The sequence below is a fragment of the Streptomyces scopuliridis RB72 genome (genome assembly GCF_000718095.1).
GTDB lineage: Bacteria > Actinomycetota > Actinomycetes > Streptomycetales > Streptomycetaceae > Streptomyces > Streptomyces scopuliridis.
Genome location: NZ_JOEI01000005.1, coordinates 513,841 through 571,511, shown reverse-complemented (window position 1 = coordinate 571,511; position 57,671 = coordinate 513,841). Strand labels below are relative to the sequence as shown.

At 72.0% G+C, this 57,671-nt stretch carries 48 protein-coding genes and 1 pseudogene (2 of these 49 only partly in view); 22 read left to right on the top strand and 27 right to left on the bottom strand.

The features are described from left to right. Both IF11_RS0107950 and IF11_RS0107945 read left to right on the top strand, forming a co-directional pair. Nucleotides 1–1,329: the 3' portion of an amino acid permease gene (locus IF11_RS0107950; protein ID WP_051745631.1), read on the top strand. Its footprint begins 180 nt before the window's first position; the window shows 1,329 of its 1,509 coding nt (coding positions 181–1,509); the start codon falls outside the window, past its left edge; the stop codon is at nt 1,327–1,329. A gap of 93 nt (nt 1,330–1,422) precedes the next feature. Continuing rightward, entirely contained in the window at nt 1,423–3,060 is a 1,638-nt protein-coding gene (locus IF11_RS0107945) for a glycosyltransferase family 39 protein (protein ID WP_078490528.1), read from the top strand. 35 nt (nt 3,061–3,095) lie between these two features. Here IF11_RS0107945 and IF11_RS0107940 read toward each other — a convergent pair. Beyond that, nucleotides 3,096–3,467, bottom strand: a pseudogene (locus tag IF11_RS0107940) (PIN domain-containing protein); the annotation flags it as partial. A 219-nt stretch (nt 3,468–3,686) separates the two neighbouring features. Between IF11_RS0107940 and IF11_RS0107935 the strand changes: the two are divergent. Further along, nucleotides 3,687–4,745, top strand: coding sequence for a PLL family lectin (locus tag IF11_RS0107935; protein ID WP_030350747.1), 1,059 nt, complete (start codon nt 3,687–3,689; stop codon nt 4,743–4,745). Between the two features lie 108 nt (nt 4,746–4,853). Here IF11_RS0107935 and IF11_RS0107930 read toward each other — a convergent pair whose 3' ends face one another. The 5 genes from IF11_RS0107930 to IF11_RS0107910 form a co-directional block, all read right to left on the bottom strand. Further along, nucleotides 4,854–6,986, bottom strand: coding sequence for a 3-hydroxyacyl-CoA dehydrogenase NAD-binding domain-containing protein (locus IF11_RS0107930; RefSeq protein ID WP_030350746.1), 2,133 nt, complete (start codon nt 6,984–6,986; stop codon nt 4,854–4,856). Beyond that, nucleotides 6,983–8,203 carry a thiolase family protein gene (locus IF11_RS0107925; RefSeq protein WP_030350745.1) on the bottom strand — a complete coding sequence of 407 codons (1,221 nt, stop codon included), beginning with the start codon at nt 8,201–8,203 and terminating at the stop codon, nt 6,983–6,985. Before IF11_RS0107925 ends, IF11_RS0107930 begins: the two co-directional genes overlap by 4 nt. Before the next feature lie 443 nt (nt 8,204–8,646). Next, nucleotides 8,647–9,945: an HRDC domain-containing protein gene (locus IF11_RS0107920; RefSeq protein ID WP_030350744.1), complete on the bottom strand. Its 1,299-nt coding sequence runs from the start codon at nt 9,943–9,945 to the stop codon at nt 8,647–8,649. 76 nt (nt 9,946–10,021) lie between these two features. Beyond that, nucleotides 10,022–10,681: a helix-turn-helix transcriptional regulator gene (locus tag IF11_RS0107915; RefSeq protein ID WP_030350743.1), complete on the bottom strand. Its 660-nt coding sequence runs from the start codon at nt 10,679–10,681 to the stop codon at nt 10,022–10,024. A 299-nt stretch (nt 10,682–10,980) separates the two neighbouring features. Further along, entirely contained in the window at nt 10,981–11,670 is a 690-nt protein-coding gene (locus IF11_RS0107910; protein WP_030350742.1) for a DUF3000 domain-containing protein, read from the bottom strand. Nucleotides 11,671–11,761: 91 nt separating this feature from the next. Here IF11_RS0107910 and hemE point away from each other — a divergent pair, with 91 nt between their 5' ends. Beyond that, nucleotides 11,762–12,826, top strand: a complete 1,065-nt coding sequence (gene hemE, locus IF11_RS0107905; RefSeq protein ID WP_030350741.1) for a uroporphyrinogen decarboxylase — start codon at nt 11,762–11,764, stop codon at nt 12,824–12,826. An 11-nt stretch (nt 12,827–12,837) separates the two neighbouring features. Here hemE and IF11_RS0107900 read toward each other — a convergent pair whose 3' ends face one another. Together IF11_RS0107900 and IF11_RS0107895 are read right to left on the bottom strand one after the other, a co-directional pair. After that, entirely contained in the window at nt 12,838–14,217 is a 1,380-nt protein-coding gene (locus tag IF11_RS0107900) for an FAD-dependent oxidoreductase (protein WP_030350740.1), read from the bottom strand. Between the two features lie 54 nt (nt 14,218–14,271). After that, the gene (locus IF11_RS0107895; RefSeq protein WP_030350739.1) at nt 14,272–15,252 is read right to left on the bottom strand and encodes a DUF4349 domain-containing protein; all 981 of its coding nucleotides are present in this window, start codon (nt 15,250–15,252) and stop codon (nt 14,272–14,274) included. Between the two features lie 143 nt (nt 15,253–15,395). Here IF11_RS0107895 and hemG point away from each other — a divergent pair, with 143 nt between their 5' ends. The 5 genes from hemG to IF11_RS0107870 all read left to right on the top strand — a co-directional run bounded on the left by hemG (nt 15,396) and on the right by IF11_RS0107870 (nt 21,683). Next, complete coding sequence (gene hemG / locus IF11_RS0107890) at nt 15,396–16,850, top strand: protoporphyrinogen oxidase (RefSeq protein WP_030350738.1); 1,455 nt, start codon at nt 15,396–15,398, stop codon at nt 16,848–16,850. Nucleotides 16,851–16,854: 4 nt separating this feature from the next. After that, nucleotides 16,855–17,571, top strand: coding sequence for a hydrogen peroxide-dependent heme synthase (hemQ, locus tag IF11_RS0107885; protein WP_030350737.1), 717 nt, complete (start codon nt 16,855–16,857; stop codon nt 17,569–17,571). Between the two features lie 736 nt (nt 17,572–18,307). Next, nucleotides 18,308–19,609: an MFS transporter gene (locus IF11_RS0107880; RefSeq protein WP_051745629.1), complete on the top strand. Its 1,302-nt coding sequence runs from the start codon at nt 18,308–18,310 to the stop codon at nt 19,607–19,609. Continuing rightward, nucleotides 19,606–20,550 (top strand): dihydrodipicolinate synthase family protein, encoded by a 945-nt coding sequence (locus IF11_RS0107875; RefSeq protein ID WP_240628002.1) that lies wholly within the window; start codon nt 19,606–19,608, stop codon nt 20,548–20,550. Before IF11_RS0107880 ends, IF11_RS0107875 begins: the two co-directional genes overlap by 4 nt. Beyond that, entirely contained in the window at nt 20,547–21,683 is a 1,137-nt protein-coding gene (locus tag IF11_RS0107870) for a mandelate racemase/muconate lactonizing enzyme family protein (protein ID WP_030350734.1), read from the top strand. The genes IF11_RS0107875 and IF11_RS0107870 overlap by 4 nt, the downstream gene beginning before the upstream one ends. A gap of 111 nt (nt 21,684–21,794) precedes the next feature. On the opposite strand, the gene IF11_RS0107865 is transcribed toward IF11_RS0107870, so the two are convergent. From IF11_RS0107865 to IF11_RS0107845, 5 genes are all read right to left on the bottom strand, one after another. Beyond that, complete coding sequence (locus tag IF11_RS0107865) at nt 21,795–23,426, bottom strand: alpha/beta hydrolase (protein WP_051745672.1); 1,632 nt, start codon at nt 23,424–23,426, stop codon at nt 21,795–21,797. Between the two features lie 195 nt (nt 23,427–23,621). Beyond that, entirely contained in the window at nt 23,622–24,614 is a 993-nt protein-coding gene (locus IF11_RS0107860) for a TIGR04222 domain-containing membrane protein (protein ID WP_030350732.1), read from the bottom strand. A gap of 6 nt (nt 24,615–24,620) precedes the next feature. Continuing rightward, nucleotides 24,621–25,937, bottom strand: a complete 1,317-nt coding sequence (locus tag IF11_RS0107855) for an MbnB/TglH/ChrH family RiPP precursor modification enzyme (protein ID WP_030350731.1) — start codon at nt 25,935–25,937, stop codon at nt 24,621–24,623. Nucleotides 25,938–26,106: 169 nt separating this feature from the next. Then, nucleotides 26,107–26,886, bottom strand: coding sequence for a DUF4142 domain-containing protein (locus IF11_RS0107850; protein ID WP_206300759.1), 780 nt, complete (start codon nt 26,884–26,886; stop codon nt 26,107–26,109). Nucleotides 26,887–26,999: 113 nt separating this feature from the next. Next, a complete protein-coding gene (locus IF11_RS0107845) occupies nt 27,000–27,737 on the bottom strand; it encodes a peptidyl-tRNA hydrolase (protein ID WP_030350729.1) in 738 nt (245 codons plus the stop codon). 87 nt (nt 27,738–27,824) lie between these two features. Here IF11_RS0107845 and IF11_RS0107840 point away from each other — a divergent pair, with 87 nt between their 5' ends. Then, complete coding sequence (locus tag IF11_RS0107840; RefSeq protein ID WP_030350728.1) at nt 27,825–28,502, top strand: AIM24 family protein; 678 nt, start codon at nt 27,825–27,827, stop codon at nt 28,500–28,502. A gap of 23 nt (nt 28,503–28,525) precedes the next feature. Next, complete coding sequence (locus tag IF11_RS41235; RefSeq protein WP_165840709.1) at nt 28,526–28,696, top strand: hypothetical protein; 171 nt, start codon at nt 28,526–28,528, stop codon at nt 28,694–28,696. Nucleotides 28,697–28,729: 33 nt separating this feature from the next. Here IF11_RS41235 and IF11_RS0107830 read toward each other — a convergent pair whose 3' ends face one another. The 5 genes from IF11_RS0107830 to zapE form a co-directional block, all read right to left on the bottom strand. Continuing rightward, nucleotides 28,730–29,587 (bottom strand): polysaccharide deacetylase family protein, encoded by an 858-nt coding sequence (locus IF11_RS0107830; RefSeq protein WP_078490526.1) that lies wholly within the window; start codon nt 29,585–29,587, stop codon nt 28,730–28,732. Nucleotides 29,588–29,672: 85 nt separating this feature from the next. Next, nucleotides 29,673–30,557: a PPK2 family polyphosphate kinase gene (locus IF11_RS0107825; protein ID WP_030350726.1), complete on the bottom strand. Its 885-nt coding sequence runs from the start codon at nt 30,555–30,557 to the stop codon at nt 29,673–29,675. Nucleotides 30,558–30,632: 75 nt separating this feature from the next. Then, nucleotides 30,633–32,021, bottom strand: coding sequence for an alkaline phosphatase PhoX (locus IF11_RS0107820; protein WP_030350725.1), 1,389 nt, complete (start codon nt 32,019–32,021; stop codon nt 30,633–30,635). A gap of 279 nt (nt 32,022–32,300) precedes the next feature. Then, the gene (locus IF11_RS0107815) at nt 32,301–32,726 is read right to left on the bottom strand and encodes an OsmC family protein (RefSeq protein ID WP_030350724.1); all 426 of its coding nucleotides are present in this window, start codon (nt 32,724–32,726) and stop codon (nt 32,301–32,303) included. 121 nt (nt 32,727–32,847) lie between these two features. Next, the gene (zapE, locus tag IF11_RS0107810; protein WP_030350723.1) at nt 32,848–33,945 is read right to left on the bottom strand and encodes a cell division protein ZapE; all 1,098 of its coding nucleotides are present in this window, start codon (nt 33,943–33,945) and stop codon (nt 32,848–32,850) included. 37 nt (nt 33,946–33,982) lie between these two features. Here zapE and IF11_RS0107805 point away from each other — a divergent pair, with 37 nt between their 5' ends. From IF11_RS0107805 to msrB, 4 genes are all read left to right on the top strand, one after another. Further along, nucleotides 33,983–34,801: a pyrimidine reductase family protein gene (locus IF11_RS0107805; RefSeq protein ID WP_030350722.1), complete on the top strand. Its 819-nt coding sequence runs from the start codon at nt 33,983–33,985 to the stop codon at nt 34,799–34,801. A gap of 172 nt (nt 34,802–34,973) precedes the next feature. After that, nucleotides 34,974–35,426 (top strand): hypothetical protein, encoded by a 453-nt coding sequence (locus IF11_RS0107800; RefSeq protein WP_030350721.1) that lies wholly within the window; start codon nt 34,974–34,976, stop codon nt 35,424–35,426. Between the two features lie 58 nt (nt 35,427–35,484). Then, nucleotides 35,485–36,888, top strand: coding sequence for a UDP-N-acetylmuramate--L-alanine ligase (murC, locus tag IF11_RS0107795; RefSeq protein WP_030350720.1), 1,404 nt, complete (start codon nt 35,485–35,487; stop codon nt 36,886–36,888). A gap of 44 nt (nt 36,889–36,932) precedes the next feature. After that, nucleotides 36,933–37,340: a peptide-methionine (R)-S-oxide reductase MsrB gene (gene msrB / locus IF11_RS0107790; protein ID WP_030350719.1), complete on the top strand. Its 408-nt coding sequence runs from the start codon at nt 36,933–36,935 to the stop codon at nt 37,338–37,340. A gap of 30 nt (nt 37,341–37,370) precedes the next feature. On the opposite strand, the gene IF11_RS0107785 is transcribed toward msrB, so the two are convergent. Together IF11_RS0107785 and IF11_RS0107780 are read right to left on the bottom strand one after the other, a co-directional pair. Further along, nucleotides 37,371–39,746 carry a GTPase-associated protein 1-related protein gene (locus IF11_RS0107785; protein WP_030350718.1) on the bottom strand — a complete coding sequence of 792 codons (2,376 nt, stop codon included), beginning with the start codon at nt 39,744–39,746 and terminating at the stop codon, nt 37,371–37,373. A 500-nt stretch (nt 39,747–40,246) separates the two neighbouring features. Further along, nucleotides 40,247–40,657, bottom strand: a complete 411-nt coding sequence (locus IF11_RS0107780; RefSeq protein ID WP_030350717.1) for a VOC family protein — start codon at nt 40,655–40,657, stop codon at nt 40,247–40,249. Nucleotides 40,658–40,817: 160 nt separating this feature from the next. On the opposite strand from IF11_RS0107780, the gene IF11_RS0107775 reads away from it, so the two are divergent. The 3 genes from IF11_RS0107775 (at nt 40,818) to IF11_RS0107765 (ending at nt 43,976) form a co-directional block, all read left to right on the top strand. Next, on the top strand, nt 40,818–41,774 hold the full coding sequence (locus tag IF11_RS0107775) for a DUF1444 domain-containing protein (protein WP_030350716.1): 957 nt from the start codon (nt 40,818–40,820) through the stop codon (nt 41,772–41,774). Between the two features lie 47 nt (nt 41,775–41,821). After that, entirely contained in the window at nt 41,822–42,952 is a 1,131-nt protein-coding gene (locus IF11_RS0107770; protein WP_030350715.1) for an aminopeptidase P family protein, read from the top strand. Nucleotides 42,953–43,055: 103 nt separating this feature from the next. Next, complete coding sequence (locus IF11_RS0107765; protein ID WP_030350714.1) at nt 43,056–43,976, top strand: zinc-binding dehydrogenase; 921 nt, start codon at nt 43,056–43,058, stop codon at nt 43,974–43,976. 82 nt (nt 43,977–44,058) lie between these two features. Here the strand turns inward: IF11_RS0107765 and treZ are convergent, their stop codons facing one another. Further along, entirely contained in the window at nt 44,059–45,849 is a 1,791-nt protein-coding gene (treZ, locus tag IF11_RS0107760) for a malto-oligosyltrehalose trehalohydrolase (RefSeq protein WP_063759143.1), read from the bottom strand. A gap of 193 nt (nt 45,850–46,042) precedes the next feature. Here treZ and IF11_RS0107755 point away from each other — a divergent pair, with 193 nt between their 5' ends. Then, complete coding sequence (locus IF11_RS0107755; RefSeq protein ID WP_030350712.1) at nt 46,043–46,591, top strand: FHA domain-containing protein; 549 nt, start codon at nt 46,043–46,045, stop codon at nt 46,589–46,591. A gap of 121 nt (nt 46,592–46,712) precedes the next feature. Here IF11_RS0107755 and IF11_RS0107750 read toward each other — a convergent pair whose 3' ends face one another. From IF11_RS0107750 to glgX, 4 genes are all read right to left on the bottom strand, one after another. Beyond that, a complete protein-coding gene (locus IF11_RS0107750) occupies nt 46,713–47,786 on the bottom strand; it encodes a lytic polysaccharide monooxygenase (RefSeq protein ID WP_106979120.1) in 1,074 nt (357 codons plus the stop codon). 182 nt (nt 47,787–47,968) lie between these two features. Beyond that, the gene (gene treY, locus IF11_RS0107745) at nt 47,969–50,323 is read right to left on the bottom strand and encodes a malto-oligosyltrehalose synthase (RefSeq protein ID WP_030350710.1); all 2,355 of its coding nucleotides are present in this window, start codon (nt 50,321–50,323) and stop codon (nt 47,969–47,971) included. A gap of 71 nt (nt 50,324–50,394) precedes the next feature. Beyond that, nucleotides 50,395–51,219: a GNAT family N-acetyltransferase gene (locus IF11_RS0107740; protein WP_030350709.1), complete on the bottom strand. Its 825-nt coding sequence runs from the start codon at nt 51,217–51,219 to the stop codon at nt 50,395–50,397. 73 nt (nt 51,220–51,292) lie between these two features. After that, a complete protein-coding gene (glgX, locus tag IF11_RS0107735; RefSeq protein ID WP_030350708.1) occupies nt 51,293–53,413 on the bottom strand; it encodes a glycogen debranching protein GlgX in 2,121 nt (706 codons plus the stop codon). Between the two features lie 430 nt (nt 53,414–53,843). Between glgX and IF11_RS0107725 the strand changes: the two genes are divergently transcribed. Both IF11_RS0107725 and IF11_RS0107720 read left to right on the top strand, forming a co-directional pair. After that, on the top strand, nt 53,844–55,076 hold the full coding sequence (locus IF11_RS0107725) for an SAV2148 family HEPN domain-containing protein (RefSeq protein ID WP_030350707.1): 1,233 nt from the start codon (nt 53,844–53,846) through the stop codon (nt 55,074–55,076). 123 nt (nt 55,077–55,199) lie between these two features. After that, nucleotides 55,200–55,910 (top strand): 3'-5' exonuclease, encoded by a 711-nt coding sequence (locus IF11_RS0107720; RefSeq protein WP_030350706.1) that lies wholly within the window; start codon nt 55,200–55,202, stop codon nt 55,908–55,910. Nucleotides 55,911–55,947: 37 nt separating this feature from the next. Here IF11_RS0107720 and IF11_RS0107715 read toward each other — a convergent pair whose 3' ends face one another. Next, complete coding sequence (locus IF11_RS0107715; RefSeq protein ID WP_338119989.1) at nt 55,948–56,571, bottom strand: methyltransferase; 624 nt, start codon at nt 56,569–56,571, stop codon at nt 55,948–55,950. Between IF11_RS0107715 and IF11_RS0107710 the strand changes: the two genes are divergently transcribed. Beyond that, complete coding sequence (locus IF11_RS0107710; RefSeq protein ID WP_338119988.1) at nt 56,549–56,803, top strand: cupin domain-containing protein; 255 nt, start codon at nt 56,549–56,551, stop codon at nt 56,801–56,803. The genes IF11_RS0107715 and IF11_RS0107710 overlap by 23 nt on opposite strands. Nucleotides 56,804–56,836: 33 nt before the next feature. Here IF11_RS0107710 and IF11_RS0107705 read toward each other — a convergent pair whose 3' ends face one another. Then, nucleotides 56,837–57,671, bottom strand: the 3' portion of a protein-coding gene (locus IF11_RS0107705) for a phosphotransferase enzyme family protein (RefSeq protein ID WP_030350703.1). It continues 38 nt past the right edge of the window; the window shows 835 of its 873 coding nt (coding positions 39–873); its start codon lies off the right edge, out of view — the gene reads right to left on this strand; the stop codon is at nt 56,837–56,839.

Here is a 57,671-nt window from a genome sequence, read left to right as displayed (position 1 = left end):
GGCGTGGTGGCCAGGCAGACGGCCGGACCCGCCACCGCCATCGCCTTCGTCGTCTCCGGCATCGTCTGCGCGCTGGCCGCCCTCTGCTACGCCGAGTTCGCCTCGACCGTGCCGGTCGCCGGATCCGCGTACACCTTCTCGTACGCCTCGCTCGGTGAGCTGCCCGCCTGGATCATCGGCTGGGACCTCGTGCTGGAACTGGCGCTGGGCTGCGCGGTCGTCGCGGTCGGCTGGTCCGGTTATGTGCGCTCGCTGCTCGGCAACGCCGGGGCTAGTCTGCCGGACTTCCTCTCCGGCACGCAGAACGGGAAGTTCGGCTTCGATCTGCTCGCGTTCCTGCTCGTCCTCATCCTGACCTGCGTCCTCATCCTGGGCGTCAAGCTCTCCTCGCGCGTCACCAGCATCATCGTGGGCGTCAAGGTCACCGTCGTCCTGCTGGTGATCATCGTCGGGGCGTTCTTCATCAACGGCGCCAACTACCACCCGTTCATCCCGCCGTCCCAGGCGGCCGCCGGCGGCGGCGGGCTCAGGGCCCCGATCATCCAGCTGATGGCCGGCTACACCCCCACCAACTTCGGCGTCATGGGCATCTTCACGGCCGCGGCCGTCGTCTTCTTCGCCTACATCGGCTTCGACATCGTCGCGACCGCCGCCGAGGAGACCGTCCACCCGCAGCGCGACGTACCCCGCGGCATCCTCGGCTCCCTCTTCATCTGCACCGTGCTCTATGTCGCCGTCTCGCTCGTCGTCACCGGAATGCAGCATTACAGCCGGCTGACGGTGGACGCCCCGCTCGCCGACGCCTTCAAATCGGTCGGTCATCCCTTCTGGGCGGGGCTGATCAGCTTCGGCGCGGCCGTCGGACTCACCTCGGTGTGCATGATCCTGCTGCTCGGCCAGACCCGGGTGTTCTTCGCGATGAGCCGCGACGGACTGCTGCCGCGCACCTTCTCCCGGGTCCACCACCGGTTCGGCACGCCGTACCGCTCCACCGTCCTGCTGGGCGTGATCGTCGCGATCGTCGCCGGCTTCACCTCCATCAAGGAACTGGCCGAACTGGTCAACATCGGCACGCTGTTCGCCTTCGTCGTGGTCGCGCTCGGCGTCATCATCCTGCGCAAGAGGCGCCCCGACCTGCCGCGCTCGTTCCGTACCCCGCTGGTGCCGTATCTGCCGATCGCGTCCGTGCTCGCGTCCTTCTGGCTGATGCTCAACCTGCCCGCCGAGACCTGGCTCCGCTTCGGCATCTGGATGGCCATCGGCTTCGTCGTCTACTTCGTGTACGGCCGCGCGCACAGCCGCCTCGGCCTGTTCGGGGACACCCGCTGACGGTCCGTCATCCCGCACGGAAGTCCGCCACGCGGGCCCGGCCCCGTATGTCCTGCTCCGGCACGGACCGCGGGGCCGGTTACTGTGCCGCGCATGGTCGTCGAGCCGCCCGCCCTCCGGTACGTCACGCTCCCGCGACGTTCCGCCCCGTACACCGCACCGGCCCCCGTCCGGCCGGCCCGCCCCACCGCCGGCTACTGGCGGCGGCTGCTCCCCGTACTCGCGCTGCTGACGGTCGTCACCCGGCTGCCCTCCTTCCGCCCGCCGCTGTGGAGCCCCGACGAGGGCTATCTCGCCGTCCAGGCACGGATACTGGCGGCCGGGGGAGCGCTGTACGACACCGTTGTCGACCGCAAGCCGCCGCTGCTGCCCTGGCTCTATGAATCGGCCTTCGCGCTCTTCGGCGACGAATCCCTGTACGCGGTGAAGGCGCTCGCGGTCCTCGCCCAACTGACCACCGCCGCGCTGCTCGCCGCCGTCGCCCGGGAGCGCTGGGGCGACCGGGCGGGCCGTACCGCCGGGGTCCTCTACCCGCTGGTCTCCATCGGACTCAACCCCGAGGACACCCAGTCGGCCACCTTCGAGGTCTTCATACTGCCGTTCACGGTCGCCGCGGTGTGGTGCGCGGGCCGGGGCCGCTGGGGCGCCGCCGGGTTCGCGGTCGCCGGGGCGCTGCTGACCAAACAGACGGGCGGCGCCGTCCTCGCCCCGGTCCTGTGGCTGCTCTGGAACACCGCGCGCACCGCGCCCGCGCCCCTCATCCGCGTGGCACTCGGGCGGCTCTCCGCCGGGCTCGTGCTGCCCGTACTCGCCGTCGCCCTGCTCACCTCACCGTCCGGCTTCCTCTTCTGGGCGGTGACCGGATCGGGCGCGTACGCCACCCTCACCGGCTCCGAACTCCATGTGCTCTTACGGGCCTTGGCGAACACCGCCCTGCTCTGCCTCGCCTGCGCGGGACTGCTGCCCCCTGTCCTCCGCGCCCTGCGCACCCGCGGCGGCACCGGCGGACCGGGCGCCGACCTCTGGGTGTGGCTCGCGTCCTCGTCCGGCGCCGTCCTGCTCGGCTTCCACTTCTTCGGCCACTACTTCCTGCAACTCCTGCCGCCGCTGGTGCTCCTGGCGACCGCCGCGCTGCGCCCGCTGCCCCGCGACCGGCTCGCCTCCGCGCTGCTCACCTCGGCCTGCGCGTGCGCGCTGTTCCTCACCTGGGGCCTCCTCGCGCCCCGGCCGGAGCTCGCGCACGCCCAGCGCCTCGCGGACGCCGTACGGGCCCGTACAGCGCCCACGGACCGGGTCCTGGTCTGGGGGATACACCCGGAGGTCTACTGGCTCGCCGACCGCGCCCCGGCCAGTCGCTATCTGACGGCCGGTCTGCTGACCAACTACAGCGGCGGCCGGGACGGGCCCCGGGTCGGCGAGAAGTACGCGATGGCGGGCACCTGGCCGGTCCTCGTCGACGAACTGAGCGCGCGCCCGCCCGCCCTCGTCGTCGACGACTCGCGCGGCAAGCCCTTCGCCCCCGACCGGCTGCCCACGCTGCGCGGGCTGCTCGCCCGGCACTACGAACCGCTGCCGGGGACGGTCGACGGAGCCGTGCTCTACGTACCCTCGCCCGGCGAGCAGCCCGACGGCCCGTCCGAGAGCCCCTCGGGCGGCGCGCCCGGCGGCGCGTCCGTGCTCAGGTCCGCGGTCCGGCCCCCGGCCTGGTCCGGGGCCGCGACCGGTGGCTGATCCTCCGGTGGCCGGGGCTCCGATGACGGGCGCTCCGGTAACGGGCGTACGGTCCTGGGCCCGGCGCACTCCGCCCCGTGCGCCGCCACCCGCCGGCGCAGCTCGCGGTCGGCCGTGACGACGACACAGCCCGCGCCGTCCGCCGCCGCCCGCGCGGCCAGCTCCACGATCAGGTCGTCCCCGCCGCCGGCCGCCGCTTCCACCCGTACCCCCGGTACGGACTCCACGCCCCGCGCGGCGCCCTCCACGACGAGCACGACCTCGACGGGCCCCGGATGCCCGGCCGCGCCCCGCGCGGCGTACGGCACCAGCGAGTCGCGCAGCCGCTCGGTGGCACTGCGCCGGTCGCGCCACCACCCGTCGGGAACGGATCCGACCACATTCGCCGCGTCGACGATCAACCGCATCAGCACAGCCGCAGCCTCGCACAGCGCCGGTCCGTACGGCCTCCCGGAGCCCCCGCCCCTGCCCCTGAGTACTATCGAACTCTGGGTTTTCCGCGCTCGGGAAGGTGGCAGTGGGCCATGACACCGCGGTCCGGACGGACGTCGAAGCGGTCGGGGGACAGCGCGAGCCAGGCCCCTGACCGGGGCGCGAAGCCACGCCGTACGCCCCCCGCGCCCCCCATGGACGACACCGTCCCCGCGACCACCGGCTGGCTGCTGCGCGGCAAGGACGGCAGGCTCACGGCGTACGCGCCGACCGCCGACGGGGTGCTCCGCTGGACGGAGACCCGCCCCGGCGGCCCCGACTGGTCGGGGCCCGAGCCGCTGGCCGCCCGGGGCCTGCTGCCGTATCTGTCGGTCGCTCAGAGCGCCGAGGGCTTCGTCCATCTGGTGGGGGTACGGAAACGTCCGCGCGCCGACGGGCCCGCCGACACCGATCTCGTGCACGCCGTCCAGTTCCAGACGGGCCGTCCGCTGCGGGACTGGCAGTCGCTGGGGAACCCGCACGGGAAGGACCGCGAGAAGGCCGCGGACATCGGTCTGCCGTCCGCGGTCCTGGACGCCACCGGCTCGGTGCATCTGTTCCTCCGCAACGCGAACGGCGGACTGTCGGCCAAGCACCAGTCGCCCACCGGCCGCTGGCAGCCCTGGGGCGGCGCCAACGCCGAGGACACGGAGCTCACCGGCGAGACGGCCGCCGCCGTCACCGACCACGGACTGATCGACGTCCTCGTCCCTGCCGCCGGGACCGTGGTCCGCTGGCTGCGCCCGAAACCCGACGCGAAGCTGGAGCGCGCCGAGGACGAACCGGAGGCCAGGGTCGAGCCCGGCACGATCACCGCCTGGAACACCGGCGGCGGCCGGCTCACCCACTTCTGGCGCGACGCCGGCGACGGCACCGTCCGCGCCTGGCGCCCCGGGACGGAACCCGCCCGGCTGGGCGGTCCCGGCACCGGCCCGCTCGCCCTGCTGCGTACGCCCGTGGACGGCCACGACTGCACGATCCTGGCCCAGCGCGGCACCGACGGCCGCCCGCACATCGCCGCGTATCCGACGGAGAACGAGGCGGCGGGCCTCCACTGGACCCCGACCGGGGAGCGCTGCGCCGGCGCGCCCGCGCTGGCGCTGGACGGCCGGGGGCGGGTGATCCTGGCGGTGATCGGCGAGGACGGCGCTCTGCGGACGGCCCGTCAGAAGGCGGAACCGGGCCTGGCGCTGGAGGCGTGGTCCCGGGTCTGAGTGACGCCCCCAGGCCACGTCTCACCGGCACGCACGGCCGGCACAACGGACCGGGCCGGTACGGAAGTCCCCTTCCGCACCGGCCCGTTCGCCGTACGCCCGTGAACGCTACGCGGGGACGCTCGCCACGCCCGGCGCCAGGAACCGCCTGCCGTTCACCCGCTCCGAGACGCCTTCCCTGTCCAGATACGGGGTGATGCCGCCCAGGTGGAAGGGCCAGCCCGCGCCCGTGAGCAGACAGAGGTCGATGTCCTGGGCCTCGGCCACGACGCCCTCGTCCAGCATCAGACCGATCTCCTGGGCCACCGCGTCCAGCACCCGGGCGCGCGTCTGCTCCTCGGTGAGGACGACGTCCCCCTGCTGGAGGAGCGCGGCCACCTCCGGGTCCAGCTCAGGCTTTCCGGAGTCGTAGACGTAGAAGCCGCGCTTGCCCGCCTTGACGACCGCCGCGAGGTTCCCGGAGACCGTGAAGCGGTCCGGGAACGCGCCGTGCAGGGTCTCCGAGACATGCAGACCGATGGCAGGCCCGACCAGTTCGAGCAGCACCAGCGGGGACATCGGCAGCCCCAGCGGCTCGACGGCGCGCTCCGCCACCTCCACCGGAGTGCCCTCGTCGATGACGTTCTGGATCTCGCCCATGAAGCGGGTGAGGATACGGTTGACGACGAACGCCGGGGCGTCCTTCACCAGCACCGCGCTCTTCTTCAGCTTCTTCGCCACCCCGAACGCCGTGGCCAGCGACGCGTCGTCGGTCCGCTCACCGCGCACGATCTCCAGCAGCGGCAGGATCGCGACCGGGTTGAAGAAGTGGAAGCCGACGACCCGCTCGGGGTTCTTCAGCTTCGACGCCATCTCGGAGACCGACAGCGACGAGGTGTTGGTGGCGAGGATCGCGTGCGCCGGGGCGACCGCCTCGACCTCCGCGAACACCTTCTGCTTGACGCCCATCTCCTCGAAGACGGCCTCGATGATGAAGTCCGCGTCCGAGAAGCCCTCGGCCTTGTCCAGCACACCCGAGACCAGGCCCTTGAGCCGGTTGGCCTTGTCCTGGTTGATACGGGACTTCAGCAGCAGCTTGTCGATCTCGCCGTGGACGTAACCGACGCCCTTGTCGACCCGCTCCTGGTCGATGTCCGTGAGGACGACCGGAACTTCGAGGCGGCGCAGGAAGAGCAGCGCCAACTGCGAGGCCATCAGCCCCGCACCGACGACGCCGACCTTGGTGACCGGCCGCGCCAGCGCCTTGTCGGGAGCCCCGGCGGGCCGCTTGGCGCGCCGCTGCACGAGATTGAACGCGTAGATGCCGGAGCGCAGTTCGCCGCCCATGATCAGGTCCGCGAGGGCCTGGTCCTCGGCGTCGAAGCCCGCCTGGAGGTCGCCGTCCTTGGCGGCGGCGATGATGTCCAGCGCGCGGTACGCGGCCGGGGCCGCGCCGTGCACCTTGGAGTCGGCGATCTGCCGGCCGCGCTCCACCGCGCGGTCCCACGCCTCGCCGCGGTCCACCTCGGTCCGTACGACCGTCAGTTCGCCCTTCAGCACGGACGCGGTCCAGATCAGCGACCGCTCCAGGAAGTCGGCGCCCTCGAAGATCGCGTCGGCGATGCCCAGTTCATGTACCTGGGCGCCCTTGAGCTGCTTGTTCTGGTTGAGCGAGTTCTCGATGACGACCGAGACCGCGCGGTCCGCGCCGATCAGATTCGGCAGCAGCGTGCAGCCGCCCCAGCCGGGGACGAGACCGAGGAAGACCTCGGGCAGCGAGAACGCGGGCAGCGCGGCCGAGACCGTGCGGTACTGACAGTGCAGCCCGACCTCGACACCGCCGCCCATCGCCGCGCCGTTGTAGTACGCGAAGGTCGGCACGGCCAGCGCGGCGAACCGCTTGAAGACCTCGTGGCCGCCCTTGCCGATCGCGAGCGCGTCCTCGTGGCGCTTGAGGAGTTCCACGCCCTTGAGGTCGGCGCCGACCGCGAAGATGAACGGCTTGCCGGTGATCCCGACGCCCACGATCGTGCCGTCGGACGCCTCCTTCTCGACCTGGTCGATCGCGGCGTTGAGGTTCGCCAGCGACTGCGGTCCGAAGGTGGTCGGCTTGGTGTGGTCCAGGCCGTTGTCCAGCGTGATGAGCGCGAAGCGCCCGGCGCCCGCGGGAAGGTCGAGATGGCGTACGTGCGCCTGTGTGACGACCTCGCCGGGGAACAGTTCGGCCGCGCCCTTCAGGAGTTCGGCGGTGCTGGTGCTCACTTGGTGCCTCCGTCGAAGTGCGGGTTCTCCCAGATGACCGACGCGCCCATGCCGAAGCCGACGCACATGGTGGTCAGGCCGTAGCGGACGTGCGGGTGCGACTCGAACTGCCGCGCCAGCTGCGTCATCAGCCGGACACCGGAGGAGGCCAGCGGGTGGCCGAACGCGATGGCGCCGCCGTACTGGTTGACGCGCTCGTCGTCGTCCGCGATGCCGTAGTGGTCCAGGAAGGCCAGCACCTGTACGGCGAAGGCCTCGTTGATCTCGAACAGACCGATGTCGGAGATCGACAGCCCTGCCTTGGCGAGCGCCTTCTCCGTCGACGGGATCGGCCCGTACCCCATGACCTCCGGCTCGACGCCCGCGAACGCGTACGAGACCAGCCGCATCCTGACCGGAAGGCCCTGCTCGCGCGCGAAGTCCTCGGCGGCGATCAGCGAGGCGGTGGCGCCGTCGTTGAGCCCCGCGGCGTTGCCCGCGGTGACCCGGCCGTGCGGCCGGAACGGGGTCTTCAGCCCGGCCAGCATCTCCAGCGTCGTGCCCGGCCGCATCGGCTCGTCGGCGGTGGCGAGCCCCCAGCCGGTCTCCCCCGCCTCGGGGGAGGTGCGGCGGATGGAGATCGGCACCAGGTCCTGCTGGATCGTGCCGTCGGCGTACGCCTTGGCGGCCTTCTCCTGCGAGCGCACCGCGTACTCGTCGGCGCGCGCCTTGGTGAGCTGCGGGAAGCGGTCGTGCAGATTCTCGGCCGTCATGCCCATGAAGAGCGCGGAGTCGTCCACGAGCTTCTCGGAGACGAAGCGCGGGTTCGGGTCGACGCCCTCGCCCATGGGGTGGCGGCCCATGTGCTCGACACCGCCGGCCACGACGATGTCGTACGCGCCGAACGCGATGGAGCCCGCGGTGCTGGTCACCGCGGTCAGCGCGCCCGCGCACATACGGTCGATCGAGTAGCCCGGTACCGACTGCGGCAGCCCGGCGAGGATCCCCGCGGTACGGCCGAGCGTGAGGCCCTGGTCACCGATCTGGGTGGTGGCGGCGATGGCGACCTCGTCGATCCGGGCCGGGTCGAGGTCCGGGTTGCGGCGCAACAGCTCCCGGATCGCCTTCACGACGAGATCGTCGGCACGGGTCTCGTGGTACATGCCCTTCGGGCCCGCCTTGCCGAACGGGGTGCGGACGCCGTCGACGAAGACGACATCCCTGACGGTACGAGGCACGATGGCTCTCCTCCAGGGTGCGGGGTGGCACTGCGGGGCGCGCTTGAGGCGCGCTACCGCCTCTATGCTACTTGTGGGTAACCAAGCTGCCCAGCCCGGGCCGCTCTTTTTTGAGGGCTCGGTTCGCCTCCGGGGCGCTCGCTGTGTCCATCAGCGGCCTCCGGCCGCGGGCACCGTCGACGGTCGACCGTGCTCGGCCCCTCGTTCCTCGGGGCCTCTGTGCGCTCTCCCTTTCGACAGCGGCGCGCCCTTCGGCTCACTCGCCGGCGGACGTGGTCACCCGGGGCGTCCAGGCGTCGCTACCCACCGAGGCGGGTCCGCAGCGGGCGTGCGCGTCCCCAGGCGCCGCGAACCACCGAGGCGGGCCCCCGGCGGACCACCGGCCGGCCGCCCCCGCCCCCCCCGCCGGAAGGCGAGGCGCACCGTCAGTACGACACGGCCGGTCAGTCCGACACCGACAGCGCACGCGTCAGCAGTGGCGCCACCTGTTCCACCTGCCACGCCCGCGCCCCGTGCGCGCCCAGCGCCTCCGCCACCTTCTCGATCGTCCGCTCGTGCGGCGGCTCCCAGCAGACCCGGCGCACCGTGTCCGGCGTGATCAGGTTCTCCTGCGGCATGTTCAGCCGCTCGGCCAGCTCCGAGACCGCCGCGCGGGCGGCCGACAGCCGGGCCGCCGCCTCCGGGTCCTTGTCCGCCCAGGAGCGCGGCGGCGGCGGTCCCGCCATCTGCTGCCCCGGCTGGGGCAGCTCCGTGTCGGACAGCGCCCTGGCCCGGTCGACCGCCGCCTGCCACTGCTCCAGCTGCCGGCGTCCCATCCGGTGGCCGAAGCCGGGCAGCGCGGTCAGCGCGTGCACGTTCACCGGCAGCGCCAGCGCCGCCTCGATGATCGCGGCGTCGCTCAGCACCTTGCCGGGGGAGACATCACGCCGCTGCGCGACCCGGTCGCGGGTGGTCCACAGCTCCCGTACGACCGCCATCTGACGGCGGCGGCGCACCTTGTGCATCCCCGACGTACGGCGCCACGGGTCCTTGCGCGGAGGCGCCGGCGGGGCCGAGGCGATCGCGTCGAACTCCTGGTGCGCCCAGTCCAGCTTGCCCTGGCGGTCCAGCTCCTTCTCCAGCGCGTCCCGCAGATCGACGAGCAGCTCCACATCGAGCGCGGCGTAGCGCAGCCACGGCTCGGGGAGCGGACGGGTCGACCAGTCGACCGCGGAGTGGCCCTTCTCCAGGGCGTAGCCGAGGACGTTCTCGACCATCGCGCCGAGGCCGACCCGGGGAAAGCCCGCCAGCCGGCCTGCCAGTTCCGTGTCGAACAGCCGGGTGGGCATCATGCCTATTTCGCGCAGGCAGGGGAGATCCTGAGTCGCCGCGTGCAGGATCCACTCGGTCCCGGCGAGAGCCTCGCCGAGACCGGAGAGATCGGGGCAGCCGACGGGATCGATCAGCGCCGTGCCCGCGCCCTCGCGGCGCAGCTGGACGAGATAGGCGCGCTGGCCGTACCGGTAACCGGACGCCCGCTCGGCGTCGACGGCCACGGGGCCGGTGCCCGCGGCGAAGGCCGCGATCACCTCGGCGAGCGCCTCATCGGTGGCGACCACCGGCGGAATGCCCTCGCGGGGCTCCAACAAGGGGATCGGCGCCGATTCGACGTCGTCCGGGGGCAGCGACATGAGCGGCTGCCGCCCCTGGCCCCCGGTGGTTCGCAGTGCTGGCTCTGCTGCGGTCTCTTGGGCGTCGGTCACCTGTCAAGGGTATCCGTGAACGGAAGGCGCCCGTCGACGGAACGTTCCGTCGACGGGCGGTGGGGGCGAGAAGTGGTCAGTGGATGATTCCGGTACGGAGGGCCACGGCGACCATCCCCGCCCGGTCGCCCGTGCCGAGCTTGCGCGCGATCCGGGCGAGATGGCTCTTGACGGTGAGTGCGGACAGGCCCATCGAGACGCCGATGGCCTTGTTGGACTGGCCTTCGGCGACCAGCCGGAGCACCTCGACCTCACGGCCGGAGAGCTCGCGGTAGCCGCCCGGGTGGCTCGGGGCCCCCGGAGGACGGCGGTGCATCCGCTGCCCGGCGCCGATGGGGGCGGCGCCGGGACGGCCGGGGTGGCCGATGTTCGTACGGGTGCCGGTGACGACATAGCCCTTGACACCGCCCGCGAGGGCGTTGCGCACCGCGCCGATGTCATCGGCGGCGGAGAGGGCCAGGCCGTTGGGCCAGCCCGCGGCTCGGGTCTCGGACAGCAGGGTCAGCCCGGAACCGTCGGGCAGATGGACGTCGGCAACGCAGATGTCGCGCGGGTTGCCGACGCGGGGGCGGGCCTCCGCGATGGACGACGCCTCGATGACGTCACGTACTCCAAGGGCCCACAAGTGGCGGGTGACGGTGGAGCGGACGCGTGGGTCGGCCACGACGACCATGGCCGTCGGCTTGTTCGGGCGGTAGGCGACCAGGCTTGCGGGCTGCTCGAGGAGAACGGACACCAGGCCTCCTGGGAAGGTGCGGGACGGGGCCGGCTCTGGGGATGAAGCCGGGGCGATCCGTGCTTGAAGGGTCATTGACCTCTTCGGCAGCAATCCCGCCCGCCTTTAGAGAATGATCACGATTTGGTGAGTAACAATTCGGGCAATTCGGACGGGTGATCGATCATCCTACGACTGGCCCCCACCCGCGGCAGCGCGGTGAGGGGGCGTCAGCGTCGTCGGGGCCGTCGGAATCGGCGGATCAGCGGCGCCCGAGGGGAGGGAATCGGCGGATCAGCGGCGCCCGGGGGAGAGAGTGGTCAGGACACCTGCGGCCCGCGCCGCTGGGGCAGCGACACCACACCCGCGCCGGCGCCCGGGTCCGCTGCGCCCGCGACCGGTCCCGTCGTGGCGGGCGGCAGCCCCGCGATCTGGCAGAGCAGATCGCACCAGGCCGCCAGATGCGCCGCCGCGTCGGGCGCCCCGCCCCGGCCCTCGCGCGGGGTCCAGGACGCGCGGATCTCGATCTGGGTGGCCGGTCTGCGCTCGGCGAGACCGCCGAAGTAGTGCGACCCGGCGCGGGTGACGGTGCCGCTGGCCTCCCCGTACGACAGTCCGCGCGCCTCCAGCGCGCCGGTCAGCCAGGACCAGCACACCTCGGGCAGCAGCGGGTCCGCCGCCATCTCCGGTTCCAGCTCCGCCCGTACGAGTGTCACCAGCCGGAAGGTGCCCTGCCAGGCGTCGTGTCCGGCCGGGTCGTGGAGCAGGATGAGCCGGCCGTCCGCCAGATCGTCGTCGCCGTCGACGACCGCCGCCTCCAGGGCGTACGCGTACGGTGCCAGCCGCTTGGGCGGCGGTGTCGGGTCGACCTCGATCTCGGGACGCAGCCGCGCCGTTCGCAGTGCTTCGACCGCCGAACGGAACGTGGCCGGACCGGAATCCCCCTCCGCGCCCCCCGTTCCCTCGGTGCCGTTGGAATGATCGGAAAACTGTCCCTGAGCCGCAGCCATGCGGGGAAGAGTAGGCGGAACGCGCGCCTCGCGCAGGGAAGGACACCCGGGCCGGGGCAGCGGCTTCCCCGTACATGCGAAGATTCTGGTCGTGAGCGCCATTGACCGCCCCTCGGGCCAGCAGACGAAGACGTACGAATCGCCCTTTATGAAGGCCTGCAGGCGCGAACCGGTGCCACACACACCGGTGTGGTTCATGCGACAGGCGGGGCGCTCGCTGCCGGAGTATCTGAAGGTGCGCGAGGGGATTCCGATGCTGGAGTCCTGCATGCGGCCCGAGCTGGTCACCGAGATCACCCTCCAGCCGGTACGGCGCCACAAGGTCGACGCCGCGATCTACTTCAGCGACATCGTCGTCCCCCTCAAGGCCATCGGCCTCGACCTCGACATCAAGCCCGGGATCGGCCCCGTGGTCGCCGAGCCGATCCGGACCCGCGCCGATCTGGCCCGGCTGCGCGAACTCACCCCGGACGACGTCTCCTATGTCACCGAAGCGATCGGCATGCTCATGGGCGAGCTGGGCGCCACCCCGCTCATCGGCTTCGCCGGCGCGCCGTTCACGCTCGCCAGCTATCTCGTGGAGGGCGGCCCGTCCCGTAACCACGAGCACACCAAAGCGATGATGTACGGCGACCCGGAGCTGTGGGCCGAGCTGCTCGACCGGCTCGCGGACATCACCTCCGCCTTCCTCAAGGTGCAGATCGAGGCGGGCGCGAGCGCCGTGCAGCTCTTCGACTCATGGGTGGGCGCCCTGGCCCCGGTCGACTACCGCCGTTCCGTGCTGCCCGCCTCCGCGAAGGTCTTCGACGCCATCGCCGCGTACGACGTCCCGCGCATCCACTTCGGGGTCGGTACGGGCGAGCTGCTCGGCCTGATGGGCGAGGCCGGCGCGGATGTCGTCGGCGTCGACTGGCGGGTCCCGCTGGACGAGGCGGCCCGCCGGGTCGGCCCCGGCAAGGCGCTCCAGGGCAACCTCGACCCGGCCGTGCTCTTCGCCCCGACGGCGGCGGTGGAGACCAAGACCCGCGAGGTGCTGGACGCGGCGGCCGGTCTGGAGGGCCATATCTTCAATCTGGGCCATGGTGTGCTGCCGACCATGGACCCGGACTCCCTGACCCGGCTCGTGGAGTACGTCCACACCCAGACCGCCCGCTGAATGGCCCGCGGCTACACCCCCGCCTTCCGTACCACCGTCGTCGCCTTGCGCGCGGCGACCAGTACCGGGTCCCAGACCGGGGAGAACGGCGGGGCGTAGCCCAGGTCCAGGGTGGTCATCGCCTCCACCGTCATCCCGGCCGTCAGTGCCACCGCCGCGATGTCCACCCGCTTCGCCGCGCCCTCGCGGCCGACGATCTGCGTGCCCAGCAGCCGGCCCGTACGGCGCTCCGCGAGCATCTTCACCGTCATGACGGCGGCGTCGGGGTAGTAACCGGCGCTGTTGGTGGACTCGATGGTCGCGGTGACGAACTGGAGGCCCGCCCGGCGGGCGTCCTTCTCCCGCAGCCCGGTCCGGGCGATCTCCAGGTCGCAGACCTTGCTGACGGCCGTACCGACCACCCCGGGGAAGGTGGCGTAACCGCCGCCGGCGTTCGCGCCGATGATCTGGCCGTGCTTGTTGGCGTGGGTGCCCAGCGCGATATGCCGGGTCGAGCCCGAGATCAGGTCGAGGACCTCCACGCAGTCCCCGCCCGCCCAGATGTTCTCGTGGCCGCGCACCCGCATCGCCAGATCGGTGAGCAGCCCGCCGTGCGGCCCGAGGGGCAGCCCCGCGGCGCGGGCGAGGGTGGTCTCCGGCTCCACGCCGATGCCGAGCACGACCACATCGGCCGGGTACTCGCCGGCGTCGGTGACCACGGCCCGTACCCGGCCGTCCGCGCCGGTGCGGACGCCGGTGACCGCCGTGCCGCCCACCGCCGTGATGCCCAGCCCGTCCATCGCCTCGTGGACCAGCCGGCCCATGTCGGGGTCGAGCGTGGCCATCGGCTGGTCGCCGCGGTACACCACGGTGACCTGATAGCCGCGCTTCAGCAGCGCCTCCGCCATCTCCACACCGATATAGCCCGCGCCGACGACGACCGCGCGCCGGCCCTCCGTACAGCCGAGGGTGTCCAGCAGTGCCTGGCCGTCGTCGAGCGTCTGCACACCGTGCACGCCCGGCGCGTCTATCCCGGGCAGCGCCGGGCGCACCGGACGGGCGCCCGTCGCGATGACCAGCTTGTCGAAGCCGGTCCAGCCCTCCGTACCGTCGGAGAGATCGCGTACGCGTACCCGCTGCCCGGCCACGTCGATCTCCACGGCTTCCGTGCGCATCCGCAGATCGATGGCGCGTGCCCGGTGCTCCTCGGGCGTACGGGCGATCAGGTCGCCGGGCCCGGACACGTCGCCGCCCACCCAGTACGGGATGCCGCACGCGGAGTACGAGCTGAAGTGGCCGCGCTCGAACGCGACGATCTCCAGCTCCTCCGGGCCCCTCATCCTGCGGGCCTGCGATGCGGCGGACATGCCCGCCGCATCGCCGCCGATGACCACCATGCGCTCCGCCGCCATTGCGCGCCCCTCTCGCTTCCGTGTGCCAGGGGAACGCTACGCGGGCGGACCGGGTCAGTCCTCGCGTGTCCCCTCGGCGGCCGGCCCGTCGGGAGCGGGCGAGGGCTCGGCCGAGGGCGCGGGGGTGGGCCAGGGCGCGGGTACGGGCTCCGGCCTGCGGGGCAGCCGGCCGCGTACCAGCCGCCACAGCAGATAGAGCACCGCGAGCACGGCGGCGAACGGCGCCACCGCACCGATCACCACCCCGATCCAGCGCACCGTCGTGGTCAGCGCGTCCCAGCCGCCGCCCAGCGCGTCCAGGAACCCGGGATCGTCCTCCTTCTTCTCCTTCTTGACGACCGGGGCCTCGGTGAGCTCCAGCGTGATGGTGGCCAGGGACGTGCGGTCCTTGAGCGACGCCTGCTGCGCGAGCAGTGACTCCAGGGCGGCCTGACGCGTACTCAACTCGCCTTCCAGCGACACCACATCGCTGAGCCTGGTCGCCTGGTCCATCAACTCCCGTACGCGCGCGACGCTCGCCCGCTGCGAGGCGATCCTGCTGTTCACGTCGACCACCTGGTCGGTGACGTCCTTCGCGTTGGCCTTGCGCGCCACCAGCGTGCCGGTGCCCGCCAGTTCGGCCAGGACCTCGTCGTACGCGTCCTGCGGCACGCGCAGCACGATGCGCGAGCCGACATGGTCGCCCTCGATCCGCTCGGTGGACTCGTTCTCAATGAGACCACCGGAGTTCACGGCCGCGGCCCGCGCCGTGGCGAGCGCCTTCTCCGTGTTCTTGACGCGCACGGTGAGTTCGGCGGTACGGATCACATGCGTACCGGCCTTCGCGGGCTGCTGCTTGGCCCCCGTCCCCTCGCTGCCGGACGCCGGCGCACCGGCCCCCGACTCGGCGTCCGCCGCGTCCGCCCGCCCCGCCTGAACCGGTTTCGCGGCGCTGTCCGCCATCGACTTGTTGTCACCGCCGTCGGAGGCGCTGCATCCGGCGAGAGCGAGCGAGACGGTGAGTAGTGCTGCCGCGAATGCTGGCATCGCGCGCATGTCGGCCCCCCAGGGACGGTTGATGAGAGTGTGATGCCCGTTCGACGTGCGAGGCCCGTGCACGGATGCTCATTTACGGTTCCGAAGCGGTCACGGTCGGGACTCGTTATGGAACGTCCCTGCCGGTTTGAGAGAGTGGGGGCATGGAGTCGAGCGCGCAGCACGTGGACACGCATACGGGCCATGTCGTCGTCATCGGGGGCGGTATCGCCGGTCTCGCCGCCGCGCACCGGCTGCTGGGCGCCGGGATCCGGGTCACGCTGCTGGAGGCCACAGGCCGGCTCGGCGGCAAGCTGCGGACCGGCGAGATCGAGGGCGCGCCCGTCGACCTCGGGGCCGAGTCGATGCTCGCGCGCCGGCCCGAGGCCGTCGATCTGGCCGAGGCCGTCGGGCTCGGGGAGCTGCTCCAGCCGCCCACCGCCACCACCGCGTCGGTGTGGACGCGCGGGGAGCTGCGGCCCATGCCCAAGGGCCATGTGATGGGCGTGCCGGGCGACCCCGCCGCCCTCGCCGGGCTGCTCTCCGACGAAGGGCTCGCCAGGATCGCCCGCGAACCGGAACTGCCGCCCACCGAGGTCGGCGACGATGTCTCGGTCGGCGCGTACGTCGCGGAGCGGCTCGGCCGCGAGGTCGTCGACCGGCTGGTGGAACCGCTGCTCGGCGGGGTCTACGCGGGCGACGCGTACCGCATCTCCATGAAGGCGGCCGTCCCCCAGCTCTTCGATATGGCCAGAACCCATGACTCCCTGCTGGCCGGTGTGCGCGAGCTCCAGGCCGCGGTCGCGGCCACGCAGCGCGACGGCGGGGCGCCGGGCGCGGTTTTCGCGGGCATCGCCGGCGGTGTGGGCAGACTGCCGGGCGCCGTCGCGGACGCCGTACGGGCGGGCGGCGGCGAGATCCTCCTGGAGACGCCCGTCCTCGGCCTCCGGCGCACCCCCGACGGCTGGCTGATCCGTACCGAGCGGACCACCCTGGCCGCCGACGGCGTGGTGCTCGCCACCCCCGCCTGGTCCGCCTCGGCGCTGCTCTCCGACGAGTCACCGGCCGCCGCCGCCGAACTCGCCGGGGTCGAGTACGCCTCGATGGCGCTGGTCACGATGGCGTTCCGGCGCGCCGATCTCGGCGCGATGCCCGAGGGCAGCGGCTTTCTCGTACCGCCCGTGGACGGCCGCACGATCAAGGCGTCCACCTTCTCCACCCGGAAGTGGGGATGGGTCGCGGACGCCGCGCCCGGACTCTTCCTTCTGCGCACCTCCATCGGACGGTACGGCGAGGAGGAGCAGCTGGAGCGCGAGGACGCCGATCTCGTGGGCGTCTCGCTGCGCGACCTCGGCGACGCGGTCGGGCTCACCGCGAAGCCGGTGGCCACGGAAGTGACCCGCTGGATCGGCGGCCTGCCGCAGTACCCCGTCGGCCACCAGGCCAGGACCGCCCGGATCCGCGAGGCCGTCGCCAAGCTCCCGGGGCTGCGGCTGTGCGGCGCGGCGTACGACGGCGTCGGCATCCCGGCGTGCGTCGCGTCCGCCCGGCGCGCCGCCGACGAGATCATCGCCACGTCGACCCTGGCGCGGGGCACGGGCCGGGGCGCGGGAGAATAGCCCCATGACTGCTGCACCAGAGAAGACCCCGAACGCGGGCAAGAAGGCCAAGGACCTCAACGAGGTCATCCGCTACACGCTGTGGTCCGTCTTCAAGCTGCGCGATGTGCTGCCCGAGGACCGGACCGGCCTCGCGGACGAGGTCCAGGAGCTGTTCGACCAGCTCGGCGCCAAGGACGTCACCGTACGCGGCACCTACGACGTGTCCGGACTGCGCGCGGACGCCGATGTCCTGATCTGGTGGCACGCGGAGACCGCGGACGAACTCCAGGACGCGTACAACCGCTTCCGCCGCACCCGGTTCGGACGGCAGCTGGAGCCGGTCTGGTCGAACATGGCGCTGCACCGCCCCGCCGAGTTCAACAAGTCACACGTACCGGCCTTCCTGGCCGACGAGACGCCCCGCGACTATGTCAGCGTCTACCCCTTCGTACGGTCCTACGACTGGTACCTGCTGCCCGACGAGGACCGCCGCAGGATGCTCGCCGACCACGGGAAGATGGCCCGCGGCTACCCCGACGTGCGCGCCAACACGGTCGCCTCGTTCTCGCTCGGCGACTACGAGTGGGTGCTGGCCTTCGAGGCCGACGAGCTCTACCGGATCGTCGACCTGATGCGCCATCTGCGCGGCTCCGAGGCCCGGATGCACGTCCGGGAAGAGGTCCCGTTCTACACGGGCCGCCGCAAGTCGGTCGCGGACCTCGTGGCGGGGCTCGCGTAACTCCGCTTCTGCGAGCGATGTGGATGTGGTGACCGGGCCGGCCCGCCGTGGGCCGGCCCGGTCACCCCGCCCGGAAGATCAGACGATCGGCGGCAGCTTACGGCCGCTCACCCGCTCGTCCAGCGACACCGGGTCCGGCTCCGGGTCCATCGGCCGCGCCGATCGCGGCCGATGGAACCCGAGTCGGTGTTCCCTGTGGGAGCGCACCCCGGAATACCGGGGACAGACAGTCCGAAGGCTCGGCGGTGTCCGCCGGGCCTTCGTCCGTTTCCGCGCCACTGAACCCACCACCAGGCCGTCGCGGTCCTGCGGTGCGGTCCGCCGTTCCCCGGAAACAGATTTTGTCAGAAGCGTTGACGAATCTCTTCGGGCGCTCCTACCTTCATCGCGTCGCACATCGTACGTCATATACGAGGCCCGTTATGAAGGGAGTGGGGGGCCTGTGGCTGTTATGTCCGCTTGGGGGTCGCCTCGCGCGTTTGAGGGCTCAACGGCGCGGGATCCTGCCACCCCTTGGGGGCTTCGGCGGATGGCCCGGCCGACTGATCGGACAACAGCCGCTCATTGACCGACGAGGCGAGATGCGGCCCGTTCACCGCCAAGATCCCGGGCCGCGACAGGAGAGTTCCGATGCTCCCTTCGGGGAGCCTACCCAACTTCGGGAGCGATGGTGCCCCCTCTTTCCCCCGTGCCCTTGTCCAAGACAGGGAGATCACCGGCTCGGCAGCGCAGCGGTATGCGCTGGACGATCGTCGGCTTCTCGGCCCTCGGCCTCACGATCGCCTATCTCGACCGCGCCGCGCTGAGCGTGGCCATGCCCTACATGTCGAAGGAATTCCACATCAGCCCTTCCGTTCAGGGCGTGATGCTTTCGGCGTTCTTCTGGACGTACGCGCTGTTCCAGATTCCCTCCGGCTGGCTGCTCGACCGTTTCGGCCCGAGGATCGTCTACCCCGTCGCCGTCGGCTGGTGGTCGATCTGGACGGCGCTGACCGCCCTCGCGCAGGGCGTCGGATCCGTCATGCTGTTCCGCCTCGGCCTGGGGATCGGTGAGGCGCCGGTGCAGCCGGCGAACATCAAGGTCGTCTCACGGTGGTTCCCGCGCAAGGAACGGGCTTTCGCGTCAAGCCTGTTCGACATGGGCCAGCAGATCGGAACGGCGCTGTCGATACCGGTGGTGACGGCGCTGGCCCTCTTCGGCGGCTGGCGCCTGTCCTTCGTCGTGATCGGTGTCGCCGGGCTGCTGTGGCTCGTGGGCTGGGCGGCCGTGTACCGCGACCCCGAGGAGCATCCGCGTGTCTCCGCGGCCGAACTGGCCCACATCCGCTCCGATCAGGGCGCGACGGCCCCGGCGGAGTCGGTCGGTGCCAACGTGCCGTGGCGGGAGCTGCTGAGCGAGCCACAGGTGTGGGCACTGATGACCGGCTATGTGTTCCGCTCGCTCGCCGGGGCGTTCTTCCTCACCTGGTATCCCAGCTATCTGCTCGACGACCGCGGATTCTCCGAGAAGGATTTCGGCATGGTGGGCTGGATCCCGGCGCTCATCGCGATCGGCTCCACCGTGCTCGGCGGCATCGTGTCCGACCGGATGCTGGCGTCCGGAGTCTCCGCGAATCTGGCCCGGAAGGTTCCGATCGTCTCCGGGCTCGCCCTGAGCGCGTGCATCGGCTTCGCCCCGTTCATCGAGATCAATCTGGTGCTGATGGTCGTACTCACCGTCAGCAGCGCCGCGCACTCGTTCGCGGGGGCGGCGATCCTGAGCCTGCCGGCGGAAGTGGCGCCCTCGTCGGATTCCGTCGGTGCGGTGGCCGGCTTCCAGAACTTCGGCTCCCAGGTGGGCAACCTCCTCAGCCCCATCGCCATCGGGCTGTTCCTGGCTTCCAGCAACGGGTCCTATGTGGGCCCCTTGCTCGGCGCGGCGGCGTGTTCTCTGGGAAGCGCGGCGATCTACCTGTTCTGGGTACGCGTCAAGCCCGTCACGCCGCATCACGATCTTCCCGCCGACCTTACCGAGCACGGTGAAAGGACCACCTCGTGACCACCTCGTTGAACGCCGGCCGCCTGGTCGAGCAGCTCAGCACCGTCATCGGGATCCCCGTCGTCCCGTACGACGAGGACGGCGCGGTCGACCAGGACCTGACGGTCGCTCTGACCGCACGTCTGATCCGCAACGGAGTGACCGCGCTGACGCCCAACGGCAACACCGGTGAGTTCTACGCCCTCACCCCGGACGAACGCCGCCACGTTCTGACGAGCGTCCTCTCGGCGCGCGGCAGCGCCACGACGATCGTCGCCGGAGTGGGGTTCGACCTCGGCACGGCCATCACCGACGCACGCTTCGCCCGCGATTCGGGTGCGGACGCGATCATGATCCATCAGCCTGTCCTGCCGTATCTGACGCCGAGCGGCTGGATCGAGTACAACGCGAGGATCGCGGCGGCCGTGCCGGACATCGGAGTGCTGCCCTACCTCACCAAGCGCGCGGTCACCGGTGCCCACATCACGCGCCTGGCGGAACGGGCGCCGAACGTCGTCGGGCTGAAGTACTCCGTATCCGATCCGGTCGTGTTCGCCACGACGCGGGCGGAGGCGGCGGACGGACTGCTGTGGATCGCCGGCCTTGCGGAGTCGTACGCCCCGGCCTACTGGCAGGCGGGGGCACGGGCCTTCACCTCGGGCCTGGTCAACGTCGCTCCGGCCGTGTCCCTGGAACTGCTCGAAGCGCTCCGGCGCGGTGACTACGGCGCCGCCACACGGGTCTGGCGGCAGATCCGGCACTTCGAAGAGCTGCGGGCCCGCGACGCCTCGGCCAACAACGTGTCGGTGGTGAAGGAAGCCATGCACCAGCTCGGTCTGTGCCGGCGCGATGTCCGTCCGCCCAGCCACCCGCTGTCCGACGCCCTCGCCCGTGAGGTCGCCGAGTCCATCGCGCGGTGGCGCTCCGCGGTGCCCGAGGTGGCCGGGGAGCGTGCGGCGTGAGGATCGAGTCGCTGCAAACCTTCCTCCAGCGGGTGGGCGACCGGCCCAGAGTGCTGGTCAAGATCAGCACCGAGGACGGGGTCGACGGCTGGTCGGAGGTGTACAACCACGGCCCCGACCTGGCCTACCCGCCGCTGCTGGACTACCTGTTCGAGCAGATCAAGGGCATGGACGCCCGGTGCCCGAGCCGGGTCAACCAGTTCCTCCTCCAGTCGGGCCGCTTCCCCCAGGGGGCGCTGGGCCTCGCCGCCATCGCCGCCATCGACCACGCACTGTGGGACATCGCGGCCAAGGCCGTGGGCGTGCCGGTCTACCAGCTGCTCGGCGGTGCGGTACGCGACCGGGTGCGGGTCTACGCCGGTCTGTACTCCGCGCCGGACGTCGGCGAACTGCGGGACACCACCGCGGCGTTGCACGACCGGTTCGGCTTCACGGCGTTCAAACTCAGCCCCTACCGGACGGAGCCGCACCGGACCCGGTTCGGGCTCGTGGTCCGCGAACTGGGCGAGTACTTCAGCGAGGTCCGCGACAGTCACCCCGCGGAGTGGGACTTCGCGTTCGACGCGCACGCGTGTCTGTGGGAACCGCGGCAGGCGATCGAACTCGGCGCCGCGCTCGCCCCCAACCAGCCACTCTTCCTGGAGGAGCCCATACGGCCCGAGCACATCCCCGCCTGGGGCAGGATCCGGTCCGAGATCGCGGTGCCGCTGGCGACAGGGGAGTGCCTGTACTCCCCGCATGAGTTCCTGGCGCTGCTCGGCGCGGGCGGAGCCGACATCGTGCAGCCGGACATCTGCGTGGTCGGGGGCCTCACCCAGATGGTGAAGATAGCCACCCTCGCCGACGCGCACTACGTCCCAGTCGCGCCTCACAACCCGCTCGGTCCGCTCGCGACCGCGGCGAACGTGCACTTCGCGGCCGCGACGACCAACTTCAGCATCCTTGAGTACAAGCCGGACGACGTGTCGTGGTGCCCCGACCCCTACCTCCCGGTCGACGGCCACCTCGCACTGCGCCCGGACCGCCCCGGGTGGGGCATCGAGATCGACGAGGCCGCGCTCACGACCGACGACTGGATCAGCTGGAAACGGAAGGTACCGGTCCGCCCCGACGGCTCGACGGCATGGATGTGAAGCGGGCGATCGCCGCGTTATGAGCGGCGCCGCACAGGGGCGTCGCGGGTGCCTGTGGGTTCCCGCGACGCCGCTGTTCGGGTCCGGCGATCGGCTCGTGCTCCCGCACGCTCAGAAACGAGCCCCCGGATTGTGCCTCCTGCGCAGGTCGACCAGCCTGTCGGCCGGTTTCGCCGACGCCGGGTCCGGCTCCGCGTGCGGCGCGCAATCCGCGCGCCGCACCGGCGCCTTTCCGTGCAGCAGGTAGTCCTCCACATAGGCGGTGACGCAGGCGTTGCCGCCGCCCGACACCCCGTGCGTACCGGCGTCCCGTTCGGTCACCAGGGCCGAACCGGCCAGCCGCTTGTGCAGCTCCACCGCCCCCTCGTACGGCGTCGCCGCGTCCCGCTCCGCGGCCAGGATCAGCGTCGGGGGCAACTGGCCCGGCAGGGCGCGGACCTCTGTCGGCCGCTGCCGGGGCCCGGTCCAGTAGGCGCACGGCAGATTCATCCAGGCGTTGTCCCAGGTCTCGAACGGCGCGCGCTGTGCCAGCGCGGTGTTGTCGCGGTCCCACACCGCGAAGTCCGTGGGCCAGGGCGCGTCATTGCACTCGACCGCGGTATAGACCGCCGTGGCGTTCTCGCTCTCCGCGGCGGCGGCCGGACGGGGCGCGGCCTGGTCGATCAGCGGCTTCTGATTGCCCTTCAGATACTCGGAGAGGGCCGAGGCGCGCGTCGGCCAGTAGTCGTCGTAGTAACCGGCTCCGAGCATCGCCGCCTGCAGCTGGCCCGGCCCGACCTTCCCGCCGGCCGGCTTGTGCGCGACCCCGGCGCGTACCCTCTCGTAACTCTGCCGCACCGCCTCGGCGTCGGTGCCCAGGTGGTACGTCGCGTCATGCTTGGCCACCCAGGTGCGGAAGTCCTCCCAGCGCCGCTCGAACGCGACGGACTGGTCGAGGTTGTTGCGGTACCAGATCTGCTCGGGGTCCGGGTTCACGACGGAGTCGAAGACCATCCGGCCCACGTGCGAGGGGAAGAGCGTCGCGTAGAGCGCGCCGAAGTAGGTCCCGTACGAGGCGCCCATGAAGGTCAGCTTCTGCTCGCCGAGCGCCGCGCGCAGCACATCCAGATCGCGGGCGTTGTTCAGCGAGTTGTAGTGGGGGAGCGCGGGGCCGGCGGCGTTGGCGCAGCCCCGCGCGTACGCCTTGGCCTCGGCGATCCGCTCCCGCTTGTACGACTCGGAGGGGTGGACCGGGGACTGCGTCGGGGCTTTGCCGAAGTCCGCCGGATCCCCGCAGGAGAGCGGGGCGGAGCGGCCCACTCCGCGAGGGGCGTAGCCGATGAGGTCGTACGCCTCGGCGATCCGCTTCCAGTGGGGCACCTCGGCGGCCATCGGGAAGTACATGCCGGAGGCGCCGGGGCCGCCGGGGTTGAAGACGAGCGCGCCCTGCCGCTGCTCCGGACTCCCGCTCGCGGGCACACGGCTGACGGTGAGGCTGATCGTCCGGCCGTCGGGCTCGGTGTAGTCGAGCGGGACCTCGACCGTGCCGCAGGCGATGGGGTCGGGCAGCTGCTCGGCCTTGGGGCACGCGCCGAAGGTGATCCCGTCGGTGGCGGCGCGCTGGGCGGCGAGGACGACACCGCGGGCCGCGCTGGTGGTGGTGTCGCCGGTGGCGTCGGCCCCGTCCGCGGGGGCGGCGACGAGGGCCGACAGGACCACGGAGCCGAGGGTGGTCAGAGCCCCGTATTTCGCTACTGCTCTCATCGCTTTCCCTTCGGTGCGTACGGACCGGAGGATGATCCGCAGACAGAGGGTCGGCAGAGCGGCGGGGCCGGACAAGCATCCGTGCGCGGTGTCGGTCGCAATGACCCCGATGCGTCGTACGGCCACTCCGAAGGGTCTGAGGGGTGGCCGTACGGTACGGGATGTGCCCGGCCGGATCCTTGGGAACCCCGGTCCTTACGTGCCCCCGCCGCCCCCACAGCCGCCTCCACCGCCTCCACCGCAACTGCTGCCGCCCCCGCCGCCCCCGTCCCCGCCGGAACCGCTGGAAGCGCTGGAACCTCCGCCTCCGCAGGAGCTCGCGCCACAGCCCGACCCCGAACCGCCGCATCCACTCCCCGAGCCGGGCTCCGCGCCGGAGCACCAGGCCACCACGGCGGCGGACATATGCGCCGCCGGTGCGAAGTCACGCCCCGGCCGCATCCGCGCGGCGGTGCGCAACTGCCCCCGCAGCTCCGGGTCCGGCACCCCCGCCACCCCGTGCGCCGCGACCTGGTGCGCCGCCGAGGCGCCGGTGTACGCGAGCCCGGCGACGAAGTCGCGCAGCGCCCGCCGCCCCGCTCCGGTGATCCGCCGCCCGGCGAACGCCGCGCAGACGAACCCCGCGATCGCGCCCCCGAACAGGACCGGCAGCAGGGAGAACGCCCACATCCCGCCGGGACCGGACCCCGGGGATCCGAAGGTCGCCAGCGCGCCCGCGATGAACGACACGGGCAGGGCCACGAAGCAGAGCACCCCCTGGGTGACGCCCCACGTCCGCCACGGCCGCGTCCGCGCGCGGGGCACCACCAGCCCGCGCGCCGCGAGCGCGTCGCCCACCTGCTGTACGGCCGGGGCGCGCATCACCGCGAGGCGGAGCGCGTGCAGAGCGCCGCTGGGCGCCATGGCGTGTTCCTGGAGCACGGCCCGCTCCACCGGGTGACGGGCGGTCGGCTGGAGTACGGCGACGATGCCGGGGCCGCCGATGGCCACTCGGCCGTCCTCCCGCATCCCGGCGAGCGCCGCGTCCACGACCCTGCCGGGACCGCCGCCGAGGAACGCCGCCTCCCACACGTCATGGACGGCGGGCGTGCCCGTCACCCCGCCGCGCGACCGGACCACCCCCGTGATCAGCAGGACGGAGGAGACGGCCACCGCGAGAGGGACCGCGCTGAGAAGGAAGGCCGTCACCGTCCCTCACCTCCCCACGAGCGCGGCACGGGCCACGCGGATGAGACGGGTCGCCCGGCGCGGCGGTCGCGAGGCGGCCCGCTCACGCCACCAGAGAGTCAGCCGCCGCCGGGCGGCGGAGTCCTCGGGGCGCCCCTCGATCAGCAGACTCTCGGCGAAGTCGAGCGCGTCACGGCGGTATCCGGCGCGCATGGGTGTGTGCGCGGCGTACGCCAGGAACGCCGGGCGGAAGCCCTCGCCGAGGATCTCCGGCAGCTCGGGGGCGACCTTGGCCACGACCCCGGCGCGCTTGGCGGCGAGGGCGCGGCTCTGGACCCGCAGCCGCCGCGGATCGAACCCCTCGGGTACGGGCGTACCGGCGACCAGCGAGGAGAGCAGGGCGGCCTCGCTCAGCGCGAGCCGGCCGCGGGCGGCGTCGGTGTCGCCCGCCTCGCGCTCTTCCGCACCCCTTGCCCCCGCCCCCTTCCGCGGGCGTGGAGACGCGACGGCCGCCGCGGCCGTGATCGTCTCCCGGATCGTGGTGAGTTCACCGGCCAGCTCGGCGGCGGGCGGGAAGTCGTCGTCCCGTTCCAGCAGGACGCCCGGCGGGGCGACCCGGGCGCGCAGCTCGGCCAGTATGTCCAGCACCGGCGCGGTGACCGGGTGCGCGTGGGTGTCGTGCCAGACACCGTCGCGCTCGGTCCCGCCCGCGACATGGACGTACGCGATGGCCTCGACCGGCAGTTCGTCCAGGGCCTTCGCCGGGTCCTCGCCCCGGTTCACCTGGTTGGTGTGCAGATTGGCGACATCGATCAGCAGCCGCACGCCCGTGCGCCCGACCAGCTCCGCGAGGAACTGACCCTCGCTCATCTCCTCGTCCGGCCAGCGGATCAGCGCGGCGATGTTCTCCACGGCGAGCGGCACGGGCAGCGAGTCCTGGGCGATGCGTATGTTCTCGCAGAGCACGCGCAGGGCGTCCCGGGTGCGCGGGACCGGCAGCAGATGACCGGCTTCCAGGACGGGGGACGCGGTCAGCGCCCCGCCGGCCCGTACGAACGCGATGTGTTCGGTGACCAGAGGGGAGCCGAGGGCCTCGGCGCGCTCCGCGAGATCCGCGAGCCGCCGCGCGTCCGGACGGTCCGCTCCGCCGAGGCCGAGCGAGACCCCGTGCGGTACGACGGTCACGCCGCGCTCCCGCAGCCGTACCAGCGAGTCGGGCAGATGGCCGGGGCAGAGATTCTCCGCGACGGCCTCGACCCAGTCGACACCGGACAGCGCCTCGACCGTGTCCGCGATCTCCGGGCGCCAGCCGATGCCGATCCCCAGCTGTGGTGTGTCGTTCATGGCTCCCCCTCCTCGGTGTCCGAGGTGTTCCCCTGTCCGCGACGGGCGCGGTGCAGAGGTGATGACCCCGCGGCGCGCCGGTGAATCCGCAGAGGGGGACGTTCAGAGGATGATTTGAGGTTCCACGGCGGCGCCGGCGCGTACGGGACGGAACGCCGGGGACGGGTTTCTACGGGTCGGTCCCCGGCGCCGGCCGGTCGGTGTTGATCGCCGTCGGGGCGCCCGGCTGGGTGGAGGGCCGGGAGGTGAAGGTGTCATTGCCGCTGGGCGCCAGGGCGTCCGGCGCGGGCGGCAGATTCCCGTTCGGGGGCGGCGGTCCGGTCGGGCTGGCCGTCGTGGTGCCCGCCGCCTCGTTGGCGAGCGCGTCGAAGTCGACCATGCCGGTGGCCTCCAGCATCGTGATGTGGTCCAGGACGGTCTGGTTGGCGTCGCTCGCCAGCTGCCGTATCAGCGTGTTCCTGGTGGTGTGCCGGACCTGCGCGATCAGCGCGAAGACCTTGCCGTGGGCATTGCGCAGCAGATTGGCGAACTTCTGCTCGTACTCCTGGCCGGTGGCCGCCGACAACTCCCTGAGCCAGCCCTGCTGCTGCTCGTTCGGCTGGTTCGGCAGCTCGACCCCGAGCTTCGCCGCGACATCGCGGGCCCGCTTGTCGAGATCGGTGTGGCCGACGACCAGATGGTCACCGCACTCCTTGATCGCCTGGCTGGGTGCGCGCTCGATGGCCTGCTGCCCGGCCGGCAGCTCCCAGAGCCCCGCCAGCCGCACCTTCACCAGGAGATCGCGGTCGGTCGCGGAGAGCGGGCCCCACTGGGTGGCCACACTGGACGCGTTGAGGTTCGCCTGACCAGTGCCGGAGCGGTCGGCGTACGACCAGACGGGGAAGGCCAGGGCCCCGACCGTGACGACCAGTGCCGCGATGATGAGCGCCGTACCGTTGATGCGTCGCAACAATGTGCTGCCTCCCGAACCGAATTCCGACACCGCTGAACCCACCGCCGGCCTGACCGGCTGTTCAACCCGCTTCGCGGTACCGGGAGATACGTACGGCCCGGCCGGAGTGTTCAGCTCCGCAGCGCCGGATGATCAGCGACCACGGTGCAGGAGCCGGGCGCGATCTCCGTGAATCCGGCATCACGGACCACCGGCAGTCCACTGGCGGTGAGTTCGCGCCAGCGCCCCGCGTCGGGGGTACGGACGGCGAGCGGGAAGCCGGCCTCGCGCCAGGCCTTGCGCTCCGTCTCCGACAGCTCCCACCAGGCGAGTTGGGCGCCGTGCCCGGCCTGGGCCATCGCCTTGCCCGCCGACATGTCCAGGCCGGGAGCGATCCAGAGCACGGGCAGCGCCGGGTCCGGTGCGGGCGGCGGCTCGGCGTCGTCCAGTTCGGTGCCGGAGACCTGGAGCTTGGCCAGCTCCTTGGGCCAGCCGTCGAGCGGGACGGGCGGGAAGACGCGTACCTCGGCGGTGGACGCCGTCTCCGTCGTGGGCCCCGCGCCCAGGACCGTGAGCCCGGGGAGCGCGGAGGCGCGGCGCCACTCCGCGCCGCGCGCCCTCCGTACCACCTTGCGGATCCGGGCGTCCTGCCAGTCCCGCATGGCCCGCGCCCACTCGCCCTCGCCCACCGACCGCTCGTCGGAGAGCATCACGAGCACCGCGCGGGCGGCCGTCTCCAGGGCGTCGGTACGGGCGGGCGGCGCGGCCTTCTCGATCCGGACCACCAGCGGCAGTACGAACTGGGGAGCCTCGTCGCGGGAGGTCCCGTCGGGCACGCGGTCACTGCGGTCGCTGATGTCACTGCTCACGGGTCCAGTCTGCCAGCAGCCCCGGTCCTGCTTTCTTGGGCAAACCTTTCTTGGCGGAATGGGTGCGTCCGGGTGAGTATGCACGGCATGAAGAGCGATCTCTTTTCCGCCGAGTACCTGGCGCAGCCGGCCGCCGCCCCCGGGATGACGCTGCAGAACACCAAATCGATCAAGTACGCCGTCCAAGGCGAGATGTACGCACGGCAGGGATCCATGATCGCCTTCCGCGGCAGCCTCCAGTTCGAACGCAAGGGCCAGGGCATAGGGGGACTGCTCAAGCGGGCCGTCACGGGCGAGGGCCTGCCGCTGATGAGCGTCAAGGGCCAGGGCGAGGCGTGGTTCGCGCAGGAGGCCGCCAACTGCTTCATCGTCGATATCGAGCAGGGCGACGCGCTCACCATCAACGGCCGCAATGTGCTCTGTTTCGACCCGACGCTCTCGTACGAGATCAAGACGGTGAAGGGCGCCGGGATGACCGGCGGCGGGCTCTTCAACAGCCTCTTCACCGGCTACGGGAAGCTCGGCGTCATATGCGAGGGCAACCCCATAGTGATCCCCGTCACGGGCCAGGCCCCGGTGTACGTCGACACCGACGCGGTCGTCGGATGGAGCGCGCAGCTCTCCACCTCGCTGCACCGCTCGCAGTCCGTCGGCTCGATGATCCGTGGTGGCTCGGGCGAGGCCGTCCAGCTGATGCTCCAGGGCGACGGCTTCGTCATCGTCCGGCCGAGCGAGGCCACCCCGCAGAAGGCCGCCGCGCACTGACCGGGGCTGAGTACGCTCGCGGTATGGCGGACGAAGCGGTGGAAGAAGCAGGGGAAGAGGCGGCGGACGGGGTCGCGTACGCGGACTGCGTGCTGTGCGCGGAACCGACCGAGTACCCGGAGACGGTCAAGGGAGCGACGCTCTGTCCCGTCTGCGAGTGGCAGGAGGCCCAGCGGACGGCGTGCTCGGGCTGACCGCCGTCCCGCCGCCCCTCGGGCCGCGCCCGGTCAGTGGCTCATCAGCTCCGAGACCTTGACGAACCGGTAGCCCTGCTTCCGCAGCTCGGGGACGATCTGCTGTACGGCGTCCTCCGTCACCGGCGCCGCGCTGCGCGTGCAGTGCATCACCACCAGCGACCCGGGCTTCACGCCCTCCAGCACCTGCTGCGCGACCGCCTCCGCGTCCGTGGCGAAGGCGTCGCCGCTCACGACGTCCCACTGGACCGCGGTCACCTTCGAGGGCGCCAGAGCCCGGAGCGCCGCGTCGTCGTAGCAGCCGCCGGGGAAGCGGAAGTACGGCACCACATTGCGCGCCCCGGCCTCGTCGAACGCGGTGAAGGCCCGCTGCACGTCCTCGTTCATCTTGGTCTCGCCGACCCGTGGCAACCCGTAGCAGTCGGCCGTGAAGGCGTAGTGGCTGTAGGAGTGGTTGGCGATCTCGAAGAGCGGGTCCTCGCCGATCGCCTTCGCCTGCGTCGGGTACTCCTCGGCCCAGCGGCCCGTCATGAAGACCGTCGAGGGCACCTCCAGCCGGCGCAGCAGGGCGATCAGCGAAGGGTTGTCGAACCGCTCGCCGCGCGCCGCGCGCGTGCCCTGATCCGCCGTCATATCGGCGTCGAAGGTGAGCGCCACGGTCTTGCCGGCGGCCGGGTTCCCGCGCTTGAAGACCGGGGTCAGCCCGCCGGGGCCGGGGGCCAGGGTCGGCGGCCCCTTCACTGCCCCGGGACTGGACGTCGCGGCGGCGCGCGCGGCGGAGGAGCCGGAGGTCACGGCCTTGCCGGCGCCGTCCGCGCAACCGGCGAGGGTGGCGCCCAGGACGGCGACGGCGGCGGTGGTGGTGGCGAGAATACGTACATATGTGGTCACTCACGGAAAATATATGATGATCCACCTGGAACGGTCGCACGGCACTCGCCCAGGCCGAAGTCGCCCCGTACGCTCACGCCCGGAATCAGCCCGTCGCCAGCAGCAGCCGGCGGCTCTCCTCGACGTCGAAGTCGGCCTCCGGATACGCCGGGTCCAGCGCCTCCAGATGCTCCAGCAACAGCGTGCTGATCGCCCAGTTGCGGTACCACTTGCGGTCCGCGGGGACCAGGTACCAGGGGGCCGCCGACGTCGAGCAGCGGTGCAGGGCGAGCTCGTAGGCCTCCTGGTAGGCGGGCCACAGCGCGCGGTCCTCGATATCGGACGGGCTGAACTTCCAGTGCTTGTCCGGGTTGTCGAGCCGGGCCAGGAGACGGTCGCGCTGCTCCTCGTGGCCGAGGTGGAGGAAGACCTTCACGAGCGTCACGCCGTTGTCGGCGAGCCCCTGTTCGAAGCGGTTGATCTGGCCGTAGCGGCGGCCCAGATCGCGGCGGGGGACCAGTTCGCGTACGCGGGTGATCAGGACGTCCTCGTACTGCGAACGGTCGAAGATCCCGATCTCGCCCGGCTCGGGCAGCGCCCGTCTGACGCGCCACAGGAAGGGGTGGCTCCGCTCCTCCGGGGTCGGGGTCTTGAAGGCCCTGATCCGGCAGCCCGCCGGGTTGAAATGGCCGATCACATGCTTGATCGTGCCGCCCTTGCCACTGGTGTCCATGCCCTGGAGGATCAGCAGCACCCGGCGGCCGCCGCCCGCCGTGCTGGCCGCGTACAGCCGTTCCTGGAGACCGGCCAGACGTTGCGCCAGCGGAGGGACGGCCGCGAGCGCCGCCGCCTTGTCCGCCGGGCCGCCCGGGGTGGCCCGGGAGTCGTACGAAGCGAGGTCGACGGGCTCGCCCTCGGGGATGCGCAGCAGCTCACGGAGGGCCGGTGGTGGCTGTTTCCGCCTTCCGGCTTTCCTGTCCTTCTTGGCCACTGCGCACCCCTTAGGTCGGCTCCTTAGAGAGTGCGTCGGATCGGCGCGTTCTGCGACCGCTGACGCCGCCGGGGACTACTCCCAGGGGCCGGTCACCGCGAACGTGGTCCCCGGCGTATAGCAGTTCACGTACATCGTCGCGCCGTCCGGCGAGAAGGTGACGCCCGCGAACTCGCCCCACTCGGGCTCCTCCGGGGTGCCGCCCGCCGCGGCAGCGGCTGATGTGAGGGCCTGGGCGCCCCTGGCCAGTGCGTACACCTCGCCCCCGCGGGTCACGCCGAACACATGCTGGGCGCCCCCGCCGTCCTCACACACCATCAGGCCGCCGCTCGGCGCGAGGCAGATGTTGTCGGGGGACTCGCCGGGCAGCTGGATATCGGTGTCGGGGCCGAAGACGATCACCAGCGTGAGCCGGCGCCGCTTCGGCTCGTACTTCCACACCTGCCCGTAGTGATCCGCCGCCGAGCCCTCCGCGCTGCGCGCGAAGCTCGACACGAAGTAGACCGCGCGCTCGCCCCAGTAGCAGCCCTCCAGCTTCTGCGCGTGGGTGATGCCCCGGGGGCCGAAGTCCTGGAGCCGGATCGGGGTCTCCCGCGCCAGTGGGTCGGGTACGGGGACCCACTCCACCCGGTCGAAGGACGTGCCCGGTTCCTGGACGGCCGACAGATCAGGCACCCCCGGCACCCGCATGGCCTCCAGGGCGCCGCCCGCGCGCAGTGATCCGGTCCCGCCGTGCGGCTTCTGGGGCAGGAAACGGTAGAAGAGCCCGAACGGACGGTCGAACGCGTCCTCCGTCTCGTACACGATGCCCGTGCCGGGATCGATCGCGATCGCCTCGTGCTGGAAGCGGCCCATGGCGGTCAGCGGTACGGCGCCGGTACGGCGCGGATCGGCGCCGTCGACCTCGAAGATGAAGCCGTGGTCCTTGGTGTAGCCGTTGGTGCCGGCTCTGTCCTCGGTCTCCTCGCAGGTGAGCCAGGTGCCCCAAGGGGTGGGGCCGCCCGCGCAGTTGACGGCGGTTCCGGCGATGGCGACGCGTTCGCCGAGTACGTTGTTGCGGCCGTCCAGCTCCAGCGCCGTACAGCCGCCCTTGCCCATCGGGTCGTAGGTGAGGCCGGGCACGGCGGGGACGGGGATCGGGGCGGTGGCGCGGTTCTCGTGGTTGCGGACCAGGTGTACGCGGCCCCGGCGGCCCGGGAGGGCGGCCATGCCGTCGTGGTTGCTGGGGACCCGGCCCTCGCCGGAGCGCAGCGGATCGCCCTCCCTGGAGAGGACCTTGTAGCGGAACCCCCGGGGAAGATCGAGCAGGCCGTCCGGGTCGGTGACCAGCGGACCGTAGCCGCGGCGGCCGAGTCCCTGGGCGGCGGCGGTGCCGGAGAAGAGCTCGGAGACGGCTCCGCTGAAGGTGATACCCGCGGCGATGGCGCCGGTGCGGGCGAGGATCTGACGCCGTGTTGCTGACATGAGGCAACTCCCTGTTGGCGGACAGGAGACGTGACCCGCATGTGTGTAGCACGTGTGGTGTGACCACGTGAACCATGCGGGTCACCAGGGCGCGTTGCGAAAGTAGCGCCGTCCGCCCGCAGGGCGGGGCTCGCGGCGTCCGGTGCGTGTGATTGCAAGGCGGAGGATCGTCCTCGTACTGGACGTACTTGGACGACTCCGACAACGCGGCGAGCGCGCGTGCCGGGCGTCGCGGGCCAGGCGGGACTTTCGCAACACGCCCGAGCCTCGGGTGTCGCGTCAGACCAGCGACGCGCTCAGCGTGATGGTCGTGCCGGTGAGCGCCTGGCTGACCGGGCAGTTCACCTTGGCGTCCTCGGCCGCCTTCTCGAAGTCCGCGGCGTCCATACCCGGGACCTCGCCCTGAACGGTGAGGTGGATACCGGTGATGCCGGTGCCGGGCTGGAAGGTGACATCGGCCTGGGTGGTCAGCCTGGTCGGCGGCGTGCCGGCCTTCGCGAGACCGTTGGAGAGCGCCATCGAGAAGCAGCTGGAGTGGGCCGCGGCGATCAGCTCCTCCGGGCTGGTCTTGCCGTTCGCCGCCTCCGCGCGGGAGGGCCAGGAGACTGCCTGGTCGGCGATGCCGGAGGAGTCGAAGGTGACGGTGCCCGTGCCCTGGAGGAGGTTGCCCTCCCAGACCGTGTGCGCCTGGCGCGTGGTGGCCATGGTGGAACCCTTCTGCTTGGTTCGTGGTGATACGGGTGTGAGTACAGCGGTGTGATGACGCGAGGTGTTACGGCTTTGAGGTTAAGCGGCGTTACGGACTTACGGAGTTACGGCACCGAACCTACTGGGCGACCAGCCCCTTCGCGTCCCGCGCCAGGGCCGTCAGCCGCGAGATCGCCCGGAAGTATTTCTTCCGGTAGCCGCCGTTCAGCATCTCTTCGCTGAACAGCCGGTCGAAGGGGAGCCCGGAGGCGAGCACCGGCACCTCCCGGTCGTACAGCCGGTCCGCGAGGACGACGAGCCGCAGCGCGGTCGACTGATCGGGCACCGGCGCGACATCCGTGAGGCAGACGGCCCGCACCCCGTCCGTGAGCGCTCCGTACCGGCTCGGATGGACCCGGGAGAGATGTTCGAGCAGCCCGGGGAAGTCGTCGAGGCTGGCGCCCTCGGTCGCGTACGCGGCCCTGGTCACCTGTTCGTCGGAGTACGGAGCGGGAGCCGCGGGCAGTCCGCGGTGCCGGTAGTCCTCGCCGTCGATGCGCAGCGGGCGGAACCGCGCCGACAGGCCCTGGATCTCCCGGAGGAAGTCGACGGCGGCGAACCGGCCCTCGCCGAGCTTGCCCGGGAGGGTGTTCGAGGTCGCGGCGAGGGCCACTCCCGCGTCGACGAGCTTGCCGAGCAGGGTGGAGACGAGGACGGTGTCGCCCGGATCGTCCAGCTCGAATTCGTCGATGCAGAGCAGCCGATGCCCGCTGAGCGTCCGTACGGTCTCCTGGAAGCCCAGCGCGCCGACCAGGTTCGTCAGCTCCACAAACGTGCCGAAAGCTTTCTGCCCCGGCGCGGCCGGAGTGGCGTGCCAGAGGGACGCCAGCAGATGTGTCTTGCCGACGCCGTAGCCGCCGTCCAGATAGACACCGCGCGGACCGGTGGGCGCCGCGGGCTTTCTGGCGAACCAGCGCCGCTTTCCGTGTCCGCCGCCGGCCGGATGCGCTCCGCCCAGCCCCGCCGCGAACGTGCTCAGGACCGAGACCGCCTCGGTCTGGCTGGGCTGCTGGGGGTCGGGTACGTACGTGTCGAACCGTACGGAGTCGAAGCGCGGCGGCGGCACCATCTCCGCGACCAGCCGGTCGGCGGGGACGCGTGGCTCACGTGCGCGGAGGGAGAGCGGGGCCGCTTCGGTTATCGACTGACGGCCGGACGCCGCGGTGGAGGACGACACAGTTCGTAACTCTATGCGCCATGCCAGACTGCTTCGCATGCGACGCCTGTTCCCTGTGACCGATCAGACACACTCCGCCGCGGCTTCCGGAGGGGATTCAGCGGTTGTGTCCGGCACGGACCGTGACTGGACGCTCGACGAGCTGGCGGACGCCTACGCGTACCCCCGCGCCGCCGGCACCGGCGGCATCGCACGGCCCTGGCTGCGCGCCAACATGGTGTCCACGCTGGACGGCGCCGCCCACCACGAGGGCCGTTCGCAGTCCATCTCCTCCGCCGCCGATATGCGGATCTTCGGCACCCTGCGGGCGCTCGCCGACGCGGTGGTGGTGGGCGCGGAAACGGTTCGCCTGGAGGAGTACGGGCCGGCCCGCGCCCGCGACGCCTTCGCGGCGCGCCGGGCGGCGGCCGGTCAGGCGCCCGCGCCGGTGATCGCCGTGGTCAGCGCGAGTCTGGCGCTGGACTTCTCGCTGCCGCTGTTCACCGCCCCCGTCGTCCCGACGCTCATTCTCACCGGCGCCGCGGCGCCTCCGGAGCGGATCCTCGCCGCGGAGAAGGCGGGCGTGGGGGTGGTGATCGCCGGGGACGGCCCCGGGGCGGACCCGGAGCGGGTCGTACACGCCCTGGCGGAGCGCGGACTGGTCCGGCTGCTCACCGAGGGCGGACCGAGGCTGCTCGGACAGTTCGTGGCGGCGGGGGTGCTGGACGAACTCTGTCTGACCGTGTCTCCGATGCTCACTTCGGGGTACGCGCAGCGCATCGCGGGCGGGCCGGCTCCCGCCGTGCCCGAACGGTTCGCCCTGGCGTCGCTGCTGGAGCAGGACGGGTTCCTCTTCACCCGGTACCGGCGCGTCTGAACCACCCGGCACCCGCGTGTCTGACAATCAGCGGAATTTGCCGTTCCGGTTAGCTTCCGCTGGGCAGACTTACTGTCACAGACCCCGTGCGGGCACGGGGAAGGATGGTTTCAGCAGTGGGCCGCACGGCCCTGGAAGAAGAGGGGCACCTGTCGTGTTCACAAGCGTATTGATGATCGAGAAGCCCCTGTCGCGGGAGGACGTGGAGTTCGTCACCACCCTCCACGGCGACGAGGAGATCTCGTTCGTGGTGCTCATGCAGCCGCGCGGCGACCAGGCGGATCTGCTGCTGCGCGCCATCGACGACATCGCGATCGGCGAACTGCGGGACGCGGCCAGGGAGGACGAGGTGCCGGAGGGCGAGGAAGCCAGACAGCCCGCCGAACTCGCTCTCGAACACTCGCTGGCTGCGCTGCGCGGCCAGGGATCCGCGGCCACCGGCCAGGTCGTGGAGGAGCATCCGCTCGACCGGCTCAAGGAGGTCGTGGACGAAGCCGGGGCCGATGAGGTGATCGTCCTCACCGAGCCGCACTACGTGGAGGAGTTCTTCCACCGCGACTGGGCGTCCCGGGCGCGCCACAAGGTCGGCGTACCGGTGCTCAAACTCTTCGCGCACAGCGAATAAGCTGGGGTCCGCTACAGCTGCACGCTGTACCCCGCCTGCACCTTGGGAGAGAACACGTATGGCACCGGCACCCGGTATCCCCGCAGCCATGGAACGGCCGCACTTCATCGGTATCGGCGGCGCCGGAATGTCGGGTATCGCCAAGATCCTCGCCCAGCGCGGCGCCAAGGTCGCGGGCAGTGACGCGAAGGAGTCGGAGACCGCCGAGGCGCTGCGGGCGCTGGGGGCCACCGTGCATATCGGCCATGCCGCGGAGCACCTCGCGGACGACGCCTCGTGCGTGGTCGTCTCCAGCGCGATCCGGGCCGACAACCCCGAGCTGGCCCGGGCCGCCGAGCTCTCCGTACCCGTCGTGCACCGCTCCGACGCGCTGGCCTCGCTGATGGGCGGGCTGCGCGCGATCGCCGTCGCGGGCACCCACGGCAAGACCACCACGACCTCCATGCTGGCCGTCGCCCTCACCGAACTGGGCCTCGACCCCTCGTACGCCATCGGCGGCGACCTCGCGGGGCCCGGCACGAACGCCCGGCACGGCGCGGGCGAGATCTTCGTCGCCGAGGCGGACGAGAGCGACCGCAGCTTCCAGAAGTACGACCCCGAGGTCGCGATCGTCCTCAATGTCGAGCTGGACCACCATGCGAACTACGCGTCGATGGACGAGATCTACGAGTCGTTCGAGGCGTTCACCGGCAAGATCGTCCCCGGTGGCACGCTGGTGATCGCCGCCGACCAGCCCGGCGCCGTCGAGCTGGCCTCCCGGGTCCGGGGTCTCAGCACGATCGAGGTCGTCACCTACGGGGAGGCCGAGGGCGCCGACGTACGCGTCCACAAGGTCACCGCACGCGGTCTGACCAGCGAGGTCACCGTCCTGCTCGACGGCCGCTTCCTGACCTTCACCGTCTCGGTCCCCGGCCGGCACTATGCCCACAACGCGGTCGCCGCCCTCGCCGCCGGTATCGCCCTCGGTATCCCGGCGCACAATCTGGCCTCGGCCCTCGGCACGTACACCGGGGTCAAGCGCCGCCTCCAGCTCAAGGGCGAGGCCGCGGGCGTGCAGGTGATCGACTCGTACGCGCACCACCCCACCGAGATGACCGCCGACCTGGAGGCGATGCGGGCTGCGGCGGCCCCCGGCTCCCGGCTGCTGGTGGTGTTCCAGCCGCATCTGTTCTCCCGTACGCAGGAGCTGGCCACGGAGATGGGCCAGGCCCTGGCCCTCGCCGACGCCTCGCTGGTGCTGGACATCTACCCGGCCCGCGAGGACCCGCTGCCCGGTGTCACCAGCGCCCTGATCACCGACGCGGCCGAGGAGGCGGGCGCCACCGTCACCGCCGTCCACGACAAGGGAGCCGTCCCCGACGCGGTCGCGGGAATGGCACGCCCCGGTGATCTCGTTCTCACCATGGGCGCGGGCGATGTCACGGACCTCGGTCCCGACATCCTGGCCCGGCTGGGGGACTGAGCCCGCCGGGCAGCCGGGCCCGTCCGACCGACTGAGGAGAGCGCATGCCGTACGACATCGACAAGCCGGACGAGCAGTGGCGCGCGGAGCTGACCGACGCGGAGTACCAGGTACTCCGCAAGGCCGGCACCGAGCCCGCCTTCACCGGCGAATACACGGACACCAAGACGACCGGCGTCTACTCCTGCCGCGCGTGCGGCGCCGATCTCTTCCGTTCCGACACGAAGTTCGAGTCGCACTGCGGCTGGCCGTCCTTCTACGACCCGAAGGACACGGACGCGGTCGAGCTGATCGAGGACCGCTCCCACGGCATGGTCCGGGTCGAGGTCCGCTGCGCACGCTGCGGCTCGCACCTCGGCCATGTCTTCGAGGGCGAGGGCTACCCGACCCCGACGGACCAGCGGTACTGCATCAACAGCATCTCGCTGCGGCTGGCCCCGGACGAGAGCTGACCTGTCCGAGGCACGGTGTGGACGGCCCTGCTAACGGGGCCGTCCGAGGCCGCCGAAGCGGCGGCTCAGCCGGCTGAGGGCCCCCGGGCGGTTCCAGGCCCTGAACTCCTCCGCGCGGTGAAGCCCGGCCCGCTCAAGGCAGCGCTCGACGGAGGCGGTGTCCTCCTCGGAGAGCGCGCGCACGGCCGGGCGCAGCACCTTGTCGAGCAGTGAGGTACGGGTCCTGTCCCATGCCCGGTTCGCGCCGGGGAGGGAGCTCCACGCGATGAAGCAGTCGGCCGCGTAGGCCGGGGCGGTACGCAGCCGGTCGCGTACCCGCTCCTCCTGGGCGGCGGTCGCGTACGCGGTGAGCAGTTCCGGCTCGCCGCAGTGGATCAGGGCGTACAGCTCGCCCTCCGGCCGCTCCTCGGAGAGCAGCCGGCGCGTCAGGGTCCCGAACACCCGGGCCAGTACGGCCGGTTCCACCGGCTCCGCCTCCGCGCGCAGCGCGAGCACCCGCTCGGTCCACGGGGGTCCGGCCCGGCCCGCGCCGATCTCGCCGGCGAACTCCAGGAGCAGCAGGGCGCCCCGTACGCGCGGCTCCAGCTCGTCGGGGAAGCAGCGCAGCAGATCGTGGGCGAGCGCGGCGGCGTCCGCGTCGTCGACGCCGGTGTCGGTGGGGGCGGTGCCGGCGGGGGTGTCGAGCGCGGCCCGTACCAGCGTGCGCCAGGTGCCCGCGGCGCGGTGCGCGTCGGAACCCGTCTCGCTGAGCAGCCGCCGCGCCTCGCCCGGGGCCGGCGCCCCGCCGTCCCACACCAGCCGTACGGCCGTCCGCAGCACCAGCGGATCGGTGAACGGCGAAACCCCGCAGGCGCGCAGCGCGGCATGCAGCGCCGCGAGGCCGTCGCCGCCTCCGGCGGCCGGTGTCCAGGGCGCACCGGCGCACATCCGCAGATGCGGCAGGGCCTGGACCCCCGTGAGAGCCAGGGACGTACGGCCGAGCAGCCGGACGGCGGCGGGCGGATCCTCGGCGGCGAGGGCGTCCAGCGCGCTGAGCAGCGCGGTGCGCAGCTCGAAATGCTCCTCCAGGACGGTGAGCAGCCCCGGGGTGTCGGCGGCCTCCGGGTCGGCGAGCAGGGAGCGGGCCAGCCGGCGGGCGAGACCGGGCAGCAGATCCGTACAGTCCACCCCGAGCACATCGGCGACGCGCAGCAGCTCCACCGGCCGGGTGATGCCGGGTCCGGAGTCCGCGACGCCCGCGCGCAGTTCGAGCGCGAGCCCGGCGGCGAGCCGCTGTCCGAGGTCTTCGGGGAGCGCGGTGAACAGCCGTGTCAGCGCGGCGAATTCGGCCGCCGTCCGGTCCTCTGCGCCCGCCTGGAACGCCTCGACGAGCCGGTGCAGCCGGGCCTCGCCCAGGGCCCGCGCATGCGTCTGCGCCCAGCCGGCCGCCGCCGTACGGCCGTCGGGGCCCGGCGCGAGATCCGCGCAGAGCGCCACGACGGCCAGGGCGCCGGGGGAGAAGACGCCGCCCGGCAGCGCCGCCGCCTCCGCGAACAGCTCGGGGGCCCGGCCCAGCCAGACGCGCGCGGCGATCCCGGCCCAGATGTCCGTCGATGTGCGCTCGGCGGGTACGGGGGCGGTGCAGTCGTGCACCCGGCAGCGGTGGTCGAACCCGTCCGGCTCCGGCGCGTCCCCGGGCAGTACGCCGACGATCCGCTGCCGGGCGTCGCGCGGCCGGCGCGTATAGGTGGTGAAGGTCAGCAGGTCGGCGCGGTCGCGCGGCAGTACGGCGCAGGCCAGCGCGATCCACAGCGCCACATCGGCGCTGTCCCGCTCCACGAGGACGATCCGCGCCGCCCGGTCCGCGTCCCGGGGCCCGGGCGCCTCCTCGGTCAGCTCGCGCAGACTGGCCAGGAAGCCGGGGAGCCAGGGGCCGCGCGAGGCGGCGAATCCGACCAGCGCCTCCCGGCCGAGGAGACCCGACGGGGGAAGCGCCTCCAGCTGCGCCGGGGACCCGCCGACTGGGGCGGCGGAGGCCCATCGCGAGGAGTTCCAGGCGGAGATGGGCAGCCCTCCGCCGGGCAGGCCCGCGTCCCCCGGGAGCAGCACGGCGTGGGTGTGGGAGCCGGCCGGGCCGCCGCCGTTCGCGCCCGTACGGACCGCGCGGGCGAGCAGACGCGTACCGTCGGAGAGCAGGGTGTGGCTGAACGCCTGGGGAAACGCGGCGAGTTCGGCGGCGCCGGGGTGTTCGGGGGCATCGCGCGGCGGCTCGTACCCGAGCAGCGGCTCGGCCTCGTTGAGCAGCGACCGCGGTATGCCCGGGGTGACCGCAGTGAACCGGGAGCCCGGTCCGTCCGGTCCGTCGGGCCCATCGGGTCCGTCCGGTCCCTGCGGGGCCGAGGTGTAGTGCAGCTGCGCCAGGCTCATGCGCCGGCCCCCTTCGTTCCTTGCGTGCCCCGGCCATCAACCCGGCTCGGGCGGCGTCGAGTTCGGCAGCACGAAGGTACCGTCCGGCGAGGGGCTCGCGCGCACGGACCCCCGGTCCCGCACGGGCGGAGACAGGGAATCACACCCGCGTTCGCGGGGGTTCGCACAGGCTGTGGGGGAGCGTCCAAGACCGTTCGGGACGTGCCGGTGAGCAAGGACGCACTCCTGCTCACTGCCCAGGAACGGTGCGCTGAACCCCCGGTTCGGGGGGCCGCCCTCCTGCGCTCGCGGGCTCGGTGCGGGAGCGTGGACGTGCTGAGGAAAGCGTCCTGGAGGGTGTAGGAATCCCGCTTATGGCTGCTGCGGAAGTCCCCCTGGAAGGGGGCGGGGCCGGGCGGGAGGCGCAGGGCCGTCAGGGCCGTACGGCAAGACTCCGTACGGCCCCGACGGCGCGCGCGGACGGGGCTGCGGCCGGGGCCGGGAGTCGGGCCGGGATCTTTTCAGGCGGGCTGGATCAGGTCCCAGCGGTTGCCGTAGAGGTCCTCGAAGACGGCGACCGAGCCGTACGGCTCATGGCGCGGCTCCTCCAGGAAGCGGACCCCGGCGGCGCGCATCCGGGCGTGATCGCGGGCGAAGTCCTCGGTGTGGAGGAAGAAGCCGACCCGGCCGCCGGTCTGCACACCGATGCTCGCGCGCTCGGCGTCGTCCTTGGCGCGCGCGAGCAGCAGGCCCACGGAGCCCGCTGAACTACTCGAATCGCTGCTGACAGCGCGCGGGCGGACCACGACCCAGCGCGAGCCGTCGCCCCGCTCGGTGTCCTCGATCAGCTCGAAGCCGAGGACCCGCGTATAGAAGGCGAGCGCCTTGTCGTAGTCGTCCACGACGAGAGTGGCCAGGGCGATATAAGGCATGCGGCGTACGTTATACGTATGACCGGCCCCCAGCAAGACCGCGCGGGAGCAGACGTGACAGGGTGCGGCCCGCCACGCTGTCACCCCCTGCGACTAGCATCAGAGGTTGGGCGATCACCGGGACGGGCGATCACCGGACGATCGGGCAGGAGGCGATGGTGTGGGGCTGTTCCGACGAGGGCCGAAGCGCGACAGCCGCGACGCGCCCCGGGACCTCGCGTTCCCCTTCTTCTCGGTCGACGAGGCCGCGCGGTTCCGCAGCCAGGTCCGGGAGGCCTTCGCCGAGCACGGCCTTGAGGTCACCCTCTACGCGGACCAGGTGACCGACAGCTCCGGCCGTCAGTTCGGCCTAAGCAATCTCGCCGCCGTCTGCCACCACGACGAGCGCGGCCCCCGCGTCTGGGGCGATCTGGCCCGGCGGCACGCGGGGATGGTGCTGCGCACCATGGACTCCCCGTCCGCGCTGGACACGCTGCCGCCCGAGCAGATCCGGGCCCAGCTCTACCCCCGGGTGATCAGCGAGGACGGCCTCGACCCGCAGACCTTCGGCTACGCGCGCTCCGTCGCCCCCGGGCTGTACGAAGTGCTCGCCCTCGATCTCCCCGAGAGCGTCATGATGCTCACCGACGAGGCCCTGGAGCCGCTCGGCCGGCTCCAGCACCTCCGTGAGCGGGCCCTGAGCAATCTCCAGGAGCTGCCGATCGAGGGGCACGAGACCGTCAAGGACTCCGACGGGACGCGCTTCGAGGTGCTCCTCGGCGACTCGTTCTACACGGCCAGCCGGGTCCTGTCCCTGGACGCGGTCGTACGGAAAGTCACCGGCCGGCCGATCCCGCCGGACGGCGCGCTGGTCGCGATGCCCTTCCGGCACCAGCTCGCCTTCCATGTCATCCACGACACCTCCATCATCCCGACCCTCACCGCCATGACCGCGTTCGCCGCCTCCGGGTACGAGGACGCCCCGGGGGCGGTCAGCCCGTACGTCTACTGGTGGCGCGCCGGGGCGCTCACGCAGCTGAGCGCCAGGGACGGCGAGGGGCTGCGGATCGTCGTCGGCGACGACTTCCACGAGCTGCTGGAACGGCTGGCCCGCCAGGAGTCGCCGGATGACATCTGAGGACGACATCCCGGTCCGCGAGAGATCGAGATCGAGAAGGAGCACCCATGCCCGCCCCCGCCCCGCCCCCGCCTTTCACCGCTGACGACTACCGCGCCAGGATGGCCCGCGCGGCCGGGTCCGCCGCCGAGGCCGGGCTGGCGGGTGTGCTGATCGCGCCGGGCCCGGATCTGACGTATCTCACCGGCTACCGGCCGACCGCCGACACCGAGCGGCTCACGATGCTCGTCGTCGCGGCGGGCCAGGACCCGGTGCTCGTGGTGCCCACGCTGGAGGCGCCGGACGCGGCGCGGGCCCCCGGCGCCCCGGCGCTCACCCTGCGCGACTGGACGGACGGCAAGGATCCGTACGCGGTGACGGCCCCGCTGCTCGACCCCGCCGGGCGGTTCGGCGTCAGCGACAACGCCTGGGCGATGCATCTGCTCGGGCTGCAACAGGCGTTGCCCGGCACCTCGTACGTGGCGCTCACCGAAGCGCTGCCGATGCTGCGCGCCGTCAAGGACGCGCGGGAGCTGTCCCGGCTCGCGGCGGCGGGCGCGGCGGCCGACGCCGCGTACGGCGACATCCTGAAGGTCCGCTTCGCCGGACGCAGGGAGACGGACGTGGCCGCCGACCTCGCCGCGCTCCTTCTCGAACACGGCCATTCCCAGGTGGACTTCACCGTGGTCGGCTCGGGCCCGAACGGCGCCGATCCGCACCACGAGGCCGATGACCGCGTCATCGTCCACGGCGACATGGTCGTCCTCGACTTCGGCGGCCTCAAATACGGCTACGGCTCCGACACGACCCGTACCGTCCATGTCGGCGAGCCCGGCGCCGAGGAGCGGCGCGTCCACGATCTCGTACGCGAGGCACAGCAGGCCGGGTTCGAAGCGGTCCGGCCCGGAGCCGCCTGCCAGGACGTCGACCGGGCGGCCCGCGCGGTCATCTCCGGGGCGGGGTACGGCGAGTACTTCATCCACCGCACTGGCCATGGCATCGGGGTCACCACCCATGAGCCGCCGTACATGATCGAGGGCGAGGAGCGTCCGTTGGTGCCGGGCATGTGCTTCTCGGTCGAGCCCGGTGTCTATCTGCCGGGGCGCTTCGGGGTGCGGATCGAGGACATCGTCACGGTCACGGAGGACGGCGGCCGGCGCCTCAACAACACCCCGCACGAGATGGCGATCGTCGAGTAGTCCTGCCCCGCCTTGCCCTGCCCCGCGCATCCTCCACGAGCGCCACGCGTTGTCGGGAGAGGGACCGCGTATCGGCGCGGCGATCGAAAGGGATGGAACGGACATGCGAGCGCTCCTGTACGACCCCGAGGCACCCCAGGGTTTCCGCATCGGGGAGGCCCCGGATCCGGTGCCGGCGGAATCGCAGGCGTTGGTCGAGGTCCACGCGGTCTCGTTCAACTTCGGCGAAATCGCTTACCGGGAAGGGGTGCTGAGCCCCGGTCAGGTGTCCGGCTGGGACGCGGCGGGCGTCGTCGTACGGGCCGCCGCCGATGGTTCCGGGCCGTCGGCGGGGGAGCGCGTGGTGACCTTCGGCTGGACGGGGGCCTGGGCCGCGCTCCGTGCGGTGGAGACCGGCGAGCTGGCGGTCGTGCCGGACGCGGTGGACCTCGGCGCCGCGAGCGCCCTGCCCGTCGCGGGCGTCACCGCGCTCCAGGCGCTGCGGCGCCTCGGGGGCGTGGTGGGCCGCCGGGTGCTGATCACCGGCGCGTCGGGTGGCGTCGGGCGCTACGCGGTGCAGCTGGCCGCGCTCGCGGGCGCGCGGGTCGTGGCCTCGGTGGGGAGCCCGGCCCGTGGCGAAGGGCTGCGTGAACTGGGCGCGGAGGAGGTCGTCATCGGTCCGGAGAACGTCACGGCACCCGTCTTCGGTGCGCTGGACAGCGTGGGCGGCGCCCAACTCGCCGTGGCTTTCTCGCAGGTTGAGCCGGGCGGCTCCGTCCAGGCCATCGGCAAGGCGTCCCGCCGGCCGACCGTCATCGACTTCGAGGAGGAGCGGCTGCGCGGCGGACGGCGGCGGATCGAGGTCTTCACCGTGGAGTCGCCGTTCGGGGCCGATCTGGCGTATCTGGTGGGCCTCCTGGACCAGGGCCTGCTGGACCCGCAGATCGGCTGGCGCGGCCCCTGGGAACGCGCGGCGGAGGCGGCGGAGGCGCTGCTCGGCCGCCGCGTCCGGGGAAAGGCCGTACTCGACGTCACCCGCCCCTGACGGCCCCGGGGCGGGTCCCCGAGGTTCTGGCGTGGCCCGCCGCCGCGGGCCCGCTGTGGGCCTCGCGGCGCCCGAGCCGGGATCAGCCGTCCGCCAGGACCACGCACGACTCCGGCGGCAGGCGCAGCACGCCGTCGGGGCCCAGCGGCTCGGTCGGCTGCCAGGAGGCCAGGACCCGGCCCGCGTCGCCGAGTGGGATCTCCGCGGGCTCTCCGGAGAGATTCACCGCGACCCGCAGATCCCCCCTCCGGTACGCGAGCCAGCGTGCCTCCTCGTCGTACGCCACCCGGACCGCCGCCAGATCCGGATCGGAGAGATCCGGATGGGTGTGCCGAAGGGCGATCAGTTCGCGGTACCAGGCCAGCAGGCGCGCGTGCGGCTCCTTCCCGGCCTCGGAGCGGTCCAGACAGGAGCGCTCCCGCGTCGCCGGGTCCTGCGGGTCGGGGATGTCCTCCGCCGCCCAGCCGTGCGCCGCGAACTCCCGGCGCCTGCCGGTGCGTACGGCCTCGGCGAGCACCGGGTCGGGGTGGTCGGTGAAGAACTGCCAGGGGGTGGTCGCGCCCCACTCCTCGCCCATGAAGAGCATCGGGGTGTGCGGACCCGTCAGGACGAGTGTGGCGGCGCAGGCGAGCAGCCCGGGGGAGAGGGTGGCGGAGAGCCGGTCGCCCAGCGCGCGGTTGCCGATCTGGTCATGGGTCTGGGCGTAGCCGAGGAAGCGGTGAGCGGGCGTTCTCGTACGGTCGACGGGGCGGCCGTGCGTCCGGCCCCGGAAGCTCGAATACGTACCGTCGTGGAAGAAGACGCGGGTGAGCGTCTTGGCCAGCGCGGCGAGCGGCGCGCGCGCGAAGTCGGCGTAGTAGCCCTGGGATTCACCGGTGAGCGCCGTGTGCAGCGCGTGATGGAAATCGTCGTTCCACTGGGCGTGCAGCCCCAGGCCGCCCGCCGCGCGCGGGGTGGTGGTGCGCGGGTCGCCGAGGTCGGACTCGGCGATCAGGAAGAGCGGCCGCCCCAGCTCGGCGGAGAGCGCGTCGACGGCCGTCGACAGCTCTTCGAGGAAGGTCAGCGCGCGCTGGTCGGCGAGCGCGTGCACGGCGTCGAGCCGCAGCCCGTCGAGCCGGAAGTCCCGCAGCCAGGCGAGGGCACTGCCCAGCAGATACGCGCGCACCTCGTCCGACCCCGGGGCGTCCAGATTGACGGCGGCGCCCCATGGCGTGTGGTGCGTGTCGGTGAAGTACGGGCCGAAGCGCGGCAGATAGTTGCCGGCCGGGCCGAGATGGTTGTGCACCACATCGAGCACCACGCCCAGGCCCAGCCGGTGTGCCGCGTCCACAAAGCGCTTGAGCCCCGCGGGGCCGCCGTACGGCTCATGGACCGCCCACAGCGAGACGCCCTCGTACCCCCACCCGTGGGTCCCGGGGAAGGGGCACACCGGCATCAGCTCGACGTGGGTGATCCCCAGTTCGGCCAGCGGAGCGAGCTGCTCGGCCGCCGCGTCGAAGGTGCCCTCGCGGGTAAACGTGCCGATGTGCAGCTCGTACAGGACCGCGCCGGGCAGAGCACGGCCCTGCCACGGCGTGTGCCACGCGTACGCCGTCTGGTCGACGACGGCGCTCGGGCCGTCGGGGCCGTCCGGCTGGCGGCGGGAGCGCGGATCGGGCAGTACGGGCCCGCCGTCGAGCGCGAAGCCGTACCGCGTACCGTCGGCGGCGGGCGCCTCGGCGGTCCACCAGCCCGCCCGCTCCGGATCGCGCTCCATGGGCAGTCCGGCGCGCGCGCCGTCCGCGCCGTTCCCGCCGTCCCGGTCGTCCCCGCCGTCCGCCAGCTGGAGTACGATCCCGTCCTGCGCCTGCGGCGCCCACACCTCGAACCGCACGGGTGGTTCCCCCTCGTCGTCGGCACTGTCCACTCGTCTCCTCCACACGGTGACAAATTCCGTCGTGACAAGCGAGACGGCGCGAGGCGCGGCGACGGGCGAACGGGGCGGGCACCCGCGGTGGCGCGGTGGAAGCGGCGGGAACCCCTGACCGTCTGGACACCTCACATACGTCGGAAGGACAATCACATCTGTGACGTCCTCCTTCGAGTTCCACACGTATCCCGCGCGGCTCTCCGACGCCGAGCGCGACCGTGTCCTCGCGGTACTCCGGGAAGGCGCCGCGCAGGGCAAGCTGTCGCACGACACCTTCCTGCGCCGGATGGATCTGGCGCTGGCCGCGCGCCGGGCCGAAGAGCTGAAGCTGCTCACCGCGGATCTGGAATCCGAAGGCCCTTGGTCCCGGAGGGTGTTCGGCACGGTGGGCCGGATATCCGCGTTCTCGCAGCGGCTGCGCAGGGCCTGGCAGGCGGAGCGGCTGCCGAAGCTGCTGCTGCCCCATCCCGGCGCGTATCCGCTGCGGATCGGCCGCGATCCGGTCAACGGGCTGCGGCTCAGCCATGACACGGTCTCGCGGCTGCACGCCGAACTGAGCATGCGGGGCGGGCGGTGGATCCTGCGCGATCTCGGCTCGACCAATGGCACGACCGTCAACGGCCGGCGGGTGACCACGACGGCCGAGGTGCGGGACGGTGATCTGGTGAGTTTCGGGACGATGAGCTTTCGGCTCGCCTCGCACTGAGCGGACGGAAGTGAGACAGAGGACCCGGCCCGCCGTTCCGGGTGGGGGTGGGGAACGGCGGGCCGGGTGGTTCGCGGGTCAGCGCACGGAACCGTGTGGGTCAGTGCCCCGAGCGACGCGGTCAGTGCACGGAGCAGGGCGATGCGGACGCGGTGTCCGGCGGTCCTCCGGTGGCCACGTAACTGAAGGTGGTGGAGGCCCCGGCCGCCAACGAGCCGTTCCAGTCGGCGTTATGGACCATCACCTCCTGGCCGCCATAGGTGGCGTTGCCGTTCCAGAGGCTGTCCACCCGCTGGCCGCTCGGCAGGGTGAACTCCACCATCCAGCCGAGGATCGGGTGGGCGCCGGTGTTCTTCACCGTGACCTCCGCCTGGTAGCCGCCCGTCCAGGTGCCGGTGGTCGCGCGGGTGGCGGTGCAGGTGGCCGTGGGGTCGGTGGGCGGGTCGGTCGGGTTCCCGGGGTCACCGACGCCGGTCACCTCTCCCTTGCCGCCGTCGAAGACCACGTCGGAGCAGCTGTAGAAGGTCTCTTTGCTGTCCGAGCGCTCCCACACCATGTAGATGATGTGCCGGCCGGACTTTCCGCCCGGCAGGTTGCCGGTCCACTTGTAGGCGCCCTCGACCGTCCCGACGGGCCCGGTGACCTGCGGGTGGTCGACCGTCAGGAAGGGTTGTGACTCCAGGTCGGCCCAGGTGAAGGTCTTGGTGGGGTCGAACCCGTCCTTGGTGACATAGACCCGGAACCAACCGGGGTGCGCCGCCCAGGCGTTGTACGAGAAGTCGAGCGACGCTCCCGAGGTCAGATGGGTCAGCGGCCAGTCGTTCCTGGCCAGGTCGAAGCCGGTGAACGTGGTGTTGCCACCGCTGCACAACTGCCCGTCGGGGATGAAGCCCTGGGTCCGGCCCGCGCCGTCGGAGCGCAGCACGGAGAACCAGTTGTAGAGCGGGGTCGTGCCGCCCGCGGCGACGGCGGCCTTGCAGGCGGGGTTGATGGGTTTGATCTCACCCGTGCTGCTCAGACCGTCCTTCCAGCACATGAACGTACGGCTGGCCGGCTGCATGGGGGTGCCATGGGCGGACGAGGTCCCGCTGTTGCCGACGACCAGCAGCAGGGCGGGGAGTACGGCGAGCAGGGCGAGGAGGACGGCTCTCCGGGGATGCGACAGCCACCGCGGCCGCCGTGGGGGGTGCTTCATCACGCGAGTCCCTTCGACGTGATCATGACAAGCGAATGGGTGAATGGGAGCGCTCCCATTTCGGAACGTAGCGCGGCCGGCCCACTCTGTAAACGCTTCGTGTACGTGAGAACGTGTACGTAAGGGCGCGTACGTAAAGGACGCGGTAAGGGACGCGCCGGGGCCGCCCCGTCAGCGGCCCGTCAGTCGGCCGTCAGCAGCGCCACCGGGAACTGGTCGAGCAGCTCCGTGAGCCGCGGCGCGCCCGACACCTCACGCCCCGTCAGCACATCCCGCCAGCGGCCGGGCGGCAGCGCCAGTTCCGTGGAGCGCCACCCTCCCGAGCGCTCAAGTCCGTACGGCAGCCGGGTGGTTAGCGTGATCACGCGCCCCGACCTGACGAAGGCCAGGCAGTGCGAGGAGGCGGGACCGGCCGCGGGCAGCGGGGTGTACGTACCCGACTCGCCGAAGAGCTCGGGCCGTTCACCGCGCAGCCGGAGCGCCGCCGTCGTGATCACCGTCTTGTCGTCCGGCGGCCCGGTCCTGAACGGCCGCCTGTTGTCCGGGTCCACCAGCGCGAAGTACGCGCGCTCCGTGCCCTGATAGAGATCGGGCACCCCCGGCATGGTCAGCTGCACCAGCGCCGCGCCCAGCGCACTGGCCCGCGCGTACGGCGCCAGCGCGCTGCTGAGCGCCGCGACCGTACGCCGCGCGGGACCGGCGGGACCGGCCTCCACGAACGCTGCCACCGCCTGCTCGTACAGCGGCTCCGCCTCCGTCCAGCTCGTGTGCAGCCCGGCTTCCCGTACGGACTTCAGCAGCGCGGGCACCATCCGCGAGCCCTCCGGGAGGATGCCCTCGGCGGCCGGGGTGAAGCCCACCGCCGTCTGCCATGCCTGCCAGGCCACCTGCGGATCCGGCGCGGGCATCGGGACGGCCCCCGCCAGCTCCTCCAGCAGCTCGTCCCAGCGCTCGGGGCACTCGGACAGGACGGCGATCCCCGCCCGGACGTCCGCGCTGCGCTTGGTGTCGTGCGTGGTCAGTACGGTGCCGGTGGCCGGCCAGTCGCGCGCCAGCCGGGCGCAGTACGCGTGGAACCGCTCGGGGCTCACCGCGGGACTGCCCGGATCGCCGCCCACCTCGTTCGCGGAGATCAGCGGCACATAGCGGTAGAACGCCGTGTCCTCCACCGACTTGGCGCGCAGCGCGGACGCGGTCTGGGCGAAGCGCGCGCAGAAGGCCGTATGGTCCGGGCCCGTACCGAGCCTGCCGAGGGCCAGCTCCCGCACCACGTCCACGGCCGTCGCCTCCCGCTCCACCGGGAAGACCGTCTTCGCCTGCCGTGCCGACTCCGCCGAGACCGCCGCCTCGGCCGCCTCGGGGCAGGGTCCGCCCGCCGTCGTGTAGGGGCGGTAGACGGGGACCCGTACCAGCAGCTCGCGGATCGCGGCGCGCAGCGCCCAGGGCGCGTGGTCGCGCAGCGCGGGGTCGGCGGCGCAGACGCGCTGCGCCGTACGGACCAGGGTGGAGATCTCGGCGGCCAGTTCATGGAAGACGACCTTGTACGCGGCCCGGCGCACCGTCCCCTCCCAGTAGCCGCCCCGGTCCCCGACGGGCGCGGCGACATCGCGGTAGCGCATCTCCAGCGCCTCGGCGCCCACCGGGTCCGTGAACACGCCGTCGATATGGCGCAGCGCGTCATAGCCGGTGGTGCCGGCGACCGGCCAGCCCGCGGGCAGCACCTCGTCGTCGGCGAGGATCTTCTCCACGACCGTCCAGCACTGCCCGGCCGTCGCCTCGTGCAGCCGGCGCAGATACTCCTCCGGGTCGGCGAGACCGTCCGGGTGGTCGATACGCAGCCCCTGGACGACGCCGTCCCGTACCAGTTCGATGATCTTGGCGTGGGTGGCGGCGAACACCTCCGGGTCCTCCACCCGGAGGCCGATCAGCTCGGAGATGGTGAAGAAGCGGCGGTAGTTGAGCTCGGTACGGGCCAGCCGCCACCAGGCGAGCCGGTAGTGCTGGGCGTCGAGCAGCTCGGGCAGCCCCAGGTGTTCGCTGCCGGGAGCGAGCGGGAAGCGCTGGTCGCCGTGGTGGAGCACCCCGTCCTCGACGCTCAGCCCGCCGGCGTCCAGCTCCTCGCCGATCGGCCCGGCCAGCACCGGCAGCAGCAGCTTGCCGTCGCCCGCGGCCCAGTCGATGTCGAACCAGCGGGCGTACGGGGAGTTCCGGCCCTCGCGCAGCACCTCCCAGAGCGCCTTATTGTGCCGGGGCTCGGCGGCCATGTGGTTGGGCACGATGTCGAGGACGATCCCGAGGCCGTGCTCACGGGCCCGGCCGGCCAGCCGCCGCAGCCCCTCCTCGCCGCCCAGCTCGGCCCGTACGGTGGAGTGGTCGACCACGTCATAGCCGTGCGTCGAGCCCGGTACGGCCTCCAGGACCGGCGACAGATGCAGATGCGAGACCCCGAGCGCGGCGAGATACGGGACGGCCTTGGCGGCGGCCGAGAACGGGAAGTCCGGCTGGAGCTGGAGCCGATAGGTCGCGGTGGGAGTCATACGGTCGTACGTACCCCGCTTCTCGGTATCTGTGTCATCCGGGATCCGTACGAGACCCGTGTCATACGAGGTCACCCGCGGGCGCCGGGTGAGCCGGATGAGCCGGGGGCCTGCGGCCGGTACGTGAACGGTGTGGTCGTGCTGAGCACCGTGAACCCGAGGCGCTGAAGGACCGGGCGGCTCATGTCCGTCGCGTCGACCTGGAGATAGCGGTAACCACGGGCGGCGGCGATCCGGGCGCGATACGCGACCAGCGCCCGGTAGAGCCCCTTGCCGCGCCACTCCTCGACCGTGCCGCCGCCCCACAGCCCGGCGAACTCGGTGCCCGGCGGCAGCTCCATCCGGGCCGCGCTCACCGGCGTGTCGCCCGCCATCGCGACGACCGCCGAGACCCTGTCGGGGGCCTCGGCCAGCTGGACCTTCAGCCGCGCGCTCAGATCCGTGCGGTCCGCGCCGAACGCACGCTCCTGGGCCCGCGCCATCAGCTCCACGCCCGCCGCGTCGGTCACCGGGAGCAGCCGTAGCCCCTCGGGCAGCTCGACGTCGGCGGTCAGCGCCTCGGTCTCCGCCACCATCAGTGCCTCCGTCGGCTCGGCGCTGAAACCGGCCGCCAGCAGGCGCGCCGCGAGATCGACGGGTCGGTCGTGGCCGTACAGCTTCCACTCGAACTCGCGCCCGAGCGAGCGGAAGTGGGCGATCTGCGTGGCGATCGCCGCGTCGGCCGCGTCCTCGTTCAGGTCCGGGGCCGACCAGAGGACACCGTGCCAGTCGTGCTCGGAGCCGCCCGCGCGTACGACAGCGCCCGCCCGCTCGACGCGGACGCCGGGGAGGCCGTCGGCGCGCGCGCCCTCCCGCATCTGCCGGTCGAACTCTCTGAGTACCCCATCGTGATCCATCCGGCGAGTTGAACACCAGCGGGGCGGCGCGGCAACCGGATTCCGCGCGTGGGGGCCGCGCTCACGCATCGAGCTATTCCAGACGCATCAGCACCGTCATACTGCGGCCGATCATGGTGATCCGCTCGCCCCCGTCGACCTTCTCGCCCTGCCCCGGAGTCACTCCCTCCGGCCGGGCCGTGTCCACCATGATCTGCCACTGCTCGCCGTGGTTCACCGGCACCACGAATTCCAGCTTCTCGGCGCTCGCGTTGAACATCAGCAGGAACGAGTCGTCCGAGATCCGCTCGCCGCGCGGCCCCGGCTCGGAGATCGCGCCACCGTTCAGAAAGACCGTCATGGCCTTGGCATGCGCGGCCTGCCAGTCCTGCTGGGTCATCTCCTCGCCCTCCGGCGTGAACCACGAGATGTCCGACAGATCGTCGTGCGTGCCCTCCACCGGGCGCCCGTGGAAGAAGCGCCGGCGCCGGAAGACCGGATGGTCGCGCCGCAGCCACACCATCGCCTGGGTGAACGCCAGCATGGTGGTGTCGGTCTCCGCGCCCTTCTCCGGCCAGCGGACCCAGGAGACCTCGTTGTCCTGGCAGTACGCGTTGTTGTTGCCGCCCTGCGTACGGGCGAACTCGTCGCCGTGACTGAGCATCGGGACGCCCTGCGAGAGCATCAGCGTCGCGATGAAGTTCCGCATCTGGCGGTTGCGCAGCTCCAGGACCTCGGGGTCGTCGGTGTCGCCCTCCACCCCGCAGTTCCAGGACCGGTTGTGGCTCTCGCCGTCCCGGTTGGACTCGCCGTTGGCCTCGTTGTGCTTCTCGTTGTACGAGACGAGATCGTGCAGTGTGAAGCCGTCATGACAGGTGGTGAAGTTGATGGAGGCGAGCGGGCGGCGCCCGTCGTCCTGGTAGAGATCGGACGAGCCGGTCAGCCGGGACGCGAACTCCGCCAGGGTCCTGGGCTCACCCCGCCACAGGTCCCGTACGGTGTCGCGGTACTTGCCGTTCCACTCCGTCCACAGCGGCGGGAAGTTCCCCACCTGGTAGCCGCCCTCGCCCACGTCCCACGGCTCGGCGATCAGCTTCACCTGGCTGACCACCGGGTCCTGCTGGACGAGGTCGAAGAACGACGACAGCCGGTCCACCTCGTGGAACTGACGGGCCAGCGTCGCCGCGAGGTCGAAGCGGAAGCCGTCGACATGCATCTCGGTCACCCAGTACCGCAGCGAGTCCATGATCAGCTGGAGTACGTGCGGGCTGCGCATCAGCAGGGAGTTACCGGTCCCCGTGGTGTCCGTGTAGTAGCGGGGATTGTCGGCGAGCCGGTAGTACTGCGCGTTGTCGAGACCGCGGAAGGAGAGCGTAGGGCCGAGGTGGTTGCCCTCCGCCGTGTGGTTGTAGACCACGTCGAGGATGACCTCGATCCCGGCGCGGTGCAGCGCCCGTACGGCCTGTTTGAACTCCAGGACCTGTTCGCCCCGGTCGCCCCAGGACGCGTACGCGTTGTGCGGGGCGAAGAAGCCGATGGTGTTGTAGCCCCAGTAGTTGCCGAGGCCGGCGTCGACCAGCCGGTGGTCGTTGACGAACTGATGCACCGGCATCAGCTCCAGCGCGGTCACGCCCAGCTCCGTCAGGTGCTCGATCACCGCCGGATGGGCGAGTCCGGCGTACGTGCCGCGCAGCTCCTCGGGCAGCTCCGGATGGAGCATGGTCAGGCCCTTCACATGGGCCTCGTAGAGCACCGTGCGGTGATAGTCCGTACGGGGCAGCCGGTCGTCGCCCCAGTCGAAGTAGGGATTGACGACGACGGAGGACATCGTGTGGGGGGCCGAGTCCATGTCATTGCGCGAGTCCGGCTTGCCGAAGTGATAGCCGTACACCGACTCGCCCCAGTCGATACTGCCGCTGATCGCACGCGCGTACGGATCGAGAAGCAGCTTGGCGGAGTTGCAGCGGTGTCCGCGCTCCGGCTCATAGGGGCCATGGACCCGGAAGCCATAGCGCTGACCGGGCATGATGCCCGGCAGATAGGCGTGCCGTACGAAGGCGTCCGTCTCGCGCAGCTCCACCGCCGTTTCTGAACCGTCGTCGTGCAGCAGGCACAACTCGATTCGGTTGGCGGCCTCTGAGTAGACCGCGAAGTTGGTACCGGCGCCGTCGTACGTGGCGCCGAGGGGATACGTCTGTCCCGGCCAGACCTGCATAGATAAGACTCTTCCATTTCTGATCCGGGTGCTGCGGGGCTCTTGAGCCAGATCTTCCCCGAAAGAAGGGCAACCACCTAGGAACCCGATGGGTTCTTGCCTCTTCTTGCCGGTTCTCGGCCGGGGCGGCGGCGGGGAGGCGCCGTGGCGGCGGCAGGGAGAGGGCCCGGCGTCAACCTCGCGTGACGGGCCGTCGCCGGGATCGCGGCGACGGCCCCGGCTGTCCCGCGCGTCTCCTGGCGTCCCGGCGGACCCGGGGACGGACCAGGTCCAACCGCTATGAATCACCTCACTCCGGCTGATCTCGGCGCCAGGAACAAGCCTCACGAATAAGGGAGTTGGGAAAGGAGCCTGTGCATCCTGCTGCACCGCCTCCGGGATGCGGAGTACCCTTCCTTGATCGTTGAAGGGGAGAGAAGGCGGTGCGCGGGTGAGCTCGGGAGGGCTGGAGTTGCCCCCTGGTGACGCAGGTCATACGGGGGAATCCGGCGACATCCCGCCCGGAGCGGTCTCCCTCGCGCGACCGATGGAGATCGGGGCGGAACTGGAGTGGGGCGCGGACGCCTGGAGTGAAGTGCGTACGCGCGCGCAGCGGGCCGGACGCGCCTATATCTGGCTGAATCTCGTGGAACAGCGGCTGCGCGCCGTGGTCGCCGCGGTTTTGCGGCCCATCTACGAGCCCGTGCACGGCGAGGAATGGGTGGTCGCCGCCGCGGGACCCGCCGGACAGGAGTGGGTGCAGCGCGCCGTCGCCGTACGGGAGGTGTCGCGGCGCAAGGGGTATCTGCTCGACCCGGCCGACGACAACGTCCTGAGCTTTCTCACCCTCCCGCAACTGCGGGAGCTGATGGTTCAGCACTGGCCCTGCTTCGAGCCGTACTTCGACGACCGCCGGGATGTGGAACTGGCGCTGGACGAACTGGAGGTCGCGCGCAATGTGGTCTCCCGGAATCGCGCGCTCTCCGAGACGGTCCTCGCCCAGGCGGAGCGGGCCTCGGCCCGGCTCCTGGAGATCCTGGGCGGCGGCAGCGGGGTGCCCTCGGCGGCGCGGCTCCGGGTCGACGCGGTGGAGGATCTGGTCGGCGACCGGTACGCGGACGTGGTCTCCGTCCACTCCGACCGGGTGAGGCTGCAACGGCAGATCCCGGCCGAGGATCTCTTCGGCGGCGCCCGGCGTGTCGACGCCATCGGGATCGGGCTGAACCTGCTCGTACAGAACTTCTCGGGACGGCGGCTGATCCGGCTCGCCGAATCGGGCTGCCGGATACGGCTGGTCTTCCTCAACCCGGCGAGCAGCGCGGTCAAGCGCAGGGAGCGCGAGCTGGGGCTCAAGAAGGGCGAGCTGAGCCGGTCGGTGGAGATGAACATCCTTCATATGCGCCGGGTGCGCTCCAAACTGCGCGATCCGGGCGCCTTCGAGATCCATGTCTTCGACGAGACCCCGCGCTTCACCGCGTATCTCGTCGACGGGGACGGCCCCGACGGGCTGGCTGTCGTCCAGTCCTATCTGCGCCGGGCCCGGGGGATGGAGGCGCCGGTGCTGGTGCTGCGGGGCGGCGGGCGTGAGGTGGTGCGCACGGGGCAGGACTCCGAGCACGGTCTCTTCCAGACCTACCGCGAGGAGTTCGAGTCGGTCTGGACCGACTCCAGGCCGGTCTCCTGAGCCGGCGGTTCGAGCCACGAGCGGGGGCCGGGAACGGAGCCCGCGCCGGGGCACTGTCAGTGGTGCGTGGCAGGGTGAATGTCCAACGGGGGAAGCACCACCGCACCATGAGGGAGGGCCACGATGACTTGGCATGGGGAATCACTGGTCGGTTTCGATCTGGAGACCACGGGCACGGAGCCGCTGGAGGCGCGGATCGTGACGGCCGCGGTGGTCGAGGTGCGGGGCGGTGAGGTGATACGGCAGCGGAGCTGGCTGGCCGACCCGGGCATCCGGATCCCCGCCCAGGCGTCCGCCGTGCATGGCATCAGCAGTGAACGGGCCGCGGCGGACGGCCGCCCGGCGCCCGAGGTGGCGGCGGAGATCGCCGGGGTCCTCGGCGGGTACTGGACGCGCGGGGTGCCCGTCGTGGCGTACAACGCGCCATTCGATCTGACGCTGCTCTCCGCCGAGTTGCGCCGGTACGGACTGCCGCCGCTGGGGCCGGTCGGGCCGGTGATCGACCCGTATACGATCGACCGCGCCGTGGACCGCTACCGCCGTGGCAAGCGCACGCTGGAGGCGGTCTGCGCGGAGTACGGCGTGGTGCTCGACGCCGCGCACGAAGCGGGCGCGGACGCGCTGGCGGCCGTCCGGGTGGCCACGGCGATAGCGGAGCGGCATGCCTCGGTGGCCGGGCTGACCCCGGCGCTGCTGCATGAGCGTCAGATCGGCTGGTACGCCGAGTGGGCGGCCGACTTCCAGAAGTTCCTGCGGAAGAAGGGCAACGAGGACGCGGTGATCGACGGGATCTGGCCGCTGCGCGAGCCGGCGGCCGAGCCCTCGGCCCGCTGATGCCGTGTGAGGTTGACGGGACTTCGGACTTGCTCGTTCAGGGCCGCCGGGCCGCCCATATGGTGCGCGTGTGGCGGACGGTGAGGTCGTCGCGGCGCGACAGGCTGTCCGGTCCTTCGCCGTCGAGGAGCGTGTCGAGCGTGGCCAGATCGTCGGCGTCCAGCCGGCTCGCCATTCCGGTCCGCAGGCGTCGCAGGGATACCTGCGCGTAGCGGGCGGCCGAGGCGGGCAGCGGGGGCGTCAGCTCGATGGCGAAGACCCGCTCGGCCTCGATGGTGAAGCCGGCCCCGGTCAGCCGCGCGCCCCAGTCGGAGCCCAGATGCGGTACCCGCACGGCGTGTTCCTCGCCCAGAGCGGCATGGCAGCGCGCTTCGAGTCCCGGGCGGCCGAGGCCGAGGTCGTCGGGGAGGAAGCGCGGGAAGGAGTCCATCTCGGCCACGGCCAGGAGCCCGCCGGGGCGGAGCGCGGCGGAGACCTGGGCGAGGGCGCGATCGGGGTCCGCCATGTGGTGGAGCGACGCGGACGCCCACACCAGGTCGACGGTGTCGAGGGCCGGCCACTCCGCGTCCAGGCTGCGTGTGGCGCGGGGGAGGACCACCTGGCTGCTGAGCCGGGAGGCCGGGCCGCACGGTGTGACCGTGGCCAGGATCCGTCTCGCCAAGCCGGCGCCCCGCGGCACCGACGCGTTGGGGGTCCATCCCGGCCGGGACTGGTTCACCGTCCTGTCGGGAACGGTCGAACTGCTGCTGGGGGAGCGGACCGTCCTGGTGGAGGCCGGTGAGGCAGCGGAGTTCTCCACCATGATTCCCCATGCCTTCGGGGCCCACGACGGTCCGGCGGAGATCATCTGCATCCTGGACCAAGAAGGACAGCGCACCCATCTCCAGCCCTGAAGCGGCCCCGGGAACGGTCGCGTGCCGGGCCGGTCAGAACGGATACCAGCGGACCTCGGGATCGTCGTCGCGCAGCGAGGCGACCCGGCGGCGGAACTCGTCGAGGGCCTTGGGGTTGGCCGGGGCGTGCTGGGCCACCCAGGCGCAGCTGGCCGTCTCGCGGGCGCCGCGCAGGACCGGGCAGCCCGGCCATTCGCGTACGTCCCAGCCGTAGACCGCCGTGAAGGTGTCATACGCCTCGGCGGGCAGACCGTACCGGTCGCGGGAGAGCGCCATGACCACCAGATCGTGTTCCCGCAGGTCCGAGGAGAAGGTCTCCAGATCGACCAGGACGGGGCCGTCCGGGCCGACATGGACATTGCGCGGCAGCGCGTCGCCGTGGACCGGGCCCATCGGCAGCCGGGGGACGAGCGTGGCCGCGGCCTCGGCGAAGCCGTCGCGGCGGCCGCGCAGATAGTCGGCGTCGGCCGGGTCGATCGCGTCCCCGGCGATCCGCAGCCAGCGCTCGACACCACCGAGCAGCTCCCGGCGGGGGAGCGTGAGCAGCGATGGGTCCGGGGCGGGCAGGGCGTGCACCAGCCGCAGCAGGGACGCCAGATCGCCGGGCCCGGCGGGCCGTACGGCGGCCGGCAACCGGTGCCAGAGCGTCACCGGATGACCGTCCACCGACCGGGCCTCCGGCTCGGCCGCCCGTACGGCCGGAATCCCGCACTCCGCGAGCCAGGACGCGAGGGAGACCTCGCGCCGCGCCCGCTCCAGCAGTTCGGGGTGGTCCGTCGCGTCCCGGCCGACCTTGACGACCAGTCCGGCCGTACCGAATACCGCGTTCTCCCCCAGGGCCAGCAGCTCCGCGTCGCGCGGCAGCCCC

Bases quoted from the DNA above. Each gene is read 5' to 3' on its own strand.
- IF11_RS0107945 (WP_078490528.1), top strand. From the start codon at position 1,423: ATGGTCGTCGAGCCGCCCGCCCTCCGGTACGTCACGCTCCCGCGACGT.
- IF11_RS0107935 (WP_030350747.1), top strand. From the start codon at position 3,687: ATGGACGACACCGTCCCCGCGACCACCGGCTGGCTGCTGCGCGGCAAG.
- IF11_RS0107910 (WP_030350742.1), bottom strand. From the start codon at position 11,670: ATGGCTGCGGCTCAGGGACAGTTTTCCGATCATTCCAACGGCACCGAG.
- IF11_RS0107900 (WP_030350740.1), bottom strand. From the start codon at position 14,217: ATGGCGGCGGAGCGCATGGTGGTCATCGGCGGCGATGCGGCGGGCATG.
- IF11_RS0107895 (WP_030350739.1), bottom strand. From the start codon at position 15,252: ATGCGCGCGATGCCAGCATTCGCGGCAGCACTACTCACCGTCTCGCTC.
- hemG (WP_030350738.1), top strand. From the start codon at position 15,396: ATGGAGTCGAGCGCGCAGCACGTGGACACGCATACGGGCCATGTCGTC.
- hemQ (WP_030350737.1), top strand. From the start codon at position 16,855: ATGACTGCTGCACCAGAGAAGACCCCGAACGCGGGCAAGAAGGCCAAG.
- IF11_RS0107880 (WP_051745629.1), top strand. From the start codon at position 18,308: ATGCGCTGGACGATCGTCGGCTTCTCGGCCCTCGGCCTCACGATCGCC.
- IF11_RS0107865 (WP_051745672.1), bottom strand. From the start codon at position 23,426: ATGAGAGCAGTAGCGAAATACGGGGCTCTGACCACCCTCGGCTCCGTG.
- IF11_RS0107855 (WP_030350731.1), bottom strand. From the start codon at position 25,937: ATGAACGACACACCACAGCTGGGGATCGGCATCGGCTGGCGCCCGGAG.
- IF11_RS0107840 (WP_030350728.1), top strand. From the start codon at position 27,825: ATGAAGAGCGATCTCTTTTCCGCCGAGTACCTGGCGCAGCCGGCCGCC.
- IF11_RS41235 (WP_165840709.1), top strand. From the start codon at position 28,526: ATGGCGGACGAAGCGGTGGAAGAAGCAGGGGAAGAGGCGGCGGACGGG.
- IF11_RS0107820 (WP_030350725.1), bottom strand. From the start codon at position 32,021: ATGTCAGCAACACGGCGTCAGATCCTCGCCCGCACCGGCGCCATCGCC.
- IF11_RS0107815 (WP_030350724.1), bottom strand. From the start codon at position 32,726: ATGGCCACCACGCGCCAGGCGCACACGGTCTGGGAGGGCAACCTCCTC.
- IF11_RS0107805 (WP_030350722.1), top strand. From the start codon at position 33,983: ATGCGACGCCTGTTCCCTGTGACCGATCAGACACACTCCGCCGCGGCT.
- IF11_RS0107800 (WP_030350721.1), top strand. From the start codon at position 34,974: ATGATCGAGAAGCCCCTGTCGCGGGAGGACGTGGAGTTCGTCACCACC.
- murC (WP_030350720.1), top strand. From the start codon at position 35,485: ATGGCACCGGCACCCGGTATCCCCGCAGCCATGGAACGGCCGCACTTC.
- msrB (WP_030350719.1), top strand. From the start codon at position 36,933: ATGCCGTACGACATCGACAAGCCGGACGAGCAGTGGCGCGCGGAGCTG.
- IF11_RS0107785 (WP_030350718.1), bottom strand. From the start codon at position 39,746: ATGAGCCTGGCGCAGCTGCACTACACCTCGGCCCCGCAGGGACCGGAC.
- IF11_RS0107780 (WP_030350717.1), bottom strand. From the start codon at position 40,657: ATGCCTTATATCGCCCTGGCCACTCTCGTCGTGGACGACTACGACAAG.
- IF11_RS0107770 (WP_030350715.1), top strand. From the start codon at position 41,822: ATGCCCGCCCCCGCCCCGCCCCCGCCTTTCACCGCTGACGACTACCGC.
- IF11_RS0107765 (WP_030350714.1), top strand. From the start codon at position 43,056: ATGCGAGCGCTCCTGTACGACCCCGAGGCACCCCAGGGTTTCCGCATC.
- IF11_RS0107750 (WP_106979120.1), bottom strand. From the start codon at position 47,786: ATGAAGCACCCCCCACGGCGGCCGCGGTGGCTGTCGCATCCCCGGAGA.
- treY (WP_030350710.1), bottom strand. From the start codon at position 50,323: ATGACTCCCACCGCGACCTATCGGCTCCAGCTCCAGCCGGACTTCCCG.
- IF11_RS0107740 (WP_030350709.1), bottom strand. From the start codon at position 51,219: ATGGATCACGATGGGGTACTCAGAGAGTTCGACCGGCAGATGCGGGAG.
- glgX (WP_030350708.1), bottom strand. From the start codon at position 53,413: ATGCAGGTCTGGCCGGGACAGACGTATCCCCTCGGCGCCACGTACGAC.
- IF11_RS0107720 (WP_030350706.1), top strand. From the start codon at position 55,200: ATGACTTGGCATGGGGAATCACTGGTCGGTTTCGATCTGGAGACCACG.